Origin of the sequence: Lactobacillus sp. B3795 (assembly GCF_026535805.1) — a bacterium.
Lineage (GTDB): Bacteria > Bacillota > Bacilli > Lactobacillales > Lactobacillaceae > Apilactobacillus > Apilactobacillus kunkeei_C.
In genome coordinates, this window is record NZ_JAFNPE010000006.1 from 57,672 (window position 1) to 115,342 (window position 57,671).

General features: G+C 36.5%; 59 protein-coding genes, 2 tRNA genes and 1 other RNA gene (2 of these 62 cut by a window edge). 20 read left to right on the forward strand and 42 right to left on the reverse strand.

Annotated features, from left to right (window positions below; translation table 11 throughout):
• A protein-coding gene (locus J3U50_RS03570; protein ID WP_054608049.1) for a septation ring formation regulator EzrA crosses the window boundary here: on the reverse strand, positions 1-1,297 show its 5' portion. Its footprint begins 413 nt before the window's first position; the window shows 1,297 of its 1,710 coding nt (coding positions 1-1,297); its start codon is at positions 1,295-1,297; its stop codon lies off the left edge, out of view.
• A gap of 169 nt (positions 1,298-1,466) precedes the next feature.
• On the opposite strand from J3U50_RS03570, the gene J3U50_RS03575 reads away from it, so the two are divergent.
• From J3U50_RS03575 to J3U50_RS03600, 6 genes are all read left to right on the forward strand, one after another.
• Positions 1,467-1,931 carry a GAF domain-containing protein gene (locus J3U50_RS03575; protein ID WP_301945573.1) on the forward strand — a complete coding sequence of 155 codons (465 nt, stop codon included), beginning with the start codon at positions 1,467-1,469 and terminating at the stop codon, positions 1,929-1,931.
• Positions 1,932-2,128: 197 nt separating this feature from the next.
• Positions 2,129-2,737 carry a 30S ribosomal protein S4 gene (gene rpsD, locus J3U50_RS03580; RefSeq protein WP_034534348.1) on the forward strand — a complete coding sequence of 203 codons (609 nt, stop codon included), beginning with the start codon at positions 2,129-2,131 and terminating at the stop codon, positions 2,735-2,737.
• A gap of 119 nt (positions 2,738-2,856) precedes the next feature.
• Positions 2,857-3,336 carry a YueI family protein gene (locus J3U50_RS03585; RefSeq protein ID WP_301945574.1) on the forward strand — a complete coding sequence of 160 codons (480 nt, stop codon included), beginning with the start codon at positions 2,857-2,859 and terminating at the stop codon, positions 3,334-3,336.
• 34 nt (positions 3,337-3,370) lie between these two features.
• Positions 3,371-4,624 carry a replication-associated recombination protein A gene (locus J3U50_RS03590; RefSeq protein ID WP_301945647.1) on the forward strand — a complete coding sequence of 418 codons (1,254 nt, stop codon included), beginning with the start codon at positions 3,371-3,373 and terminating at the stop codon, positions 4,622-4,624.
• Between the two features lie 9 nt (positions 4,625-4,633).
• Positions 4,634-4,918 (forward strand): hypothetical protein, encoded by a 285-nt coding sequence (locus tag J3U50_RS03595; protein WP_054608046.1) that lies wholly within the window; start codon positions 4,634-4,636, stop codon positions 4,916-4,918.
• 20 nt (positions 4,919-4,938) lie between these two features.
• Positions 4,939-5,400 carry a universal stress protein gene (locus tag J3U50_RS03600; protein WP_053791641.1) on the forward strand — a complete coding sequence of 154 codons (462 nt, stop codon included), beginning with the start codon at positions 4,939-4,941 and terminating at the stop codon, positions 5,398-5,400.
• Between the two features lie 36 nt (positions 5,401-5,436).
• Here J3U50_RS03600 and J3U50_RS03605 read toward each other — a convergent pair whose 3' ends face one another.
• The 29 genes from J3U50_RS03605 to J3U50_RS03745 all read right to left on the reverse strand — a co-directional run bounded on the left by J3U50_RS03605 (position 5,437) and on the right by J3U50_RS03745 (position 29,837).
• Complete coding sequence (locus tag J3U50_RS03605; RefSeq protein WP_301945575.1) at positions 5,437-6,255, reverse strand: helix-turn-helix transcriptional regulator; 819 nt, start codon at positions 6,253-6,255, stop codon at positions 5,437-5,439.
• Between the two features lie 23 nt (positions 6,256-6,278).
• On the reverse strand, positions 6,279-6,830 hold the full coding sequence (locus J3U50_RS03610) for a DNA-3-methyladenine glycosylase I (RefSeq protein ID WP_301945576.1): 552 nt from the start codon (positions 6,828-6,830) through the stop codon (positions 6,279-6,281).
• A gap of 138 nt (positions 6,831-6,968) precedes the next feature.
• Complete coding sequence (locus J3U50_RS03615; protein ID WP_053791639.1) at positions 6,969-8,069, reverse strand: D-alanine--D-alanine ligase family protein; 1,101 nt, start codon at positions 8,067-8,069, stop codon at positions 6,969-6,971.
• A 71-nt stretch (positions 8,070-8,140) separates the two neighbouring features.
• Entirely contained in the window at positions 8,141-8,899 is a 759-nt protein-coding gene (locus tag J3U50_RS03620; protein WP_054608042.1) for a hypothetical protein, read from the reverse strand.
• Positions 8,899-9,765, reverse strand: a complete 867-nt coding sequence (locus J3U50_RS03625; RefSeq protein ID WP_301945577.1) for an ABC transporter ATP-binding protein — start codon at positions 9,763-9,765, stop codon at positions 8,899-8,901. Before J3U50_RS03625 ends, J3U50_RS03620 begins: the two co-directional genes overlap by 1 nt.
• Positions 9,746-10,129 (reverse strand): GntR family transcriptional regulator, encoded by a 384-nt coding sequence (locus J3U50_RS03630; protein ID WP_053791636.1) that lies wholly within the window; start codon positions 10,127-10,129, stop codon positions 9,746-9,748. Before J3U50_RS03630 ends, J3U50_RS03625 begins: the two co-directional genes overlap by 20 nt.
• A gap of 99 nt (positions 10,130-10,228) precedes the next feature.
• Positions 10,229-11,053: a MetQ/NlpA family ABC transporter substrate-binding protein gene (locus J3U50_RS03635; protein WP_054608040.1), complete on the reverse strand. Its 825-nt coding sequence runs from the start codon at positions 11,051-11,053 to the stop codon at positions 10,229-10,231.
• A 13-nt stretch (positions 11,054-11,066) separates the two neighbouring features.
• Positions 11,067-11,759: a methionine ABC transporter permease gene (locus J3U50_RS03640; protein WP_041152740.1), complete on the reverse strand. Its 693-nt coding sequence runs from the start codon at positions 11,757-11,759 to the stop codon at positions 11,067-11,069.
• Positions 11,752-12,786, reverse strand: coding sequence for a methionine ABC transporter ATP-binding protein (locus tag J3U50_RS03645; RefSeq protein WP_301945578.1), 1,035 nt, complete (start codon positions 12,784-12,786; stop codon positions 11,752-11,754). The genes J3U50_RS03640 and J3U50_RS03645 overlap by 8 nt, the downstream gene beginning before the upstream one ends.
• Before the next feature lie 335 nt (positions 12,787-13,121).
• Positions 13,122-14,324, reverse strand: a complete 1,203-nt coding sequence (locus J3U50_RS03650) for an FtsW/RodA/SpoVE family cell cycle protein (protein ID WP_053792578.1) — start codon at positions 14,322-14,324, stop codon at positions 13,122-13,124.
• Positions 14,325-14,346: 22 nt separating this feature from the next.
• The gene (locus J3U50_RS03655) at positions 14,347-14,571 is read right to left on the reverse strand and encodes a DUF2969 domain-containing protein (RefSeq protein ID WP_054608037.1); all 225 of its coding nucleotides are present in this window, start codon (positions 14,569-14,571) and stop codon (positions 14,347-14,349) included.
• 46 nt (positions 14,572-14,617) lie between these two features.
• Positions 14,618-14,893: a membrane protein insertion efficiency factor YidD gene (gene yidD / locus J3U50_RS03660; RefSeq protein ID WP_080997686.1), complete on the reverse strand. Its 276-nt coding sequence runs from the start codon at positions 14,891-14,893 to the stop codon at positions 14,618-14,620.
• A gap of 26 nt (positions 14,894-14,919) precedes the next feature.
• Entirely contained in the window at positions 14,920-15,915 is a 996-nt protein-coding gene (locus J3U50_RS03665; RefSeq protein ID WP_301945579.1) for a rod shape-determining protein, read from the reverse strand.
• A 64-nt stretch (positions 15,916-15,979) separates the two neighbouring features.
• Positions 15,980-17,287: a UDP-N-acetylglucosamine 1-carboxyvinyltransferase gene (murA, locus tag J3U50_RS03670; RefSeq protein ID WP_301945580.1), complete on the reverse strand. Its 1,308-nt coding sequence runs from the start codon at positions 17,285-17,287 to the stop codon at positions 15,980-15,982.
• 25 nt (positions 17,288-17,312) lie between these two features.
• Positions 17,313-17,528 (reverse strand): DUF1146 family protein, encoded by a 216-nt coding sequence (locus J3U50_RS03675; protein ID WP_080695557.1) that lies wholly within the window; start codon positions 17,526-17,528, stop codon positions 17,313-17,315.
• Between the two features lie 131 nt (positions 17,529-17,659).
• Positions 17,660-18,082 carry a F0F1 ATP synthase subunit epsilon gene (locus J3U50_RS03680; protein WP_034532079.1) on the reverse strand — a complete coding sequence of 141 codons (423 nt, stop codon included), beginning with the start codon at positions 18,080-18,082 and terminating at the stop codon, positions 17,660-17,662.
• Positions 18,083-18,094: 12 nt separating this feature from the next.
• Positions 18,095-19,501, reverse strand: coding sequence for a F0F1 ATP synthase subunit beta (gene atpD / locus J3U50_RS03685; RefSeq protein WP_034532076.1), 1,407 nt, complete (start codon positions 19,499-19,501; stop codon positions 18,095-18,097).
• A 23-nt stretch (positions 19,502-19,524) separates the two neighbouring features.
• A complete protein-coding gene (locus J3U50_RS03690) occupies positions 19,525-20,427 on the reverse strand; it encodes a F0F1 ATP synthase subunit gamma (protein ID WP_034532074.1) in 903 nt (300 codons plus the stop codon).
• 21 nt (positions 20,428-20,448) lie between these two features.
• On the reverse strand, positions 20,449-21,978 hold the full coding sequence (gene atpA / locus J3U50_RS03695; RefSeq protein ID WP_301945581.1) for a F0F1 ATP synthase subunit alpha: 1,530 nt from the start codon (positions 21,976-21,978) through the stop codon (positions 20,449-20,451).
• A gap of 31 nt (positions 21,979-22,009) precedes the next feature.
• Positions 22,010-22,552, reverse strand: a complete 543-nt coding sequence (gene atpH / locus J3U50_RS03700) for an ATP synthase F1 subunit delta (RefSeq protein WP_054608035.1) — start codon at positions 22,550-22,552, stop codon at positions 22,010-22,012.
• Positions 22,542-23,078: a F0F1 ATP synthase subunit B gene (gene atpF, locus J3U50_RS03705; protein ID WP_041152750.1), complete on the reverse strand. Its 537-nt coding sequence runs from the start codon at positions 23,076-23,078 to the stop codon at positions 22,542-22,544. The genes atpH and atpF overlap by 11 nt, the downstream gene beginning before the upstream one ends.
• Positions 23,079-23,130: 52 nt before the next feature.
• On the reverse strand, positions 23,131-23,343 hold the full coding sequence (gene atpE, locus J3U50_RS03710; RefSeq protein WP_041152751.1) for a F0F1 ATP synthase subunit C: 213 nt from the start codon (positions 23,341-23,343) through the stop codon (positions 23,131-23,133).
• A gap of 27 nt (positions 23,344-23,370) precedes the next feature.
• A complete protein-coding gene (gene atpB / locus J3U50_RS03715; RefSeq protein WP_080997890.1) occupies positions 23,371-24,087 on the reverse strand; it encodes a F0F1 ATP synthase subunit A in 717 nt (238 codons plus the stop codon).
• 283 nt (positions 24,088-24,370) lie between these two features.
• Entirely contained in the window at positions 24,371-25,003 is a 633-nt protein-coding gene (gene upp, locus J3U50_RS03720; RefSeq protein ID WP_034534733.1) for a uracil phosphoribosyltransferase, read from the reverse strand.
• A 12-nt stretch (positions 25,004-25,015) separates the two neighbouring features.
• Entirely contained in the window at positions 25,016-26,257 is a 1,242-nt protein-coding gene (gene glyA, locus J3U50_RS03725; RefSeq protein WP_301945582.1) for a serine hydroxymethyltransferase, read from the reverse strand.
• Between the two features lie 30 nt (positions 26,258-26,287).
• Positions 26,288-27,307: an L-threonylcarbamoyladenylate synthase gene (locus J3U50_RS03730; protein WP_054608033.1), complete on the reverse strand. Its 1,020-nt coding sequence runs from the start codon at positions 27,305-27,307 to the stop codon at positions 26,288-26,290.
• Between the two features lie 17 nt (positions 27,308-27,324).
• On the reverse strand, positions 27,325-28,167 hold the full coding sequence (gene prmC, locus J3U50_RS03735; protein ID WP_301945583.1) for a peptide chain release factor N(5)-glutamine methyltransferase: 843 nt from the start codon (positions 28,165-28,167) through the stop codon (positions 27,325-27,327).
• On the reverse strand, positions 28,160-29,242 hold the full coding sequence (prfA, locus tag J3U50_RS03740; protein WP_034534741.1) for a peptide chain release factor 1: 1,083 nt from the start codon (positions 29,240-29,242) through the stop codon (positions 28,160-28,162). Before prfA ends, prmC begins: the two co-directional genes overlap by 8 nt.
• A gap of 10 nt (positions 29,243-29,252) precedes the next feature.
• On the reverse strand, positions 29,253-29,837 hold the full coding sequence (locus J3U50_RS03745; protein ID WP_301945584.1) for a thymidine kinase: 585 nt from the start codon (positions 29,835-29,837) through the stop codon (positions 29,253-29,255).
• Between the two features lie 170 nt (positions 29,838-30,007).
• Here J3U50_RS03745 and J3U50_RS03750 point away from each other — a divergent pair, with 170 nt between their 5' ends.
• Both J3U50_RS03750 and J3U50_RS03755 read left to right on the forward strand, forming a co-directional pair.
• A complete protein-coding gene (locus J3U50_RS03750) occupies positions 30,008-31,357 on the forward strand; it encodes a Mur ligase family protein (RefSeq protein ID WP_054608031.1) in 1,350 nt (449 codons plus the stop codon).
• The gene (locus tag J3U50_RS03755; protein WP_034532051.1) at positions 31,357-32,067 is read left to right on the forward strand and encodes a type 1 glutamine amidotransferase; all 711 of its coding nucleotides are present in this window, start codon (positions 31,357-31,359) and stop codon (positions 32,065-32,067) included. The genes J3U50_RS03750 and J3U50_RS03755 overlap by 1 nt, the downstream gene beginning before the upstream one ends.
• A 38-nt stretch (positions 32,068-32,105) precedes the next feature.
• Here the strand turns inward: J3U50_RS03755 and J3U50_RS03760 are convergent, their stop codons facing one another.
• The 3 genes from J3U50_RS03760 to J3U50_RS03770 are packed head-to-tail and all read right to left on the reverse strand — an operon-like array spanning position 32,106 to position 36,673.
• A complete protein-coding gene (locus J3U50_RS03760; RefSeq protein WP_301945585.1) occupies positions 32,106-33,104 on the reverse strand; it encodes a serine hydrolase in 999 nt (332 codons plus the stop codon).
• 16 nt (positions 33,105-33,120) lie between these two features.
• Positions 33,121-34,947 carry an ABC transporter ATP-binding protein gene (locus tag J3U50_RS03765; RefSeq protein WP_301945586.1) on the reverse strand — a complete coding sequence of 609 codons (1,827 nt, stop codon included), beginning with the start codon at positions 34,945-34,947 and terminating at the stop codon, positions 33,121-33,123.
• A complete protein-coding gene (locus tag J3U50_RS03770; RefSeq protein ID WP_301945587.1) occupies positions 34,940-36,673 on the reverse strand; it encodes an ABC transporter ATP-binding protein in 1,734 nt (577 codons plus the stop codon). Before J3U50_RS03770 ends, J3U50_RS03765 begins: the two co-directional genes overlap by 8 nt.
• A 133-nt stretch (positions 36,674-36,806) precedes the next feature.
• Between J3U50_RS03770 and J3U50_RS03775 the strand changes: the two genes are divergently transcribed.
• The 3 genes from J3U50_RS03775 to J3U50_RS03785 all read left to right on the forward strand — a co-directional run bounded on the left by J3U50_RS03775 (position 36,807) and on the right by J3U50_RS03785 (position 38,257).
• Positions 36,807-37,136 (forward strand): hypothetical protein, encoded by a 330-nt coding sequence (locus J3U50_RS03775; RefSeq protein WP_041152760.1) that lies wholly within the window; start codon positions 36,807-36,809, stop codon positions 37,134-37,136.
• A 109-nt stretch (positions 37,137-37,245) separates the two neighbouring features.
• Complete coding sequence (locus tag J3U50_RS03780) at positions 37,246-37,599, forward strand: hypothetical protein (protein ID WP_054608027.1); 354 nt, start codon at positions 37,246-37,248, stop codon at positions 37,597-37,599.
• A gap of 103 nt (positions 37,600-37,702) precedes the next feature.
• The gene (locus tag J3U50_RS03785; protein ID WP_301945648.1) at positions 37,703-38,257 is read left to right on the forward strand and encodes a cysteine hydrolase; all 555 of its coding nucleotides are present in this window, start codon (positions 37,703-37,705) and stop codon (positions 38,255-38,257) included.
• Positions 38,258-38,300: 43 nt separating this feature from the next.
• Here J3U50_RS03785 and J3U50_RS03790 read toward each other — a convergent pair whose 3' ends face one another.
• Both J3U50_RS03790 and J3U50_RS03795 read right to left on the reverse strand, forming a co-directional pair.
• A complete protein-coding gene (locus J3U50_RS03790; RefSeq protein WP_301945588.1) occupies positions 38,301-41,486 on the reverse strand; it encodes a glycoside hydrolase family 70 protein in 3,186 nt (1,061 codons plus the stop codon).
• 999 nt (positions 41,487-42,485) lie between these two features.
• Positions 42,486-42,863 carry a DUF1304 domain-containing protein gene (locus J3U50_RS03795; RefSeq protein WP_301945589.1) on the reverse strand — a complete coding sequence of 126 codons (378 nt, stop codon included), beginning with the start codon at positions 42,861-42,863 and terminating at the stop codon, positions 42,486-42,488.
• 922 nt (positions 42,864-43,785) lie between these two features.
• Here J3U50_RS03795 and J3U50_RS03800 point away from each other — a divergent pair.
• Together J3U50_RS03800 and J3U50_RS03805 are read left to right on the forward strand one after the other, a co-directional pair.
• Positions 43,786-44,136, forward strand: a complete 351-nt coding sequence (locus tag J3U50_RS03800) for a transporter (protein ID WP_301945590.1) — start codon at positions 43,786-43,788, stop codon at positions 44,134-44,136.
• A 64-nt stretch (positions 44,137-44,200) separates the two neighbouring features.
• The gene (locus tag J3U50_RS03805) at positions 44,201-44,644 is read left to right on the forward strand and encodes an Ltp family lipoprotein (protein WP_301945591.1); all 444 of its coding nucleotides are present in this window, start codon (positions 44,201-44,203) and stop codon (positions 44,642-44,644) included.
• A gap of 175 nt (positions 44,645-44,819) precedes the next feature.
• On the opposite strand, the gene J3U50_RS03810 is transcribed toward J3U50_RS03805, so the two are convergent.
• Positions 44,820-44,892, reverse strand: a tRNA-Gln gene (locus tag J3U50_RS03810).
• 117 nt (positions 44,893-45,009) lie between these two features.
• Here J3U50_RS03810 and J3U50_RS03815 point away from each other — a divergent pair.
• Positions 45,010-45,083: transfer RNA gene (locus J3U50_RS03815), tRNA-Glu, on the forward strand.
• 42 nt (positions 45,084-45,125) lie between these two features.
• Here J3U50_RS03815 and J3U50_RS03820 read toward each other — a convergent pair.
• On the reverse strand, positions 45,126-45,785 hold the full coding sequence (locus J3U50_RS03820; protein WP_301945592.1) for a hypothetical protein: 660 nt from the start codon (positions 45,783-45,785) through the stop codon (positions 45,126-45,128).
• Positions 45,786-45,921: 136 nt separating this feature from the next.
• Here J3U50_RS03820 and ssrA point away from each other — a divergent pair.
• Together ssrA and J3U50_RS03830 are read left to right on the forward strand one after the other, a co-directional pair.
• Positions 45,922-46,292, forward strand: a transfer-messenger RNA (tmRNA) gene (gene ssrA, locus J3U50_RS03825).
• 92 nt (positions 46,293-46,384) lie between these two features.
• Positions 46,385-47,308 carry a DUF4238 domain-containing protein gene (locus tag J3U50_RS03830; RefSeq protein WP_301945593.1) on the forward strand — a complete coding sequence of 308 codons (924 nt, stop codon included), beginning with the start codon at positions 46,385-46,387 and terminating at the stop codon, positions 47,306-47,308.
• 16 nt (positions 47,309-47,324) lie between these two features.
• Here J3U50_RS03830 and J3U50_RS03835 read toward each other — a convergent pair whose 3' ends face one another.
• From J3U50_RS03835 to J3U50_RS03845, 3 genes are read right to left on the reverse strand one after another with little or no spacing between them, the layout of a single operon-like run.
• Positions 47,325-48,551, reverse strand: coding sequence for a restriction endonuclease subunit S (locus J3U50_RS03835; RefSeq protein ID WP_301945594.1), 1,227 nt, complete (start codon positions 48,549-48,551; stop codon positions 47,325-47,327).
• Positions 48,538-50,148, reverse strand: coding sequence for a type I restriction-modification system subunit M (locus tag J3U50_RS03840; RefSeq protein ID WP_301945595.1), 1,611 nt, complete (start codon positions 50,146-50,148; stop codon positions 48,538-48,540). Before J3U50_RS03840 ends, J3U50_RS03835 begins: the two co-directional genes overlap by 14 nt.
• Before the next feature lie 11 nt (positions 50,149-50,159).
• Complete coding sequence (locus tag J3U50_RS03845) at positions 50,160-53,294, reverse strand: type I restriction endonuclease subunit R (protein ID WP_301945596.1); 3,135 nt, start codon at positions 53,292-53,294, stop codon at positions 50,160-50,162.
• A gap of 189 nt (positions 53,295-53,483) precedes the next feature.
• Here J3U50_RS03845 and J3U50_RS03850 point away from each other — a divergent pair, with 189 nt between their 5' ends.
• Positions 53,484-54,599, forward strand: coding sequence for a family 20 glycosylhydrolase (locus J3U50_RS03850; protein WP_301945597.1), 1,116 nt, complete (start codon positions 53,484-53,486; stop codon positions 54,597-54,599).
• Entirely contained in the window at positions 54,574-54,732 is a 159-nt protein-coding gene (locus tag J3U50_RS03855; RefSeq protein ID WP_301945598.1) for a hypothetical protein, read from the forward strand. The genes J3U50_RS03850 and J3U50_RS03855 overlap by 26 nt, the downstream gene beginning before the upstream one ends.
• A 25-nt stretch (positions 54,733-54,757) precedes the next feature.
• Here the strand turns inward: J3U50_RS03855 and J3U50_RS03860 are convergent, their stop codons facing one another.
• Positions 54,758-55,291, reverse strand: coding sequence for a YiiX/YebB-like N1pC/P60 family cysteine hydrolase (locus J3U50_RS03860; protein ID WP_301945599.1), 534 nt, complete (start codon positions 55,289-55,291; stop codon positions 54,758-54,760).
• 54 nt (positions 55,292-55,345) lie between these two features.
• On the opposite strand from J3U50_RS03860, the gene J3U50_RS03865 reads away from it, so the two are divergent.
• Positions 55,346-55,714 (forward strand): hypothetical protein, encoded by a 369-nt coding sequence (locus J3U50_RS03865; protein WP_054483089.1) that lies wholly within the window; start codon positions 55,346-55,348, stop codon positions 55,712-55,714.
• A gap of 24 nt (positions 55,715-55,738) precedes the next feature.
• Here the strand turns inward: J3U50_RS03865 and J3U50_RS03870 are convergent, their stop codons facing one another.
• A complete protein-coding gene (locus J3U50_RS03870) occupies positions 55,739-56,350 on the reverse strand; it encodes a histidine phosphatase family protein (RefSeq protein ID WP_054608010.1) in 612 nt (203 codons plus the stop codon).
• A 326-nt stretch (positions 56,351-56,676) separates the two neighbouring features.
• On the opposite strand from J3U50_RS03870, the gene serC reads away from it, so the two are divergent.
• Positions 56,677-57,671, forward strand: the 5' portion of a protein-coding gene (serC, locus tag J3U50_RS03875; RefSeq protein ID WP_301945600.1) for a 3-phosphoserine/phosphohydroxythreonine transaminase. It continues 76 nt past the right edge of the window; 995 of the gene's 1,071 nt are visible here — the first part of the coding sequence; it begins with the start codon at positions 56,677-56,679; its stop codon lies off the right edge, out of view.

The following is a 57,671-nucleotide window of genomic DNA, read 5'->3' on the forward strand; positions in this document are numbered from 1 at the left end:
TTCGTCTTCTGATGTTTAATAGTTGTAAATCAAACTTTTGAAGGCTATCTCTGGCAACTCTTTCTTCCTTGCTTAGTTCAGCAACAGAATCATTGATGTCTTTTTGTTGTTTTTCAATTGAGCTTAGTTCTTGTTTTGCATCTTGTTGATGTTTTTGAATGACAGAATATACTGCCTTATTACCGTTGATTGCATCGTAATCATTATTGTAAATTGTTTCAATCTTACTGATTTTATCAGCTAATTCAGCAGTGGTTTCAATTTCATCGTGTTCTAAGTTGTAGTTCTTGCTTAAACCTTCAAGTTCATCACTTAGAATGCGGTTTTGGTTCTTAGCATGGAAGATGAAGTCATATACCAAGCTAATGTTTTTCTTAACCTTACGCTTAGCAACGATTTCTTTTTCCATGATGGCATACATTGAATCAATTGTTTCTTCAATATATGTGCATGTCTTCTTGGTTTCAGGGATATCTAGTTCAGCTAGTGACTTCAATCCTTCTTGGCATGATTCCTTTAGAGCGTTGATAGTGTCATCAATATCATCTTCAACAAAGTTGTAATCAGTTTGAATCATAGTACGATGACCACGTTCAATTTCATCCAATTGTCTTGGGAATTCCTTTGATAATGAAACATATGTATCAGGAATAATCTTCATTAATTCATTCATTTCATTGATCAAGTTGTTAATCTTGCCAAGTAATTCTTCGGCTTTGTTTTGATCACCATTTTCAGTTTCAGCAACGAATTCTTCGTAAACACCCTTAATAGTGCTTAGCTTATCTTCAAGCTTATCGCTGCTTGGACCAAATGAGTAGTTTTGTGATAGCAGTTGTTGGTTAATTTCTCTGATGGTATTATCAACATCTTCGATTGCCTTGCGGTGTAAACTGTCAACTTCTTGAAGTTCACTTAGACCATCATGAATGTCATTTAACTTGCCATCAACAACTTCAATTGCATCCCCCAGGTCACCAATAGTAACGCTGGCTGATAATAGCTTGTAACTATTAAGGAAATCTTCTGCATCACTCATATCACTTCTGATACTTGTTAAGTCTGAATTGGTAATTTTTTCATATTGTTCTTTGTATTCATTAAATTTGTCGAAAGATTCACCATTTAATTTAATTTTACCAGTTGCTTCCAACTCGTCGCCGACCATTACGTCCTTTAGATTAGCCTTTTGCTTTTCCAGACCGTCAAGTCGTTTAAATAGATTCTTTCGATAAAAGAATGTCGCTAATAGTAGTATTACAAGCACTACTATTATGAAAATAACCAAATCAATCATTTTGACATCTGTCCCCTTACAACTTTTTATTTTAATCTAATCTTTTTTAGCATTAAACATTTGTATTTTTAATATTTTAATAATAAACTAATTAACTATATTCAATTATATCATACGAGATAATTATTAAAATACCTAATTATCAATATATACAAGGGAGTTTTCAATTATGAAAATCAATTCAATGTTAGCACAACAGTTAGACGCGTTGTTAACCGATGAACACAACAACGTTGCCAACATGGCAAATGCCTCTGCACTACTAATGCAAGAACTTCCAGATGTTAGCTGGACCGGTTTTTACACCTATGTAGATGATAAAAACAAATTAATCTTAGGTCCCTTCCAAGGTAAAGTGGCTTGTGTCCACATTAAAAACGGTAGCGGTGTTTGTGGTACTGCATTTGATAAGAACGAAACTATCCGCGTAGAAAATGTAAATGATTTCCCTGGTCACATTGCCTGTGATTCAAACAGTAAATCAGAAATTGTCATCCCAATTGCAAAGGATGGAATCAGATTTGGTGTCTTAGATATTGACGCCCCTATCTTTGATCGTTTCTCTAAAGAAGATCAAGAAATGCTAGAAGAATTTGTAAAAGTCTTTGAAAGCCACATAACCATTGACAATTAGTGGTAATAATCATACAATAACTTTTGTGTAAAATAATGCAGCAGTACACGGTAAGCTCGTCAACATATTGATGCCTTAATGGTTCAATTAGTACCCCCACGGCTGCTGGGGTGAACATTGCAGAGCAATATGCACGAATACTAAGTGTACAGTGATTATTTTACTCCAAATAATAATTTTTATTGGAGGATATTTTTATGTCTAGATATACAGGTCCAAGTTGGAGAATTTCTCGTCGTCTTGGTATTTCACTTTCAGGTACTGGTAAAGAATTAGCTCGTCGCCCATACGCACCAGGTGACCACGGTCAAGGTCGTCGCGGTAAGCTATCAGAATACGGTACTCAATTGAAGGAAAAGCAAAAGCTACGTTTCATGTACGGTTTAACTGAACGTCAATTCTCAAAACTATTCGTTCGTGCGGGTAAGATTAGAGAAGGTCGTCACGGTGATAACTTCATGGTATTACTAGAACGTAGACTAGACAACGTTGTTTACCGTTTAGGTTTAGCAACTACTCGTCGTCAAGCTCGTCAATTAGTTAACCACGGTCACATCACTGTTGATGGCAAACGTGTTGACATTCCTTCATACGAAGTAAAAGTTGGTCAAGTTATTTCAGTTCGTGAAAAATCAAAAGACCTACAAATCATCAAGGAAGCCGTTGAAGCTGTTGTTGGTCGTCCACAATACGTTTCATTCGATGCTGACAAACTAGAAGGTTCTCTAACTAGATTACCTCAACGTGACGAAATGAATGCTGATATTGATGCATCACTAATCGTTGAATACTACAACAAGCTATAATTTCTGGTTATACTTGTTGCTCCAAAAAAGCGCTTTGCATTTGCAAAACGCTTTTTTTCTACCCTCTTTTAATTAATGATAAAATAGTACTAAGACATAAATGAAAAGGAGCAATTAATATGAGTGAAGATGATGTAAGCAGTCGTTTAGAACAATCATCCATGGGTGGAACTCCAAAGGTTAACCCGGATGAACAACGTAGATACCTAGGTACTTTTAGAGAACGAGTTTCTTTAGCAATCCAAATCAAGGATCTATCAAATCCAAACGCTGTCAATGCCCTTCAAAAGGAATTTGATAATAATAACAGCTACCAACTAATCATTAATGGTAACTTGGATCATGATGTTGTCTCCCCTTTTATCAGACTAGCATCACAAAATAACATCAAGTTCGTTATTAAAACTGACTCATTCTACCGTACCGCACCCGATAATTACGGTGTAGTCTACGCTAACAGTCAATCAATTAACGTTAACCCTGTTGATTTCGAAGAAAAGTACAATCAACAAGATACAACCACAGATTCATCAAATGATTCTGATGACAATCAAACCAATCAATCATTTTTTGGTAAGTTAAAAAATATATTCAAATAAAGGTGATGATAAATTGCATCCATTAGCATACCGTATGCGTCCAAAGAAAATCGAGGACGTTGTCGGCCAACAAGACTTAGTCGGTCCTGGTAAAATCATCGATCGAATGGTAAAAGCAAAAATTTTATCATCAATGATTCTATATGGACCTCCTGGAACAGGAAAAACCAGTATCGCCAGTGCGATTGCTGGTTCAACTAAGTATGCATTTCGTCAATTAAATGCAGCAACCGATACGAAGAAAGACCTACAGATTGTCGCTGAAGAAGCCAAGATGTCTGGAACGGTAGTCTTATTACTAGATGAAATTCACCGTTTAGATAAGACCAAACAAGACTTCTTATTACCACTACTTGAAAGCGGTAATATTATCCTAATCGGTGCTACTACCGAAAACCCATATATTAATATCAATCCCGCCATTAGAAGTAGAACCCAAATCTTTGAGGTGCACCCTCTTAATGAAGATGATATTAAATCAGCCGTCAAACGTGCTTTAACCGATAAAGACAACGGATTGGGTAATATGAACATCGATTTAGCCGAAAATGCATTACACTTCCTATCAACCAGCACCAATGGTGACCTAAGAAGTGCATTAAATGCACTAGAACTTGCAGCTAAATCCACTTCCCCTGATGACGACGGTATCATTCATATCTCGTTAGAAGACGTGGAATCATGTCTACAAAGAAAAGCTTTAACACAGGATAAAAATGGTGATGCTCACTATGACGTTGTTTCCGCTTTTCAAAAATCAATTCGTGGATCAGATGTTAGTGCCGCCCTTCACTATGCTGGTCGTTTGATTGAATCCGGTGACTTAAATTCAATTAGTCGTCGTTTGATGGTTATCGCGTATGAAGATGTGGGATTAGCTAACCCAGCCGCTTGTGCTAGAACGGTTTCTGCCATCGAAGCTGCCAACAAGGTTGGTTTCCCCGAAGCAAGAATTCCCCTAGCCAACGCCATCATCGAATTATGCCTATCACCAAAATCAAACACCGCAATGCGTGCGATTGATGCAGCGATTGCTAAGATTCGTACTGGTAACTACGGTGACATCCCTGATCACCTAAAGGATAGTCACTACTCAGGTGCTAAGAAATTAGGCCATGGTGTTAATTACAAATATGCCCATGACTATCCAAATGATTGGGTTAAACAACAGTACTTACCTACTAAGATTAAAAACGATACTTACTATGAACCAAAAACAAATGGTAAGATTGAAAGTACGTTTAAACAACAATACGAAAAACTACTTCACGCACAACGTGATAAATAGGAGTCTGCAATGTTAATTAGAATTCTAGTATTATTAGCGACAGTTGTATTATTCACAATTGGTCGTTTCCTTTTAACCCATACAGATAAGCCCTTCATGATGCTACATCCTGAAAACAATCAAGCATTGGGTAAAATCGTTAAGTTCTTTGGGATTGTCTTTTGCGTTTTAGCTGTCTTTTCAGCAATCGCAATTTTTATTCCAAATATCTTTTTCGTTACAACTATCATGGTAATAAGTTGTATAATGTTATTGGTGATGGAGTTAATGTTACTTACCTTCCTTACCAAGTAAATAGTTTGAGGTGAAAGAATATGTTACAAGATTACAGTCAAATTATGATTCCAATCGATGGTTCAAAAAACTCAAAGTTAGCATTCAACAAGTCAATTGAAGTTGCCAAACACAATGATGCTGACCTACACATCGTGCACGTAATCGATACGCGATCATTCACTAACCTAGCTAATTTCGACTCATCAATGTTAGATGACGTTACTAGCCGTGTTAAAAGCTCACTAGAAAAATACTTAAAGAAAGCCCAAGATGCTGGAATTAAGAATGTTGATTACACAATTGAATATGGTGCTCCTAAGTCAATTATCTCAAGAGATTTAGTTGATCGTTTCGATACTGATTTAATCATCATCGGTGCCAACGGACAAAGTGCTGCTGAACGTTTATTAATCGGTTCAGTTGCTTCATATGTAACTCGTGTAGCAGAATGTGATGTCTTAATCGTAAAATCTGACTTAGACAATAAAGTACAAAAATAAACAAAAAAGGCCTGGATTAATATCCAGGTCTTTTTTTTATTCCACCGTCCAATCGTCATTGATCGACAATGGATTATTTTCACTTAAAAACTGTTTCCAGTATTCAAAAACACCGTTGGGTTGTTCTAGCTTATCAAATTTGATATCAATCCCCTTACTTTCAATACCGACAATACTTCGGTAAAAGGCACGGCATGATATCTCCTTTAAATAACTAGAATCACTCTTTAAGTCCAGTGTTGTACAAATTGCATCTAGTTCACGGTATAAAATCAAGAACTGCATATCCTCAATATCTAATCTACTCATTTCTTTGGTTAATTCAATTGTCTCGACCACATATTGATAAGCAATGGAGAATTTATTCATCGCAAAGTAGTCAATCGCAAGCATCCCCATAATCACCATCTTTTGCATGCTAATCTCATTTTTGTCGTAGAAGTCGTAGTTCAGCCTTTGGAGCTCATCAACCGACGCACTGTAATCTTGCTTACTAAGCTGAACTGCTGCATGTATGATTTGGAAGTACTTGATGTCTTCTTTATCTTCTAAGTCATCTTCATACTTATCTAGCTTTTCCTGTATCTCTTCTGGAATACATAGTGCTGCACAAAATGGAATGCTATTAATTTCGTAACTGGCTACTTTCTTCTCGTTTTCAATCACCTTATCAATATCTAGCAACAATATCTTACAAATGTTTTTGATTACATATAAACTAATTTGGTGATCATAGCTACCGTTTTCAATCTGACAAATCACAGGTTGCGTACAAGCAACTTGCTTCGCTAATTGACATTGAGTTATGTTTAAACTTTTACGTCGCTTCTTGATCAAAGTGCCGTTAATATTCATTATAAAATCCTTTCTTTGAATCATTATTTAAAATTATCATTTATTTCCTTATGTCTGAAACAATCTATTTCATGATCATTAATCACCCCTACTGATTGGAAATATGAATATAGTGTTGTTGGTCCGACACGTTTAAATCCGTCATCTTTAAATCGTTTAACGTATGGTTTGATGAACTCTTTAATGTCATCCTTATTGTTGTCATTTAGTCCATCCATTTGTGTAAAATCAAATGGTTTCCATGTTAATTGAACTAAATCATTATTCATACAAGCTTTGGCATTTTGAATTGTGGCAATTATCTTGGCACGATTTCGAATAATCGCCTCATCGTTCATCAATCTTTCAATGTCTTCATCTTTAAACTGGCTAATTTTTTCAACGTCAAAATCAGAGAAATCATTTCTAAACGCATCCCTCTTACGCAAGACAGTCGACCATGATAAACCAGCTTGAAAAATTTCTAGTGTTAAACATTCAAATAATTCAGATACTTTTTTCTTTGGAACTCCCCATTCCTTATCGTGATAAACTAACATTTCTGCGCTATCGCTAGCCCATACACATCTTTTCATATTTCATAATTCCTTTCGGTGATTTTTACTCTATTACATACGTATAAAAACACAAATTTTTTCGGTCAATTTAATACTTTCTTAAACAATTTTCTAACAAAAAAAGAGATAATCCAAATGATTACCTCTTTTTTATTATTATGATAATGGTTTGAAATCGTGAATGATGTTGTTTCGACGATCAAATTCTTTGTAAGCTAGGTCGATTAATCTATCGATTAGTTCAGTGTAACTGATACCTGAAGCTTCCCATAGTTGTGGGTATAGACTAATGTTTGTGAAACCAGGTAATGTGTTAACTTCTCCTAGGTAAGGAACACCTTCCTTAGATACTAAGAAGTCAATACGAGCTAGTCCCTTTAGACCTAATGCTTTGTATCCGCGTAATGCTAAGTCAGTGATTTCGTCTGATAGTGATTCTGGAATATCAACTGGAATATCAAACTTAACTTGGCTAGCATCAACGAACTTGTTGTCGTAAGTGTAGAACTTGTCTTCCTTAGGAACACGAATTGCACCAACTTGAGAAGCAATTGGTTTTTCGTTACCTAAGATTGAGATTTCTAGTTCTTCTGGACCGTTGATTGCTTGTTCAGCTAAGATCTTGTAGTCATATCTGAATGCATCCTTTAGGCCGTCTTCAAATTCTTGTTCGTTTGTTACCTTGTGAATACCAACTGATGAACCTTGGTTAGCTGGCTTCAAGAAGATTACGTCACCGAATTCAGCTTGTAGTTTAGCGTAAGTGAATTGGTCTTTGTTGTCAGGAGTAATCAAGTGGTAGTTAGTGTTTCTAACTCCTGCTAAGTTTAACATCTTCTTAGTAATGTCTTTATCAAAGCCCATTGCTGATTCCAAAATACCACTACCAACGTATGGCTTATGTAGTAATCTTAGAAGACCTTGGATAGTACCATCTTCACCCAAGTTACCGTGAACGATTGGGAAGAATACGTCAATATCCTTAGTCTTTGATAAGTTTTTAATTGGGGCCAATGGATCTGAGAAGTCTAAGTTCTTAACAGCTTCTTCAACCACAGCATCTTCAGGTTCACCATCAAACACACGGTGTGATGATTCATTATCTAAGATAATTCCTGTCTTAGTAATTAAGAATAAGCTAATATCGTACTTATCTTTATCCATCGCATCATAAATGTTATGAGCTGAACGTTTTGAAACATCATGTTCTGATGAATCTCCACCGAAAAGTAATGCTAAATGAGTCTTTTTCATCATTTTATACCGTCCTATCAATAATTCTTTGAAACTACATTATAACATGGTTTTATAGATTAAAGAATTCTTTTTTATCTTTTTACCTGTTCTAATTTGGTGAATAACAAATTAAATAATGCTGCAATAATAGCTAGAATGATCATGAATCCAATCAATGGATATGGTCTAGGAACTTTAGCATCAATAGAAAAAATAAAGTTAAAAATTGCATCCCCATTGATGTGAGCATAAAATCTGCTGATTAATCTTTGTGAGCTATATTGAGTTAATAAGTTAGTAAAGAACATGTAGCAAACAACCCCAATGGAGTAGAAGATTGATTTACCAATCTTGTTCATTAAAGATGTCATCGTTCCAAAAGTGTTCATAGCAACGAATATGAATAGCAATACCACATAGTCTGTAATAAACATTGAAATTGATTGCGCAAATACATTACTAAAAGCTTTACCATAGGCCTGGTAATACAAGTAAGTTTCACTAGGTCCCAGCTTCATGTTTATGAAGCTAATAATCACGTTAATTACATTTACGATTAATGCTGCCTTAGCGATAAAAAGCATCTTAGCTTTCCAAAATGTCTTGCGTGAAACTCCACTTTGCATTGCCAATTTGAAGCGTCTGTAGTTGAAACTAATGCCAATCATTGTGACAACCGTAATAATATAAGGAGCCATGAAAAAACTGGCTTTTAATTGATATCCAACGGATGGTGCACCATCTACTGATAAAAGACCGAATAGGATATAAACAACAGAAACGACTAATCCATACCAAATGTATGGAATAAAATCATGACAGTATTGCTTTGCAAGTGCCTTTGTCTTCACTATAGTTCCCCCCTATCCATAATGTATACTAGTAGTTTTTGTAGTTTCATTTTTTCAATATCAACGGATGCTGGAACTTCTCTATCAGGAAGTTGATCCATAAAGTGAACTGTCTTGTAACGACCCAGTTGTTCTTCATCCAAGACCTTAACGCCATCAATATAACTGTTAACATCTTCAGCTGGTCCAGAGACACTGTATGATCTAGATGATACTTCATCGATGCTTCCGTTCATCTTAATTACTCCGTCTTGAAGTAATAGCACTTGACTGATGATACGATCAATTTCATCGATAATGTGAGTGGAAATCACAAATGTTCTTGGATTTTCACTGTATGTTTCAATCAAGTTACTTTGGAATATTTCGCGGTTTCTGGCATCTAAACCTAGTGTGGGTTCATCCAACATAATAAACTTACAAGGCACACATAGTGAGATGATAATTTTAACGATTGATTGGTAACCGGTAGATAACTTGTTAAGCTTTTGGTTAACATCTAACTTAAATTCCTTAACTAGCTTTTCTTGTAGTTCCACGTCATAATCTTGATACATTGATTCTACAAAAGAAAAGATTTGAGCAACCTTATCCTTTCTAGTGTACATATCATCCTGGTTCATGAAGTAAATTTCACTTAGTGCTTCGTCATTTTCATGAACTTCTTGTCCATCAAAAAGGATTTGTCCTGCTGATGGACGATTGTAATCAGCAATCATACTCATTAGTGTTGATTTCCCTGCTCCGTTTTCACCGAACAATCCATAAATTTCGTTTTCTTCTAAATTGAAATTAACTTCATTTAATAGAGGTTGCTTTGCAAACTTGAAACGTTTAGCTAAATGTTTAACTTCGATCTTGCTCATTGTCGTACCCTCTCTTCACTAGTGTCAAAATATCGTCTTCAGATAGATGCAATTTCTTTGATTCATTGATTAAATTCAAAATGTAATCATTGTAGAAATGTTCCTGTCTTCGTTTAATAATTATCTCTTGAGCCCCTTGCTTCACAAAAGTACCACGGCCTCGACGTTTTTCTAACAAATCATTATTAACCAACATGTTCATCCCCTTAAGAACTGTTGCTGGATTAATCTTAAATTGCTTTGAAATTTCTGTCGTAGATGGTACTTGCGCACCTTCTTGGAAAGCGCCGGTAAAGATCGCATCCTCTAATTGAGTGGCAACCTGAATAAAAATTGGCTCTGGACTATTAAAGTCAAATTGCATCTTTTTCACCGCCTATCTTTGGTTAATTACTTATGTAACTAACTATAAAGTCTAACATAAAAAAAGTCAATAAAAAAAAGCGTCTTAGACGCTTTTTTATTAGTAGTTCTTAGCTGGTAGCACAGAACCTTTGTAATGTTTTTTAATCCATTCTTGAGTTGATTTAGATTGTAAAACCTTAACCAATTCCTTGATGTCTTTTCTGTTTTGATCACCATTTCTAACAGCAACAATGTTGAAGTATGGTGAGTTCTTTTCAGGTTTTTGCAAGGCAATTGCTTGCTTATCTGGTTGTAAACCACCTTGAACTGCGTAATTAGAGTTAATTGCCACAGCATCACCTTCACCATTGTTGTAAATCAATGGCATAATCTTTGGTTCGTATCCAGTTTGGAATACCAAGTGTTTTGGATTATAAGCAATATCACTGAAGTTAGCTTGAGTAATATTGACACCCTTCTTAATCTTAATTAAACCGTTTTGTTGGAATAATTGAAGAATACGACCGTAATCAGGTGCATTACTACTTACTAAGATGTGAGCACCATTTTTAAGGTCTGAGAGCTTTTTGTACTTCTTGGAGTAAATACCAATTGGTTCCAAGTGAACGGCCCCTACGTTTACCAAATGGCCATCATATTCCTTATTCCATTGATCTAAGAACGCTGGAGTTTGGAAATAGTTAGCATCTAGTTGCTTTCCTGCTAGTGCACGGTTAGGTAGCACGTAGTCTTGGAAAGTAACGATATCTAACTTAATGCCCTTTTTCTTAAGTTCTGGTTCGATATGACGAAGAATTTGTGCATGAGGAATGTTAGATGCCCCAATACGAATTGTGTTCTTTGCCTTGTAGTTACCAGGACCTAGTAATAGTAAAACGATGAATAAAACAACGATTCCACCAAAGGATAAAAGCTTTTTCATTTTAATATCCCCCTTATAGTGTACGTTTGTCGATTTTCTTAACTAGTAAGTCTCCAACTGTTTGAACGATTAGAACAATAATTAAAATAATAACGGTTGCCACTAAAGTAACAGTGTTGTTATTTGATTGGAAACCATCCAAGTATGCTAGGTAACCTAGACCACCAGAACCAATAGCACCGGCCATTGCAGTGTATGAAATCAATGAAATGGCAGTAACAGTTGCACCGGCAATCAATGCTGGTGTACTTTCTGGAAGTAATACTTTAAAGATAACGTCCCAGTTAGTACCACCCATTGATTTAACGGCTTCAATTACACCATCATCAACTTCTCTAAAGTTAGCTTCAACCATTCTTGCGTAGAATGGAGCAGCTGAAATAACTAGTGATGGAATAGCGGCCTTAGGTCCAATAATGGTACCTACAAGGTCCTTTGTGAATGGTAATAGTAATACGATTAAGATAATAAAAGGAATTGATCTAAATACGTTAACTAAGAATGATACTACCCAGTTAATAATCTTCCAACCAAAACCAGACTTGTTACGACTTTCGAATAATAATAGTCCTAAAATAATTCCTAATACAGCAACAATAATCATTGATAAAGCAGTCATCCAAACTGTTTCCCATGTTGCTTGTCTCATTGCACTCCAATTAACGTTATTGAATTGGAAGTATGATTGAATTCCTTGATTAGCCACGGTTAATCACCTCTGCTTCCACGTTTACTGATTTCAAGTATTCAACAGCCTTATTTTGGTCTTCAGGAGTTCCTAGTAGTTGTAGAACTAATGAACCGATTGAACCACCTTGTGTTTGATGAATACTTCCTTCAACGATGTTTAATTCTAATGAATCAAATTCGCGAATCATTTGGGATACAACTGGTTGTTGTGATTGAGTACCCTTGAAGGTTAACTTAATCACCATACCATTTGGATAGTTCTTAATGATTTCGTCTACGGTCATGCTCAAGTCCTTAGCATTTGGATTGTCATCTTCGTTAACGAAACGTTTAGTGATGTCTTGTTGAGGGTTTTGGAAAATGTCGTAAACATTACCAGTTTCAACAACTTGACCATCTTGCATAACAGCAACTTTTGAAGCTGTCTTTCTAATAGCATGCATTTCGTGAGTAATCAAAAGAATAGTTAGGTTTAACTTCTTGTTGATTTCTAGTAATAGGTCCAAAATTTCATCGGTTGTTTGTGGATCTAGCGCACTAGTTGCTTCATCAGAAATAAGAATTTCTGGGTCATTAGCCAATGCTCTGGCAATTCCAACACGTTGTTTTTGTCCACCAGATAGTTCTGAAGGATAGTCATTTTCACGACCCTTTAAACCAACTAATTCGATAAGCTTTTCAGCCTTTTGATGACGTTGTTCTTTATCAACACCAGCAATTTCTAGTGGTAATTCAATGTTTTGTTGGATAGTTCTAGACCATAGTAAGTTAAAGTGTTGGAAAATCATACCAACCTTCTTACGTTGTGATCTTAATTCCTTGTTACTTAATTTCGCAATATCCTTACCATTAATTTCGATAGAACCAGAAGTTGGGGCTTCTAGGCCATCTAACATTCTAACAAGTGTTGATTTACCGGCACCAGAGTAACCGATAATACCAAAGATTTCACCGTCGTTAATTTCTAGGTTAACGTCTTTAACAGCTGTTAGGATGCTTTTATCAAGTTTGTATTTCTTGTTAACATTCTTAAATCTAATCAAACTGTTTCTCCTCACTTTCAAATAAAAAAGCCTTTCGCACCTACTGATTTAACAGTAAAGGACGAAAAGCTCGTGTTACCACCTTTTATTCACCATTGCCTCACGACAATAGCCTCATAAGTATCTTTAATACTTCAGCAATATAACGTTTGCCAGACGATGTTAGTTTATCCCAAATTTCGCTAACTGATTATTTACTAAGACCATATTCGGTAACTACAAATAACTCTTTTTCACCAACCGAGTTCTCTGTGATATTCATTAATTACTTACTCATCTTATAATCAAATTTTAATAAAGTATACAATTATTTAATGTACTTGTCAATTCATTAGCTATGAGAAGTCACGGCTAGCACTGAACATGTACCCATAATTATGATACTGCATTGACATGACTAATCCAATCCCTATCATGTTACCAATCAAGGCAGAACCACCCTGACTTACGAATGGCAATGGAATACCAGTCAATGGTAATAGTCCAATACTCATACCAATATTTTCAAATACGTGGAATAAAATCATCATGATAATTCCAGTTGAAATGTATGCGTAGTAAACGTTCTTAGTTTCAAAAGTAACCTTAATCATTCGATAAATCAAAACGAAGTAGATTCCAATTAAAACTAAACCACCGATGAAACCAAAGTTTTCACCGATAACTGAGAAAATCATATCGGATTCTCGAACCGGCACGTAAACGTGTGATACGTTAAAGCCAGTTCCACTGAATCCTCCGGAACCAACGGCCTTAATACTTTGCCATAATTGGTAACCGGAACCAGCTAGGTTTTCAGGATTTGATGGGTCCAACCAATCGTTAACACGATCAAATTGGTAAGATTGGAACCCTAATGCTTCCAAAATCTTTCTACCACCGCTAGTGATAACTAAAATTAAAGCAGTCCCACCAATTGTTGCGAATGCAGCAACTCCAGGAACAATGATTCTCCAAGTAATTCCGGATACAATCACTAATCCACCAAGCATAGCGAAGAAAACAAGCATTGTACCGAAATCATTTTCAATTTTTAATAACACACAGATTGGTAATGTCCATAGGATCATCTTACCCAATAACAGTGCATCTGTTTTTAATGTGTGAACAGCGTAGTTTCTGTTATGTTCAACAATCACTCTTGCCAACATAACCACAAACGCTGGTTTCATAATTTCAGCCGGTTGGAAGGTCAACGGACCTAATTGGAACCAACTCTTGGCCCCTGTTTGAACAAAGTAGTATCTACTGTACAAAACAAGTAACGATGCCAGTAACGTTAATGCTCCCCAGTAAATAATTGGTGCCACTTTCCATAATTGTTCAGAATCAAATTGCATGATGATTATGATTATTACAGTTCCAATTGTATACCAAACCAGCTGCGTAATCATTTGCTTCACGATTGTTCCGGAATATGAATCATGATTTACGGCAACGTATATTGCACCAACACCAATCAATGCTAAAAGGGCCACACAAATTATGATTGTCCAATCTAATCGAGAAGAATTGCTATCATTGTCACTATTAAACACTGCAAATCACCTCTAAATCATTTTAGCCCTTGTGTAAGTTGTATTGGCTAATTAATAATTCAATTCCTTCGTCTAAGGATTTGGCTTTAAATACATTGTCTTCATCAAAGACAGCTTCGAATTTTTCTTCATCCACTTGACGGATAAAGCCAACTTCTTGCTTACCAACGAAAAGAACTTCGCGTTCTTCACCGTTTACGTTTTGTGTATCTAAAGTAACTTCAATATTTTTCTTTCCCTTTGACATTTTGTCCTCCTAAAAATAAAAGTAGTCGATTCAAATATTTGATCGACTACTTTAAATTCATAGAACGTCGATAATCTTTCGACGCCCTCTTATTTCTAAAAATAGTAAAATGATCAGAAACCGGATCATAACCACCTTTGACAAAAGGATGACAACGTAAAATCCGTGCACACCCCATTACAAAACCTAATAATGCTCCGTGCTTTCTGACAGCATCGATCATATAAGTAGAACATGTCGGATAATAACGACAAGAGGCCGGTAATAGTGGTGAAATAAATCGTTTGTATCCCATCACCATCTTTATCAGTAACTTTCTCATCAGTTATCACTTTCTTATATTAATCTTTATTTTTTGCTTTCTTGTTTGTTGATATGTTCAAGTAATGCACCGGCACCCTTAGCAACATTATCTAGAGGACTTTCAGAAATTAACACTGGCACAGTTAATTCTTTTGAAATTGCGTGGTCGATACCTCTTAATAAGGCACCCCCACCAGTTAGCATGATTCCTCTGTCAACAATATCAGAAGCTAATTCAGGAGGAACTACTTCTAAGACATCCTTAGCAGCATCAATAATTTGGTTAACAGTATCTTCAACAGCCTTTTGTACTTCTAAACTGTTTAGAGTAATAGATCTTGGCATACCACCTAATACATCTCTACCACGAACTTCCATTTCTTTTACGTCAGTTTCGTTTGGATCTGCAGTACCAATGGTAATCTTAATCTTTTCGGCAGTGTGTTCACCGATAACCAATCCATGTTTATCCTTTATGTAAGAAACGATATCACTATTCATTACATCACCGGCTACACGAATGGACTTACTTGCAACAATATCACCTAATGATAACACGGCGATGTCAGATGTTCCACCACCCATGTCAATTACCATGTTTCCTTTTGGTTGGAAAATGTTCATTCCGGCACCAATTGCAGCAACTTTAGGTTCTTCTTCGATGTAAACTTTACCACCACCGGATTTTTCAGCAGCTTGAATAATTGCTTTTCTTTCGATGTTAGTAATGTTTGTTGGGGCACAAATCATAGTCTTTGGTTTTGACATGAAACCTTTAACGCTCAATTTGTTGATAAAGTATGTAAGCATCTTTTCGGTTACATCAAAATCAGAGATAACCCCTTCTTTAAGCGGTCTAATTGCACGAATGTTACTTGGTGTTCTACCAACCATTCTGTATGCTTCAGAACCAACTGCTAATAATTTGTTTGTCTTAATATCTACCGCAACAACTGATGGTTCGTTTAACACGATTCCCTTTCCTGTTACGTAAATTAAAACATTGGCAGTACCTAAGTCAATGCCGATATCTTTTACCATTTCTCTCTTCCTCCTGAGTTAACTCATATGTTAAATATTATATCATATCGCTCTATAATTGATTTTACTTTTGTGAAGTTTTACTAAATGAGATTTCCTCATTATCTTTCATGTCCACTCTCTTGATGTCAGCACCTAATTTGGCTAACTTAACATGAAAATCGTAATATCCACGATCTAAGTATTTTAGGTTTCTAACGATAGTAATACCGTCAGCAACTAAACCTGCTAAAACAAGTGCTGCAGCAGCTCTCAAATCAGTTGCAGCAACTTCCGCGCCACTAAATTTAGTTGGTCCGTTTAAGACCACACTCTTCCCGTTGATTCTAAATTTAGCGTTCATTCTAGCTAGTTCATCCAAGTGCATGAAACGATTTTCAAACACTGTTTCAGTCAATAAACTACTACCTTGAGCAGCTAATTGTAAAACAGTCATTTGAGGTTGCATGTCTGTTGGGAAACCTGGATATGGAAGTGTCTTTACGTCAACAGGCTTTAATTCGTCTGGACCAATGACACGAATACCATTTGATTCTTCCTTAACAGTTACACCCATTTCTTGCATCTTAGCGATTAATGGTTGATTGTATGATGCTTCAGCATCTTCAATTAAGATGTTACCACGTGTTAATGCAGCAGCTACCATGAAAGTACCTGCTTCAATACGGTCTTGTAGGACACTGTGGTCAACACCGTGTAGCTTACTTACACCCTTAATCTTAATCTTGCTAGTACCTGCACCCATAACACTAGCACCCATCGCATTTAAGATGTTGGCTAAGTCAACAATTTCTGGTTCTTGAGCCACATTTTCGATGATGGTTTGACCTTCTGCTAATGTGGCAGCCATCATAATGTTTTGAGTAGCACCAACACTTGGGAAATCCATGTAGATTTCGGCACCCTTTAGCCCGTCTTCAGCAAAAGCTTCAACGTATCCATCGTGTTGTTCGATTTTGGCACCTAGTGCTTCAAAACCTTTCAAATGAATATCAATTGGACGAGAACCAATTGCACATCCACCAGGTAATGCAACCTTAGCATGACCTAATCTGGCCAATAGTGGTCCCATTACTACGATTGATGCTCTCATCTTTGAAACATATTCTAATGGAGCTTCGTATGAGATTTGGTTAGTAGCATCAAAACACATTTGATTCTCATTAGTGTTAAAGTCAACTTTTAAGTTCAAGAAGCGTAAAACTTCTTCCATTGTATATACGTCTGATAATAGTGGTACGTTATTTAAAACTGTTTTTCCTTCACTGGCTAAAATGGTAGCAGCCATTATTGGTAGGACAGCATTTTTTGCACCTTCAATGTGGACGTTACCGGTAAGGCGTTGGCCTCCCTTAATCACGATTTTATCCACTGGTAACCCTCCAGTAATTTCAATTTTAATGATTTATTGTCATGTTTATTACCCATATAAAGAAAGATCCTGACACATATCCAATACAGATAGATAATAGAATTATTAAAATTCGGTACTGATTAATGTGCATTTTGACATATCTCTCTAGATGAATATCATTTAAACTCCAAAAAGCTAATCCAATAAAGAATAATTGAATAGCTAAATCTAAGAAAGAATTAATATTTGATGATTCCATAATATCTCCATTCTTTATAGCAACTATAACATAAAATTTTGATTTTGTCTTTCTAATCTTCACTAACTATATATTAATTTGTTTTTTATTTATGTATCAAAAAAGGTCTGCATTTAATGCAGACCTCTTTCTTAATGTTTAGCAACATGAATTCGGTTAATAGCTCTTCTCAAAGCAACTTGGTTTCTTAAGATTTCTTGGTTATCATGCTTTTGTCTAGCGATTTCCAATGCCTTTTGAGCACGGTCTCTCGCAGCAGCGGCACGATCAACATCGATATCCCCTTGCTTTTCGGCACTATCTGCAATAACAGTTAAGTTATTGTTTGAGAATTCAACGAAACCACCGTTAACGGCAATTTCATCTACATCTGAACCGGATTTTACTTTTACTTCGTCAACTTCCAATGAAGCTATTACGGGAACATGATTAGGCATAATTCCTAATTGACCACTCTTGGTTCTAACAATAACCAAGCGAGCATCTTCACGTTCATATACCTTACCATCAGGAGTAACGATACTAACGGTTAATACTGAGTTGTTATCAGCCAATTAGAACCCTCCTTAGTTGTTTTGCTTCATTTTTTTAGCATTTTCAACTACGTCTTCAATAGGTCCACAGTTTCTAAATGCATCTTCAGGAAGATCATCATACTTACCATCTAGGATAGCTTTGAAACTTTCAACAGTCTTGGCAACTGGAACATATCTACCTGGTAAACCAGTAAATGTTTCAGCAACACTAAAGCTTTGTGATAGGAAGAATTGAATACGACGTGCACGACCAACAATGGTCTTTTCTTCGTCAGATAATTCATCCATACCTAAGATAGAAATGATATCTTGAAGTTCATGGTATCTTTGCAATACTTGTTGTACTTCAGTTGCAACCTTGTAGTGTTCTTCACCAACAATTGATGGATCTAGAGCAGCTGATGTTGATGCTAATGGATCAACGGCTGGGTAGATACCTTGTTGAGTTAATGAACGTTCCAAGTTGGTTGTTGCATCCAAGTGAGCGAAAGTAGTTGCAGGAGCAGGGTCGGTGTAATCATCGGCAGGAACGTAAACGGCTTGAATTGAAGTAATCGCACCATTCTTAGTTGAAGTGATACGTTCTTGCAATTGACCCATTTCAGTAGCCAATGTAGGTTGGTAACCTACGGCTGATGGAATACGACCTAACAATGCGGAAACTTCAGTACCGGCTTGAGTAAATCTAAAGATGTTATCAATGAACAATAGAACATCGGTACCAACTTCGTCACGGAAGTATTCCGCGATAGTCAAACCAGTTAAAGCAACACGCATACGTGCTCCAGGTGGCTCGTTCATTTGACCATATACCATGGCTGTCTTGTCCAAGACACCTGAACCTTTCATTTCAAAGTACATATCGTTACCTTCACGAGTACGTTCACCAACACCGGTGAATACTGAGATACCGTTATGTCCTTGAGCAATATTATGAATTAATTCTTGAATTAAAACAGTTTTACCAACTCCGGCACCACCGAACAATCCAACTTTACCACCACGAATGTATGGTGCTAGTAAATCGATAACTTTAATACCGGTTTCTAGAATTTCTGCAGATGGATTTAATTGATCGTAACTTGGAGCTTGTCTGTGAATTGGCCAACGTTCTGTATCGTCGCCAAATTCAGGACCACCATCAATTGGTTCACCAAGAACGTTAAATACACGACCTAGAGTGTTTTCACCAACAGGAACTGAAATAGGAGCTTTAGTATTTTCAACTTCCATTCCACGGCGTAAACCGTCAGTTCCGTCCATGGCGATAGTTCTAACAACACCGTCACCTAATTCAAGGGTAACTTCTGTAACTAAAGTTTCGTTATCGTCTTTGTGTACACGAAGAGCGGTGTTGATGTCAGGTAATTCAACGTCCGTTGGGAATTCAACGTCAACGACTGGTCCAATAACTTGAATAATCTTACCAGTACTCATTTTCGTTAATTCCTCCCGTCATATTAGTGCTTCAAAGCTTCTTGACCACCGACAATTTCAGTAATTTCGGTAGTAATAGCAGCTTGTCTTGCACGGTTATATTGTAGTTCTAATCTAGAAATAAGATCTGATGCATTGTCTGAAGCAGATTGCATAGCAGTTGAACTTGATGAATGTTCTGAAGTCTTAGCATCAAGGATTGCTCCGAATACTAAACTTTGTGCGTATTGAGGTAATACAACCTTCAATACAGCTGATTCGTCAGGTTCAATTTCATATTCAGCACTAAAGTCATGTGCCTTAATGTCTTTGCTTGATTCTTCTTCAAATGCTTCGCTATCCATAGGTAGCATTTTTTCAGCTCTAAAAGTTGAAGAAATACGGTTAACAAAGTGTGTGTAGCAAACGTATAACTTGTCAAACACACCATCTTCAAACATTGAGTTTGCAGTCTTAACGATTTCTCTAACTTCAGCGAAAGTAGGAATATCAGAAACGCCACGGTATTCATAAGCCACGTTTACATTACGGTTCTTATAAAAGTCAGCACCATTTCCACCTACAGCTAAAATCATGTAATCATCAGGATTTGGAGTGTGTTCTTCAATAAAGTTATTAGTTTCTCTAATCACATTACTGTTGTAACTTCCTACCATTCCACGATCAGATGTAATAACTAGGTATGCTGTCTTACCAGACTTGTGGTCAGACGCATTACTTGAGGAATTAATTTTGTCTAACAAATGAGACTGAGCTAAATGCATTACAACAGCCTTAACACGAGAAACATATTCCTCATAATTACTGGTATGCTTTTGAATACGGTTTAACTTTGCAGTAGAAACCATTTGCATCGCAGTAGTAATTTGACGTGTATTTCTGGTTGATGCAATACGATGTTTAACATCATTAATAGATTCAGCCATTAGTTCTCACCATCCTTCAAGCTAGTTATTTTGTGTTTCTTCTTGCTTACTTGGAGTGAATGATTTAGTAAATTCATCAACTGCATTTGCTAAATCATCACCTTCTGGTAACTTACCAGTGTTTACAATTGTATCTAGTAAATCACGGTGTGAAGCGTCGAAGAAGTTGAATAATTCAGTTTGGTAACGTTGGATATCGTCAACGGCAATGTTGTCTAGGTATCCGTGAGTCAAACTAAATAGAATAAGTACTTGTTTTTCGACAGGTAGTGGAGCGTGAAGAGGTTGTTTTAGAACTTCTTCAGTACGAGCACCACGGTTCAACTTAGCTTGAGTTGCATCATCCAAGTCTGAACCGAATTGAGCAAAGGCTTGTAGTTCATGATATGAAGCTAGGTCAAGTCTCAAAGTACCTGCTACTTGTTTCATCGCTTTAATTTGAGCGTCCCCACCAACACGAGAAACTGATGTACCAGCATCAATGGCTGGACGAGTTCCTGAATAGAACATGTCTGAGTTCAAGAAGATTTGACCATCAGTAATTGAAATAACGTTGGTTGGAATGTAAGCTGAAACGTCCCCTGCTTGAGTTTCAACAATTGGTAGAGCAGTCATTGAACCGCCACCTAACTTGTCTGATAACTTAGCAGCACGTTCTAGTAAACGTGAGTGGGTATAGAAGATATCACCTGGATATGCTTCACGACCAGGAGGTCTACGAAGAATAAGTGATAGTTCACGGTAAGCGTTGGCTTGTTTTGTTAAATCATCGTAGACAATCAAAACATGCTTACCTTGGTTCATAAAGTATTCACCAATAGCTGCACCAGCGTAAGGAGCAATGTATAGTAATGGAGCTGGTTCAGAAGGACCGGCTGACAATACGATTGTGTAATCCATTGCGCCAAACTTTTCTAGAGTAGCAACTTGTGAACGGACAGTTGAGTCCTTTTGTCCAATCGCAACGTAGATACAAATCATATCTTGATCCTTTTGGTTCAAGATAGTATCAACAGCGATTGAAGTCTTACCTGTTTTTCTATCACCGATGATTAATTCACGTTGACCACGGCCAATTGGAACTAACGCATCGATTGATTTAATACCAGTTTGTAATGGTTCAGAAACACTTTGTCTGTCCATGATACCTGGAGCTTTCTTTTCAATAGGACGAGATGATTCAGTCTTGATATCACCCTTACCATCAATTGGTTGACCTAATGAGTTGATGGTTCTACCCACCATTTCTTCTCCAACAGGAACTTCCATGATTTTACCGGTACGTTTAATAGTTGCACCTTCACGAATATGTGTACAGTCACCTAAAACAACAATACCTACATCGTTACTTTCAAGGTTTTGAGCCATACCATAGATTCCGTTTTCGAATTCAAGTAACTCACCAGACAACGCATTATCTAAACCATGAGCACGAGCAACACCGTCACCAACGTAGGTAACAACCCCTGTTTCTTCAACAGCTAGGTCATCCTTGTAACCGGATAATTGTTGCTTGATTAGAGCACTGATTTCTTCAGCATTAATGCTCATAAAAGTTTCACCTCTTTGATAGATATTGTTATTAACTCAATAGAAGTTTTTTAATGTTGTTAATTTTTGTCTTAACACTTCCATCAAAAATAACGTTCGATGATTTTAGAATTACACCACCGATTAGACTTTGATCAACTTTGTTATCTAGGATAACTTCGTTGGCACCTACACGCGCCTTAAAGACGTCTGCAAGTTTTTGCTTTTGTTCGTCGGATAGAGGAACTACAGATAGTGCATCAGCATGAACAATCTTATTCTTTTCATTGTAAGAACGTTCAAATTCTTCCACAATCAAAGTAAATTCATCCATTTTGTTAGCACCTAATAAAACTTTTAAAAGGTTCTTAACAAATTCGACGTCAGAATTGTCAATCAAAGGTTTGATTAAACTTTCTTTTTTGTCTTCTGGAAAGCTTACATCAGTTAAAACTCGACTTAGTGATGAATTATCATCAAAAACTTGTTTGATAGATAATAATTCACTCAAACCGGCTTCAACTTGATTTTGTTCTTCAAGCACTTCATAAAGTGCTTTTGAATAGCGTTTTGCGAATGTGATTTTATCTAGCATCTTGCTTCCCCAACCCTTCAATATAAGAATCAATCAATGCCTTTTGATCGTCAGCTTTTAATTCTTTTTGAATGATCTTAGAAGCAATTTCAATAGATAAATTGGCCACATCATTTTTGGTGTTTGCTAAAGCATCTTTACGTTCTTGTTCAATATCTTTTTGAGCAGAAGTCTTGATACTTTGAGCATCGTTTCTAGCAGTTGTGATAATTTGGTCACTTTGTACTTGAGCAGATTGCTTGGCGTTGTTAATAATGCCAGTTGCATCTTCTCTAGATTTTGCTAAGGCGTCTTCACGTTGCTTTGCTAAATCTTCAGCGTCCTTACGTGACTTTTCTGCAGAATTGATGTCATCGGCAATCTTGTTAGCACGTTTTTCCATCATTTCTGATAATGGCTTCCATGCAAATTTCATGATAAGAATCATCAAGATGATGAAAACAAGAGCTGTAAAAATCATGTTACCGTAGTACAATCCACCACCATCAGTCACAGCGACAGTTGGCAATAATGAATGTGAAAGCATCTATTGACACCTCCTTAATTGAGAATAGAAGAATTACTTTACCTTTATATTATTATTTAGCCATGTATACGAATGATAGAACTAAAGAAATAATAGGTAGAGCTTCGACCAAACCAACACCGATAAACATGTTAGTTCTTAATTGACCAGTCATTTCTGGTTGTCTAGCCATTCCTTCAATAAATTTAGAAATAACGATACCATCACCGATACCCGCACCAATAGCGGCACCAGCCATAGCAATACCAGCAGCTAATACACCCATGGTAAATCCTCCTTATAATAAATAAAATTATTCCTCAGGTTGAATCTTTTGAGAAATGTATACGAATGTTAAGGTTACAAATACGAATGCTTGAACACTTCCGATAAAGATTGAGAATGCTTCCCAAATCATTGCAACAAGTACGGATGGGATGTATCCCAATACACCGTAACCTAGTGCTAATTTAGATAGCAATCCTAGAAGTAGTTCACCTGCGAAAATATTACCATATAGACGCAAACCAAGAGTTAGGAAGTTAGCTAACTCTTCGAAGACATTCAATGGCAACCATAACTTAAATGGCTTCAAGTATGTACTTGAGAAGTAACCCTTGAATCCAAGCTTTGAAACTCCTGCGAAATGAGCCCATGCCAACGTGATAGCGGCCAATGTCAAAGTGACAATTGGATCTGACGTTGGACTTTTAACATAGGCAACCCCATTGTAATCAATTTGGAAAAGTAGTCCCATTTGGTTAGAAATGAAGATGAATACGAATAGTACAAAAGCAAATAGACCGTAAGCCTTGGCTTTAGCACCTTCAACAGAAGTGTTAACAATTCCGTTGGTGAAATCAACAATCATTTCAAGCAAGTTTTGTTTTCCTGATGGAATCACTTGTAGCTTTCTAGAACAAATGAATACAAATAAGAATACGAAAACTGCGGCAACCGTAACGGAAACCATGTTTCCAATATTGAATGTAAGCCCAAATAGCTTAAATGTGGATATTGGATCATTCACAGATTATCACCCCTTTTCGCAACCTAAGCATACTAAACATTAATGTTACATTAATTCACATTAACGATAGTTTTAACTCTTAAGATGATGTATTTCTCTTTCAAAATACAATAAGATAGTACCACCATTCAGGCTTCATTTCAAAATAAAATAACTATTTAACAGTTTTTTTACAAAAATTACAATTTGTGCTTTACAAATTGTAAAAAATGTATCTTAGACTTTTAGTATAAAGTTATACATAAATAAAAAATCCATCGCAAAAAAACGACGGATTTTTATTTTATTTAGTTCCGAATAGACGATCTCCGGCATCACCTAGTCCAGGTACAATGTAACCGTTTTCTAGATGATCATCTAACGCAGCAGTGTAAATATCTACGTCACCATGGGCTTTTTGAAGCGCTTCCACACCTTCGGGAGCAGCTACCAAGCACACAAATTTAATATTACTTTCGTCGACACCACGCTTAATTAAAGCATCGATTGCCATGATGGCAGAACCACCAGTAGCAAGCATTGGATCAACAACAAAAATTTGACGTTTGTCAATATCACTTGGCAATTTCACAAAGTATTCGTGTGGTTCTAGGGTTTCTTCATCACGATACATACCGATGTGTCCAACCTTAGCGGCTGGGATTAGGTCTAAAATACCGTCTACCATCCCGATACCAGCACGAAGAATTGGCACAACAGCCACCTTCTTACCTGATAGTTGCTTTGCATGTGCGATACCTTGTGGAGTTTTTACATCAACGTCTTCTAGTGGCATATCTCTAGAAACTTCGAAAGCTAACAATGAAGCAATTTCATTTACAACTTCACGAAATTCTCTAGTTCCACAATTTTCATTTCTAATAATAGTTAACTTGTGTTGAATCAATGGATGATTCATTACTTGAAATTTTCCCATGATTAATCTCCTTTAATCAAAAATTGGATGTGATTGGGTTAATTGGGATACTTCTTCTCTTACTTCGTTTAGAACATTTTCATCGTCATGATTTTCAATTGCACGTGTTATCATTTTTGCAACTTTACGTGAATCTTTTTCATCGAACCCTCTAGAAGTAATCGCAGGAGTTCCTAATCTTAATCCACTTGTAACAAATGGACTTAGTTTCTCATCAGGAATTGCTTCCTTATTAGTTGTAATCTTAAGTGAATCTAATAGGATTTGTGCTTCTTTCCCATTTAATTCAGTGTTGGTTAAGTCTAAGACCATCAAGTGGTTATCTGTACCATCAGATACCACCTTGATAGTATCACTGTTGTTAAATTCATCAGCCATAGCAGCTGCATTTTTAATAACTTGTTTTGAGTATTCTGTAAATGCTGGTTGCAAGTCTTCAAAGAAACAAGCAGCCTTACCAGCAATCACGTGTTCCAATGGTCCACCTTGTGATCCTGGGAACATTGCAGAATTGATCTTCTTAGCATATTTTTCGTTAGACAAAATCATTCCACCACGAGGTCCTCTTAGAGTCTTGTGAGTGGTAGTAGTTACGACATCGGCAATTCCGATGGGACTTGGATGTAATCCGGTAGCAACTAGTCCAGCAATGTGGGCCATATCTACCATTAAGTATGCGCCAACTTCGTCGGCAATTTCTCTGAACTTATTCCAGTCGATGATACGGCTGTATGCAGAAGCCCCAGCAACAATAATTTGTGGTTGAACTTCTTTAGCAATTGCTAAGATATCATCGTAATTTAAACGTTCAGTCTTTGGATCTAAACCATATGAGAATGATTGGTAAATCTTACCTGAGAAGTTTACCTTAGCACCGTGGGTTAAGTGACCACCGGCGTTTAGGTCCATCCCTAAAATCTTATCTCCAGGCTTCAAAAATGCTGAGTACACAGCTTGGTTAGCTTGTGAACCTGAGTGTGGTTGAACATTAACATATTCAGCCCCAAATAACTTCTTAGCACGTTCAATCGCTAATGTTTCTGATTTATCTACAAATTCACAACCACCGTAGTATCTCTTACCAGGATAACCTTCGGCGTATTTGTTAGTTAAAACAGAACCTTGCGCAGCCATTACAGCGTTTGATGCAATGTTTTCTGACGCAATTAGTTCAATTGTGTTTTCTTGACGAGTTTGTTCATTCTTAATTACATCCCATAATTCTTTGTCTTCATTTTGGTAATCGTATTTCATGATAGAAGTGCCCCCTCAAAATTTACGTAACTATTTATTAAAATGTTTTTGTCCAGCAGATTTGTTCAATCTGTTCATGTATGCTTCACCAATGCCTTGATTTGCAAAACCTTGGGTCAAGATTGATTTTACTTCTTCTTCATTGTCAAAATGTCTTAGTCCTGCAAATAAAGCATGACTTGCTGATAAGACGGTATCTCCTAATGAAAATGTTTCGACATTATCAGGCCAATCAATATCGTTTAAAACAGTATCAGTTGCCATGACTCCGACAGTATGATCTTGTTGTGATGCCCACTTAGCTGCTTTCTTGAAGTCGCTTGTGGAATCAACAATATAGACTTGAGCTGATGGTGCATAGTGCTTGTACTTCATTCCTGGAGCCTTTGGAATTTGGCTAGCGGATAGATGTACTCGTTCATCTAGCACGGGTTTATTGATAATTTCTTCGATTTGTTCGGCTGAAATAGCACCTGGTCTTAAAATTGCAGGTTGGTCAGTCGACATATCTAAGACAGTGGATTCAACACCATATTGGCATTCACCGTCATCTAGAATTCCAGCAATCTTACCTTTTAAATCATGGTAAACATGCTTTGCCAAGGTAGGACTGGGTTTCCCAGATGTGTTAGCAGATGGTCCAACAATTGGCACCCCTGCTTTCCTAATCAATGATAACGTCACATCATTGTTAGGATTTCTAAATGCTGCAGTATCTAATCCACCGGTTACGGTTTTAGATAATACATTGTCTTTCAAATTAAAAATGATGGTTAATGGTCCAGGCCAAAATGTATTAATTAGCTTCTTTGCCTCATCAGACAATGGTTGTGCGTATCTTTCAACCATTTCTGGGCCGTCAACATGGACGATTAAAGGATTGTCACTTGGACGTCCTTTAGCCGCGTAAACTTGCTTAACTGCATCTTCATTAGTTGCATCTGCCCCTAAACCGTATACCGTTTCAGTTGGGAAAGAAACTAACTTTCCATCGACGATATCTTTAGCGGCTGCAGCTAAATCATCTGCAGTGTATATCTTTGTGTCCATATATAAATACATCCCCCCTAATACTTAACTCGAATCATTCTCGGATTACCAAAGAAGTCTTTACGACTAGTGACTTCGCATCCAGGAATTAACTCGGTAAAAATCTCGGTTACTGCATCCGTTTGTTTAAACCCAATTTCTAGATATAAACTGCCGTGAACAGTGTCCTTCTTTATTTTAATATATTCTGCGATTTTTTGATACATAAATAAGCCATTATTTTTTGCAAATAATGCTTCTTTTGGTTCGTGTTCTATGACACTTTCATCCATATACTCAATTTCATCTTCGGAAATATAAGGAGGATTACTAATAATTACGTCATAATCTTCGGTTATTGCGTCAAACAGGTCACTCTCGATGAACCTAACGTTCGTTTCGTTCATTTCATTGTTCAAACCCGCTACCTGTAAGGCTTTTGCGGAGATGTCAGCAGCATCTACCCGCCAGTCTGGATGTTCCTTACTAATTGAAATGGCAATTGCACCACTTCCGGTTCCCATGTCAAGCACTTTAAGGTCTTTTTGATCGGCAAAATCAGTTAATAACCACTCTACTAATTCCTCTGTTTCGGGGCGTGGAATTAGGACTCTATCATCGACTTTAAAACGATTACCATAAAACTCAGTCTCACCGATGATGTATTGAGCCGGTTGGCCATTAAGATATTGATCAACCCAATCAAAGTATCTTTTAACGTCTTCTTGTTTCATTTCATCTCGATAATGCAACAGTAAGTGGGTATTATCGAAACCAAACATTTCCATTAAGAATAGTTTGGCGGTCGCCTCATCTAGATTTTTTTCGGAGATAAGAAAAGAAGCCCTCTTCTGGGCTTCAAAATAAGTCATATTATTCATTCTTTAGTTGCTCCAACTTTTCGGTTTGGTCAGATAGAATCAATGCATCAATTATATCTTCTAAGTCACCATTCATAACCTTATCCAACTTGTTAACTGTCAAACCAATACGGTGGTCAGTAACACGGTTTTGAGGATAGTTGTAAGTTCTAATTCTTTCTGAACGATCACCAGTACCCACGGCTGATTTTCTTTCAGCGTCATACTTATCTTCTTCTTGTTGTTGGTAATAATCGTATACACGTGACTTCAACACTTGCATAGCCTTAGCACGGTTTTGTTGTTGTGAACGTTCATCTTGCATAGCAACAACGATACCTGTAGGCAAGTGGGTCATTCTAACCGCTGAAGAAGTCTTGTTAACGTGTTGTCCACCGGCACCAGATGCACGGTAAACATCAGTCTTGATGTCTTTTGGATCGATTTCTAAGTCAACGTCTTCTGCTTCTGGCATAACACCAACAGTAGCAGTTGAAGTGTGAATACGACCAGCTGATTCAGTTGAAGGAACACGTTGAACACGGTGAGCACCGTTTTCAAACTTCAACTTAGAATATACGTTATCACCTTGAATCATGATGGCGATTTCCTTAAATCCACCAACTTCAGTGTCACTTTCATCAATGATTGATGTCTTCCAGCCTTGGCTTTCAGCGTAACGGATGTACATGTTGTATAGGTCAGCAGCAAATAGACTACCTTCATCCCCACCAGCAGCACCGTGGATTTCCATGATGATGTTCTTGTCATCATTAGGGTCCTTAGGTAATAGCATAATCTTGATTTGTTCTTCAAGTTCAGCCTTTTGTGGTTCTAGTTCACTAATTTCACTCTTAACCATTTCATTCATGTCATCGTCTAGCTTTTCAGCAAGCATAGCCTTGTCGTCTTCTAGTTGTGAGACAACGTCCTTGTACTTGTTGTAAGCAGCAACAACTTCTCTTAGACTACCTTCTTCTTTAGATAGTTCCATGAAACGTTTTGTATCTGCGATAACTTCTGGGTCACTGATCAATTCGTTTAGTTCATCGTACCGATCAACTACTGATTGCAGCTTTTCAAATATTTCATCCATTAATTATTCCTCACTTTCCCATTTCGTCCAAAGGTGGGTTGAAATAATGCTTACGACATACTGGGTAGTATGATTCGTTTCCACCTACTTGAATTTGTTCACCTTCATATACTGGTTGATTGTCATGGAAACGAAGGTTCATTGTAGCCTTGCGACCACAGAACCAACAAATTGTCTTCATTTCTTCAATCTTGTCAGCATATAACAATAACGCTTCAGATCCTTCAAATAACTTGTTTTGGAAGTCATTTTTCAAACCAAATGCGATTACTGGAATCGATAGTTCATCGACAATTTTTGCTAATTGTAAGACGTGAGCCTTAGTCAAAAATTGGGCTTCGTCAATTAAGATACAACTAGCATCTGGGTCAATTTCTTTGACCATTTCAAAGCAATCAGAATCCGTTTCAATCACATGTGCACCTCTGCTTAATCCTACTCGGGATGCAACAGTACCTCTTTCTTCCCTTGTGTCCAATGCACTTGTCATGATTACGACTGATTTACCTTGTTCTTCATAATTATGAGCAACTTTGATGATTTCAATGGACTTTCCACTGTTCATTGCCCCGTAGCGATAATATAGTTGTGCCATGATTAAACTCGCTTTCTGTATTTTTTCATTTATTATTATAGCTGATTTACGAATTAATTTCGACAGTTCCAAAGAATTTACATCATTTTACTGAAATAATGCAATTATTCGGTCTATAATAGTAAAGTATGATAAAATTTTGTGTATTAATTAATTAAGGAGTACAAGCAATGTCTATAAGAAGCGAATTTGCGACTTTTGCTGGTAAGTCTTCATACTGGTTTTTACATACCTTTATGAACGGAGGAAGTTCTCTTCCTGGAAAGATTACCACCGCAATTGATCCAGCGATTTTAAAACATCTAGGTCAAAACTATGACATTATTGTGGTTACTGGTACTAACGGAAAAACCCTAACCACTGCACTTACTGTTCAAGTGCTAAAACAAAAATACCAAAACGTTGTTACTAACCCATCTGGTTCAAACATGGAACAAGGTCTAGTAACTACATTCCTAAAAGCTAAAAATCCTAAGACCAACCGTCCACTTGCTGTCTTGGAAGTCGATGAAGCAAACGTTATTAAACTAACTAAGTATGTTAAACCAATCGCCTTTGTCTTCACTAACATCTTCCGTGATCAAATGGATAGATATGGTGAAATCTACACTACCTACAAGAAGATTATTGATGGTGTCAAACTAGCTCCAGAAGCTACTATCATCGCTAACGGTGATGCACCAATCTTTAACTCCGTTGATTTACCAAATCCAAAGATTTACTACGGATTCAAAAATCACGATGATGAAGATAACTTCAAGGCTGAACCAAATACTGATGGCGTCTTATGTCCAGTATGTCAAAACATCTTGCACTACCACTACATCAGTTACGCCAATCTAGGTAACTACTTCTGTGAACACTGTGGTTTCAAACGTCCAGAACTAACTCATGAATTAACTAAACTAGGTGCACTAACTCCTAACTCATCTGACTTCACTGTCGATGGCCAAGACCTATCAATTGGTATTGGTGGAGTATACAACATATACAACGCCCTAGCTGCTTATTCAGTTGGTCGTTTCTTAGATGTTGATTCAAAGGATATCGCTCAAGCATTCACTGCCAACGAACGTGTCTTTGGTCGCCAAGAATTAATCGACATTGATGGTAAGGAAACTACATTAGTATTGGTTAAGAACCCTGTTGGTCTAAACCAAGTTATCGATACCATTTCAAAGGAAAAAGATGACTTCTCACTAATCTGCCTACTAAACGCCAACTACGCTGACGGAATTGACACTAGTTGGATTTGGGATGGTGAATTCGAACGTTTCACTAAGATGCCAATCAAGAAGTTCATCACCGGTGGTGAAAGATACAAGGACATTACCTTTAGATTTAAGGTTGCTGGTGTGGATGAAAACATCCATGAAGTGCAACCTAACCTAGAAAAGGTTGTTGAAGAAATCCCTACTCTACCAACTAAGAAGGTTTACATCCTAGCTACCTACACTGCAATGCTTCAATTAAGAAAAGACTTTGCAGAAAAAGGTTACATTAAGGGAGGTATGGAATAATGACCAAAGAATATACATTACACATTGCCCATCTATACGGTGATTTGATGAATACCTACGGTGATTTAGGAAATATCTTAGTTCTTAAATACTACGGAAAGAAAATGGGCATCAACGTTGAATCACAAGTCGTTAGTTTAGACGAAGACTTCAAGTCTGATGACTATGACATCGCCGTATTCGGTGGTGGCCAAGATTTTGAACAAAGCATTGTTTCAAAAGACTTCCAAACAAAAAAAGACGAAATCAAAAAGTTCATCGATTCAGATGGTTGCTTGTTAGCTATCTGTGGTGGTTACCAACTTCTAGGTAAGTACTACATCGATGCTGAAGGAAACAAGATTCCTGGTATCGGCGTATTAGATCACTACACCGAACAACAACATGACAACCGTTTCATCGGTGATATCAAGATTAAGAACAAGGAAACCGGTGAAGTTTACCACGGTTTCGAAAACCATCAAGGTGTTACTTACACTGGAAATGGCGAACGTCCATTGGGTGACGTTGAACAAGGTTACGGTAATAACGGTACCGATCAAGCTGAAGGTGCAATCTTCAAAAACGTATACTGCACTTACTTCCACGGGCCTATCCTAGCTAGAAACAACATCATCGCAAAACACATCTTAATCAAGGCGTTGAAACGTCGTTACCCTAACGATGACTTCTCTGCTCAAGAAAAGATTGACGTTTCAGAATCATATTAATAAACAAAAAGACGGATACATTAAGTATCCGTCTTTTTTTATTTGTTTTCGTTTAAATAGGTTTCAATCAAAGGTTTACGACGTTCAATATAATATTCGTTTGGTGATACCGGATGAATGCGGTTGGATAGAAATACCATAGCGTGTTTCTTTTCAGGAATGATGACGATAAAGGTTCCGGTAAAACCAGATTGCCAGATAAATGGCATCCCCTCGTAATCAATCCTTTCAAAACCATAGCTTCTTCCTAAATCATGCTTAGTCTGGTCGGTGTAAAAACCACGGACTGTGTCAGAACTTAGTACCGGATTGTCGTCTGGATTCAAAACTGATTCCACAAACAGCAATAAGTCATCCATATTACTGAATAGTCCGGCTGAACCACAGTCCTCACCTAGCACTTGTGCTTTTGGATCATGAACATGGCCTTGTAACAAACCGTGTTCTTCATCGTATGTGGTTGGCACACACTTCTTCGCATCAGGATGAAATGAACTGTTAACCATGTGTAATGGTTTTAAGACCAATTCCTCAATTAAAGGTTGAATGGTCTTACCGGTTACCTTCTTAGCAATTAATCCTAAGAAGATAAAGTTCACGTCAGCGTAGTGCATTTCGTGATTTAAACCAGCACCCGCTTTCAATCCCAACAACGCTTTAATTAGCTCATCATGGTCTAGTTGATCACGATGTGGAATGTAGCCCTCAATTCCTGAAGTGTGGGTAATTAGATTACGCACGGTCACTTCTGGATATTGCCATTCTGGTAAGTAATCACTGATTGAATCTTCTAGTGATAGTTTACCGTCTTCGACTAGTTTTAAAATCACCATTGTGGTTCCGACGACCTTAGTCAAAGAAGCCATGTCATAAATCAAATGACCATCGGTTAAGGGCACCTCTTTAGGCACTAATTGCTTGTTTCCAATCAGATGGCGTTGAGTGCCATCTTCATCAATAAATGCGTAGTTAACGCCGGGAACAACACCATCGTCAACTAACTTTTGAATCGCCAATTCCGTCTTATTATATTTCATCGTCTTCATCACCTAATTATAGATTGTTACCAATAAATTGTGAGTTGTATAAGTCAGCATAGAAACCGTTTTGTTCCATTAATGACTTGTGGTTACCTGTTTCTCTAATTTGTCCATGGTTCATCACAATAATCTTTTCTGCGTTTTGCACAGTTGATAATCTGTGGGCAACAACGAAACTGGTACGACCTTGAATCAAACGGTCCATTGCGTCTTGGATTAGTGATTCAGTTCTAGTATCAACTGAACTGGTTGCTTCATCCAAGATTAGGATTTCTGGGTTAGCTAGGAATGCACGGGCAATTGTAATCAATTGACGTTGACCTTGAGAAACGTTTGATGCTGCTTCATTTAATACAGTATCGTATCCGTCAGGCAACTTTTCAATGAATTCGTCTGCTTGAGCTTCCTTAGCTGCTTGATATACTTCTTCATCGGTTGCGTTAGCATTACCGTATTTAATGTTATCAAAGATGGTACCAGTGAATAACCAGCTATCTTGTAGCACCATTGAGATGTGTGATCTAAGTTCACTACGTGAGTATTCACGAGTATCGATACCATCTAACTTGATTGATCCAGAATCAATATCGTAGAAACGTTCTAGCAAGTTAATGATGGTAGTCTTACCAGCACCAGTTGGTCCAACGATGGCGACAGTGGTTCCCTTTGGAACATCTAGGTTGAAGTCCTTAATTAAAGGAGTGTCTTCAACATATCTGAAGTTAACGTCTTCGAACTTAATCTTGTCGTTAGTTTCTTCATGAGCCAACTTCACATCTGAATCTTGCATTTCAGGTTCGTCTAGGACCTTAAATATACGTTCAGCAGATGCGATAGTTGATTGAATGGTATTAGTTAAGTTAGCTAGGTTAGTGATTGGTTGGTTAAACATGTTGACGTATTGTAGGAATGCTTGAACATTACCTAAAGTAACGGCACCTGCGGCAACCTTAATTCCACCAAAGATGGCTACGAAAACGTAGTTTAAGTTCTTAACGAAGTTCATTAATGGGAACATAAAACTAGATACGAATTGAGCCTTCCATGCGTAGCTATAGTACTTGTCGTTTTGTTCTTCGAATTGCTTGATAGCTTCTTCTTCACGGTTAAAAGTCTTGATGATGGTGTGACCAGCAAAGTTTTCTTCAACTTGACTGTTAACATCACCCAAGTGACTTTGTTGCTTACTGAAGAAACGTTGTGACTTAGGAGCAACTACCCCCACGATGATTCCAATCAATGGAAGTGTACAGATGGCAACCAATGTTAGTGAGAAACTAATGGTTAACATCATGTATAGCACACCAAAGAATAGAAGCACACTGGTGATGAATTGTGTTAAGTTGGTTTGAAGCATTGTAGAAATGTTATCCATATCGTTGATCATTCTAGACATGATATCCCCATTGGAATGAGTGTCATAGTATGAGATTGGTAAACGTTCTAGTTTAGCTTTCAGGTCCTTTCTCAATTGGTAAACAACCTTTTGAGAAATGTAAGTCATAATGAATTGTTGACCGACGTTGAATAACGCAGCCAAGATATATAATGAAGCAACTGTAATTAGGATATGACCAACCGCTGTAAAATCGATTGGAATTGAAGAAACATGTAAACCTTGTTTCTTCATTACAAAGGCCTTCATAACACCCTTGTAAATTTCAGTAGTGGCTTCCCCTAAAATTTTAGGAGTCACAATTTGTAGTACTACGGCAGCGATTGCCATGATTAATGTGAAGATGATTCCTAGCATCCATGGTTTAACATACTTCACTAAGCGCCATGTTGCTGACCAGAAGTTTTCTGCTTTTGCGCCTTTTCCTTTTCCATGATTATGCACGGTCGTCATCTCCCTTCTTAATTTGTGAGTCTAAGATAGCACGGTAATATGGGTTATCCTTGGATAGTTCTGCATGAGTACCTGATCCAACAACCTTACCATTGTTCAATACCAAGATGACGTCTGCATCAGCAACTGTTGAGATTCTTTGGGCAACAATCACTGTTACAGCGCTTTGAATCTTTTCATCCTTGTTCAATGCTTGTCTTAACTCGGCATCTGTCTTGAAGTCCAATGCTGAGAATGAGTCATCGAATACATAAACGTCAGCGTCCTTTAGAATTGTTCTAGCGATTGCTAAACGTTGTTTTTGTCCACCAGAGAAGTTGTCCCCGTTTTGTTCAACACGGGTGTCTAATCCGCCTTCTTCTTTAACGAAGTCGGCTGCCTTAGCAACTTCTAGCGCATGCCAGATTTCATCATCTGTAGCATCTTCATTACCGTACATCATGTTTTCTTTAACAGTACCTGTGAATAGAACTGCTTTTTGTTGAGTAATTGAGATTAACTTGTGAAGTTCTTTTTGTGACATGTCCTTGATTGGAGTGTCATCAATCTTGATTTCACCGCTTGAAACGTCGTATAGACGCGGAATCAAGTTAACCAAACTAGACTTACCAGAACCAGTTTCACCAATAATGGCAACGGTTTGGCCAGCCTTAGCTGAGAAGTTAATATCTTGAAGCGCTAACTTCTTGCTGTCACCGTATTTGAAATCAACGTGGTCAAATGAAAGACTAGCTGAATCAGATTTTGGTGCAACAGTTTCATCAGCGTCGACGATTGAATCGTTAACGTCTAATACTTCATTGATACGACTTGCCGATGCTTGAGCTCTAGGAATAAATACGAAAAGCATTGAAAGCATCATGAAACTAATCAAGATTTGAGTAGCATAAGTCATAAATGATACCAAGTTACCAACTGCAAGTGAGTTAGTAGAAATCATCTTGGCACCAAACCATACGATTCCAACGTTGGTTCCACTTAGGATGAAAGTCATAAGTGGGAACATTAATGAGGTAAGCATGAAGACTCTGATTCCTGTCTTAGCGTACTTGTTGTTGTACTTGTCAAAACGGTCTTGTTCATATTGATCACGGTTAAATGCACGGATAACACGAACACCGGTTAGACCTTCTCTAAAGACTAGGTTCAATCTATCAGTTTGGCCTTGTAACTTCTTAAATAGAGGTCCGGCAAATGACATGATGACAAATACAGAGACTAATAAGACACCTAAGGCGCATAGGAAGACAACGGTAAGATGTGGACTCTTAACAAAGGCCAATACCATTGCACCTACTAGCATAATTGGTGCCATTACCATCATTCTTAATACTTGAATCATTACGTTTTGGATTTGCACAACATCATTAGTATTTCTAGTAATCAATGATGCATCCCCAAACTTATCCAAGTCTTGGTCAGCTAAATAAATAATCTTACGGTATAAAGCTGATCTAATTTTCTTACCCATCTTTTGGGATTGGGTAGCAGCAAAGAAGATGTTCCCTCCGGCTGCTAGGACCCCGATAAACGCAACTCCTAACATCTTAAGACCTTGTGTCCAGATATAGTTAATATCATTTTGGGCGACCCCTTTGTCGATTAAGTTAGAAGTAACGGTTGGTAAATACAAGTCACATGAGACTTGCACAACCATAAATAGGACAGCTGCAACAACTGCCCACCATACTAAATACTTCTTAGCAAGTTTTATCATATTTACATTCACTCCGAACGATTTTTTTAGTATTTGCCGTTTTAAAATTCAAAAGATTATTATATACTCTACTCGTTGATTTTAAAAGGGATTGCATTACCCTTTTATTAAATACACACAAAGGAGTAATACTATGGGAAGTAATTCTGATGCATTAAGAAACGTTTTGACGTTTGTTAAGAACAATCCTGACAAGGTCATCATTAATAATAATAAGTACAACAACGCCATCCAAATGCTAATTCAAGACGACGTTGCTGTCGGTAATCCTGACCTCTTCTTCCCGAAAAATCGCATTCGTGCCAACCGCATGAATCGATCATTTTTAGAAGAAAACAGTCACCTTTTGGATTACTTCAGTGAAATGACTGATACAAGCTCGATGGCGTTTAACGACGTTTGGATTTCTACCAGTCATATCTTAGACCTCGGTAAATATTTCCTCGATTTATCTTTTGAATAATCACATTATACTATAACAAAATTTTTATACTATAAAAAGCAACAACTTGACGTATTTTATTGCAAATAGTATTATTTTATACTGTTAGTTTAAAAAATGGAGTTATGAAATGAACAGTAAGATTGCCGCGATTATCATCTCAATTTGTGAATTCTTCCTAGTGGCCCTATATACGGCGACCGGAATGGTATACGCATTTTCGGATGGTATCGACATTGAAAATGCCGTTATGATCGGCTCACTATTCTTTGTCCTCGCTCTATGCTATTTAATTCAAATCATCTTTAATTTCTTTTTGAGAAGCATCTTCGCAAAGGAAGTCTTTTTAGGCATTTTAGTCCTAGTCTTTTTTGCTGCATGCATGCTTACTCCTGATATTAATCTTGAATTAGTAGTCATTAATTGGATTGTGATTATCGCAAACATTTTAAACGTGATGGATTTAGACTTATTAAAATTTTAAGTAGGACATTTTGTCCTACTTTTTTCTTATGTTTTCGATAAATAAAACTGGTTATTTTTTTATACTCATATATAATAGTAGTAATTTAATTAAGGAGTTATCCATTATGAGTAATGAAGCCCTACTGATTATTGATTACACAAACGATTTCGTTGATGAAAAAGGAAAGCTAACCGTTGGAAAACCTGGCCAAGTGCTAGTTGATTACATCGTTGATTTAGCCGAAGAATTTCGTCAAGCTGGCAAGTGGGTTATCCTACCAACCGACTTGCATCAAGAAAATAACCCCTACCACCCAGAAACTAAGTTATTCCCACCACATAACTTAAAGGATACCTGGGGTCGTGATTTCTACGGAAAACTAAACGACTGGTACAACGAACACAAGGATGAAGAAAAGGTCTACATGTACGACAAGACTAGATACAGTGCCTTTGCCGGAACTGATTTAGATCTTCGTCTCCGTGAAAGAAAAGTAGATACATTACACCTAGTGGGTGTCTGCACAGATATCTGTGTATTACACACTGCTATTTCCGCATACAACTTAAATTACGACGTTGTCGTTCATGAAAAAGGTGTTGCTGGATTAACCCAAGCTGGTCATGACTTTGCTCTAAGTCACTTCAAGGGCAGCCTTGGTGCTACAGTTAAGTAAACAAAAAGAAGCTATCAAACGATAGCTTCTTTTTTATTGGCTTTTACTTGTGTAGCTTGAAGTATTGGCCGTTCTTCTTTAGAAGGTAACCCATACCCTTACCTTGGATACTAGTACCATTCATGTACTTAGCGCTCCAAATCTTGATATGTGTCTTTGAATCAATTGGTTCGTTGGTTGATTTTTGCTTTTGTTTGAATAATGAAGGATACTTCTTCTTCAACATTGACAAGAACTTGCCACCAAACTTGTATTGGTAATCCTTCTTGCTGCTCTTAGTACTTGCAACGTATAATGCGTTGTTGATTTGATTCTTCTTGTTCTTAGGTTTCTTACCAAAACCATCGATACGAGTAACAGTAGTTAATTCTTGACCGTTTAAGTCATATAGTTGGTTCATAACATAGTCGGTTAATGTGTGAACACCTTGAGCATGTAATGCCTTGTTGGCGTCGATTAATTGATCCACAGTACCGTACTTAGTTGACTTACCATCCATACCTAAGTTGTAACGATCAGAGAATGCATAACCATTTTCTTCAGTGGTATCAACGAATGATGAATCGTTGTGAACTGGCATGTAGTGACCTGGGAATTCAAAGTCAGTGATTCCTAATTCCTTGAATAGGCTTGCGTTTTTCGCAATCACAACATCGGTCTTCTTGCTGTTATTCTTAGTAATTGGTTGTAATGATGAGAATCCTTCGTAAGCAACGTGTGAATCTAGAGCTGCGTTTGAATGGAATGTCTTACCATCTTTACTCTTCTTAGTTGAAGCTTGAGTTCTAACGTCTTGGTTATCACTTGCTCCTACTGGTACCCAAGTTGATAGGTAACCTGAAACCATTGGGTTGCTTGCACCAAATACTTGAGTGTTGTCTAGGTGTAGGTAACCTTCAGCATCTGTCTTAACAACGTACTTGCTTGCTTCTTGATCATTGTGGAATACAGTCAAACCATCCTTGGTAGTCATTAATTCTGGACGGTATTCTTGGTTCTTGTGGTCTGCACCCATGTAAATCTTGATTGGGCTAGTGATGGATACATCTGGATTGTTTGAAGTTACTGATAAGTAACCTGATTGACGACCAGTTGCACTAGTGCTGGTTGGTGTTAAGTCACCTTGACCGAAACGAACTGAAGTCAAAATGTCGTTTCCTTGCATTCTCATTTGTTGTCCACCAGAAACGTATTTAACACGGTCTTTTAGCATGGTGGTGATTGAGTCGAAGTATGGTGACTTGGTAGCCATGTATTGGTCACCTTCTAGGTATAGATCACCATAGTAGACACGAGGAACTACATCCTTGTTTGAAAGTAGTAATGAGTAAGCTGCTGGAATGTTGTATTCTGCATACTTCTTGTTAGTTGCAAATTGATCTTGATCGTAAATCTTGATAGCCTTGTTCAATACTGCCTTAGTAGGAGCATTTGGGTTATCCTTTGAAATATCAGAAATGATGTTAGCGATAAATGTTTGCACACCATCATGAACGTTTAGGAATGAGTAGTTTGGAGTAACTTTGTTTTCAGTATAGTCATCTCCACGGTTTACCCAGTCATTAGTGATAACTTGGCTAAGTTGACTACGCTTACCTGGAGCTAATGTAAATGGATATACTAATGTGTTAGTGTTATCCATATCATGAGTTAATCCCTTGTTACCGTCTTGAGCAACTGATACACGTGATTCTGGTGCACCATCTTCAAGTAGGTTCAAGTGAGCATTAGCTTTAGCGTCTGATGTCATGTTGAAACGCTTAACTTGGAAGTTTTCGATTAACTGAGTAATGTCGTAATCCATACTTCCAGTAGCATCTTCTCTACCACCATCGAAGTTACCATTTGCACCCTTGCCTAAGATTGAACTGATATTCATTAGGTAGTAGAAGTTGTTTAAATCTTCTGCTTGAACAGTTGGGTTTGAGTTATCAACATCATTAGCTAATAACAATTCATAGTTCTTGTAGTTGTTCTTCTTTTGCATGGTGTAAGCACGACCTAGCAATCTGTATCTAGAATTGGCATTCTTGGTAGTCTTGCTGTTAACGTACTTAAAGCTTCCACCTTGTAGGTTACCCCATCCATATACCGGCTTTTCACTCTTAACATTCCAGATGCTTTGAGTCTTGATGAAACCAGTCATGGCAGTGTGTAGCCAATTAACATGCTTAGTCTTAGTAATGGTCTTTTCAATGTTAGTTTGGATGTTTAAGACAGCTTTATGAAGCTTCTTAGCATCACTCTTAACATTGTATTTCTTCTTGTCATTAATGTTTAGTGACTTATTAAAGTAGTTAGCATAGTTAGCCTTAACAGTCTTACTTGGCCACCAGTACATTAGAATTGGTCTGTAATCTTTTTTAGTTGATTTTGACCACTTCTTACCATTACGGTAAATCTTCTTTGGTTGGTACCAAGTATCAGCAGTTAAATAACCATCAATGTTAGTTACGTATTTTTTAGTAAACTTAACCGGTGCATTGAATTGGTTAAATTGCTTAATTTGACTATCACTAAATGATCTAGGCTTGATTAATGTGACTTTCTTGTATGTAGTAGTCTTAGTTGCACTAGCATTTTTATCAGTGGTTGTTGTTTGGTTGTTAGTAGTATTGTTAGTACCATTATCCTTGCTGGCATCACCAGTAGCTACTGTAACATTGTTGTTATTAGTAGCTTGGTTAGCGTTAGCAGTGTTATTGGTAGTTGCAACTGTTGTGGTTGCTGGTGTTGTAGTTGCAGTTGTTGTGGTGTTGTTACTGTCATTACCAGTCACAGGTGCTGGAATTGGAGTAGCGTTTGATGCGTTAACTACTTGGTTGTTAGTGTTGGCATCTGTACCGTTTGAGTTCGCAGCATTGGTACCAGCTGGGTTATTGTATTCCTTATCATTCTTACCATCTGAACTATCACTATGAGCACTTGCTTCACCAGTTGTAACTGTTGAAGTTGCAGTGCCACCCTTATCAGTATCACTCTTGGTAGTAGTAGTGTCTGTGGTAGTTGTAGTGCTTGCGCCTTGTTGGGCAGCTGTGGTAGTTGCTGTGGGTTGGACAGTAGCTTTTACAGTCGTCTTATCAGCCGCAGGAGTTGCATCAGCATGAGCTGTTGCTTGGGTCATGTAGAAACCAGTTCCCATGGTAACGGCTACAACGGCAGCGATTACCCATGATTTACCAGATTTGTACATTCTATAATGTAACTTTGAATCTTGGTTATAATTCATAACTTAAAAACCCCTAACTAAAAATTTATAATTGAAACAAAAGGAATTATATACTTTATATAATCATTTTTAAAGAAAGTTTTAAGTTTATTTTAAGTTTCAGATGATTTTTAAAGTTATTGTAATATAAGAATGCCTATAAATAAGGTCTATAATTCATTTTGCTTCAAATATTACATGTTTGTTACTTTTAAGAAATCTAGGCTTTTAAGCTTATTATTTTTTAATTTTCGCCCCTATTAGTGATCGATTTAAATAATCTGATTTAAGACACTTCAAATAAGAATACAATAAAATATAAATGCCACTTTTAGACACTGTGTATAATTTTCTATCATAATGGTTAAATCTTTCTAAAGGCACCAATCCACCACCGCAAAGCCATTTAGCCAATAAATTGATGCTTTTACTTTATAAATTTGCCATATACGATGAAGGATTTTTTATTTTCATCTTTCATTCTAAAAACCGGATTTACTTTTCTCTCATATTAAAGTTGTAAAATACGAATATTCCTTTTCAATATAGCTGATAACTACTAAGGGGGAGAAAAATTGAAAAAGAATAACAATAAGACTGTACGATTACTATGTATATTCGCAAATTTATACCTATTAATCTCTAGTCTGGTATTTGGCCTAATCCTTTTGAAGACCTCCAATCGGATGGAAACTGAGGGATTTTCCCAAATATATAGCTGGTTTTACGTCCTCTCGCTAATTACCCTAGTAATTTGTTTGATTGCACAACTACTAATTATGTTCATTGGAAAAGTGCAATTAAAAAAGCTAGCCATTTTTGAGATTGCCTTCGTAATTTTTGAAGTCATTCTCTTCACGTTAGACGTAATTGACTGGCCACTTATGATTAAGACGATCTTAACTGCCTTAATCGTGTTGGTTTTACATATACTATAATCTTCTCTAAGAATCCTTATCTGCCATATGATAAGGATTTTTTAGTAAATAAAAAACGCCACTATCAAGTGACGTCGGTGTATTAAATGTTATTTGTAATGAATATTGAGATCAATGCCAATGCTGCTGGCAAACCTTGTGTGATGATAATCTTCTTGTTAACGGTAAAGCCACCAAAGATAGCGGCAACGACCACAAATCCTATAAATAGATATAGGTTAAAAGTTGCAATTGATTGTGGTAGAACAAACATCGTCAATAGAATGCCGACACCAATAAAACCATTGTATAGTCCTTGGTTAGCCATACTAATCTTAGTCTCAGGTGTAAATAGGTATTCCATCGATAAATCAAATGCCTTTTGAGCTATCTTGGTACGACTAAAGAACATTTCTAAGATCATGATGAACAATGCTTCAATCGCGACAATTAACGCTAATACATCACTGATAATTTGCAAACTAATCACCCCTTACCATTCGTTTAACTCGATTCTAACATATTAAAAAAATAATATTTATTGGCCTAGTGTTATTTATGATTTATTTAAACAAGTGATGCTACCTTAATAAACATCTAGGTGTCTATTATCTTGTGATTAAAATCATTTGTAGGCGATTATTTTAATTTTTTTATAAAACATTTTGTATAAATAAAAAATGTTAATAACTATCCTAAAAACGATGAATATTAATGAATTTAATTTTCGTATAAAATGCACTAATTGTGACATTTTCACTATATTTTAAGGTGATTATTGATATGTTAATCTATAAAAAAATATAGGAGAACGTATTATCAAATTTATACATGAAATTTATAACAACAAATCAAACAAAGCATCAAAAACTCGAAAGGAATCTTTAAAAACATCCTATCAAAAGGTTGCTAACATATTTGATCGTAATATTAAACGAATGAACATATTCGGCGACGAAAAAAGATTCACCTTATATGCCTTATTATCTGCAATTCTGATGGCCATAATTATTGACCTCTTGGTTGTCGCAATTAGTTATCTATGAAATTTTTTTAGATTGTGTCTCATAGTCCAATAAATGTTTTATATGAATGAAAAAATAAATTAATTATCAGGAAATGATATAAATATAATGAAATCAAAATATTTTTCTGTTATTTATAAGGTAGTTAAACATTAAATCAATATTGTTATATTAATAATAATTGATATTATTGAAAGATCAATTTGACAAGATGTACGAATTATAAATTGTTTTTAATATAAATAAGTACAACTTTAATATTCTGTGTTATTCTTCCTTATTCCACAAATCTTAAAATAACCTTAAAAATTAATGAGTGTATATGTTATAATCAACACGTGTTCTAATATACATAATACTTTTTGAGGTGATATATTTATGAAGTCTAAAATGAATACTTGGACCGCAATTTTTAACATTTTCAACTGTGTAATGTTATTTATTTCTTGGTTCGTTGTAATCGCACAAGCAATTAATGAAAATGGAAATGCAAGCAGCGGTAATTTCTTCTATGCAGTTACATGGATTGGTGTTATTTTAAATGTTATTGCTTTTTACTATGCTAAAAAATTAAGCATTTCTGTTGTTGGTCCTGTTCTTGGAATCATTGGTAGTGTTCTATCCGGTCTATCAATGATTTTTGCTTTTCCATCAATCGTTCTACTAATCATCGCTGTAGTTTTTGAGTTCTTACAAAAACCAGCAAAAGGAGCTACCGATGCAAAATAATCAAATTAAGCCTTGGTACAAAGTATGGTGGATCTGGGTTGTAATTGTAGTTTCATTTTTAATAATGAGTGCTGTAATTAGCTCAGGAAACTCAGAATCATCTAATGAAACTCAAAGCTCTTCTAGCAAAGTTTCTAAATCTTCTAAAGAAAACTCATCTTCTTCATCAGAAAGTAACTCAGATAACAAAGATGATAGTGCTACATCTGAACAGAAAAACGCTTTAGCATCAGCTGAAACATATGCTAGAGATATGCATATGTCAAAACAAGCTATATATGAGCAATTAACTTCTAGTTACGGTGGTAAATTCAAATCTAACGATGCAAAGTATGCTATCGATAATTTAAAAGATGTTAACTGGAAGGAAAACGCTTTAAAATCTGCTGAAACATATTACAAAGATATGCACATGTCAAAAGATGCTGTTAAAGAACAATTATCTTCTAGTAATGGTGATAAGTTTACGAATGATGAAGCAACATACGCTGTTAATCATTTAAAGTAATAAGCTTAGAAGGAAACAATAATAAAAAATTTATTACATTGATTTCTACACCATAAGTTATATTATCATTCTTCATACTTAGTTAATGTGTTAAATTCAATGCATCAGCTTATTGAGTTACAAAAAAAGCACCCTCACTTAATTGTGACGGTGCTTTTTTATGTACGCTTAGAAACTGAGTATACTGGATTCGAACCAGTAAATTAAGGATTCAGAGTCCTCTGCCTTACCAATTTGGCGAATACTCAATAACTGATTACATAATTAATATTAATACTCAAAACACTCTTATGTCAACGGTTATCAGCATTGACAGTGCTAAAAATGAATAGTAGTATAAATATATAGTGATTGATTAGTGATATTGCCCGCTGGTCAAACTGGTTTAAGACGTCGCCCTCTCAAGGCGGAGTTACGGGTTCGATCCCCGTGCGGGTGATAATAAAGAAAAAGACAGCCATTTGGCTGTCTTTTTTGTTTGCTAGTAACTAATGGCCTTATAGCCACTTCTCTTCCATAGCTTAGTTAATTCCTTAACTGTAATCGTCTTGTTCAACCCATCTTCAGGATCAAAGTAGAAAAATACTCGGTGGTTAAAACCAAATAGGATAATACATTGATTATCTCGTCTGCCCCATAACATCACCGGACGGTTACGATTAATCTGGCTTCTCACACGACGGTATGACTTCTTAGTCAAATCCTTGTATGATCCAACACTTTTAACCAGAATGCTCTTAAAGGTTACATCGGATAAATTATCAGTAATCTTGCCTAACTTTTCGTACACGTCAAAATCTGGTCTAGAGAAATGAACCAATACTGATAACGCCTTTTCTTCGTTAGAAGCCTCGGTATTATCCTTACTAGCCTGTAGATTTAAGATTCTGTAATTTTTACGAATGAATTTGTTAGGAATCCATCCGGCATCACTTTCGTTTTCAAAGTGAAACCATAAATGTTTTTGATAGAAGCCGATTTGATCAATTTCAAATTTTGCCTTTTCGTCTGAATGATTGAATGCTTTGCGTTGATGCTTTCCCGCTTGCATTTCATTGACGTACCACTTTTCTATCTTACGGTGTTTTAAACGCACGTAAAAGTGTGGCACATTTTCGTTTGCAATTGAATTGCTTTTCATTAATTCACCCTCATTTATTTAGGTATAGACTCCATTATAACAATAAAATGGTGTAAAACGCACCCTAAATGGTGTTTTATATGAGAATATCGTTTCACTGTCCTTATAAATATGGTAACATTGATATGTACCTTTTGGGGGCGTTATGGATTCGACGGGTATAGTTCGAATTCGGATTGCGTTCGCAGCGGCGTCTGCTCAACCGTCCAGTTTTTAAATTATAACTGCAAACAATAATTCAAACAACGTCGCTTTAGCTGCCTAATAAGCAGTCTACGACAATCCAACTAGCTTTGCCTAGGGGCTAACTTGGGTTTTATAATTGATAGGCTTACGTTACTTGCTCACACCTGAAGTTAAGTAAAAGAGATTAATCAGGTTAGCTGATCATGTTAACCCCGGAATACGGTGCTTTGGTCAGTGAAACTTCAAATAGTATCCCTATGAGCGTAGATATTCGAATGGCGATATGCTCGGACGCGGGTTCGACTCCCGCCGCCTCCATAACTTAAGAAGCTGCTGTAATCATGATATAAAATCATTGTTTCAGCAGCTTTTATTTTTTAAACATCCAATCAGAATGGAGTGATTTTAGAATTATGTCAAAAACCAAAAAAGAACACTATATTCCGCAATCTTATATTAAGCAATTTTCAAAAAACGGAAAAATAGTTTGCTGCTACTACAATGGAGATATAAAAGAACTACCTATAAAATCGATTTTGCAAGCAAAAACAATTTATGATTCTATCAATGCAGAATCATCAAAAAAAACATTATTTGATATTTATATTTGTAATCCAAATTTGTTTAATAAAGAAAAGCTAAAAATTGAATTCACTAAAATTAATAACAATGAACAATATGTAGAGCAACGATTATCTAAGATAGAAAATAATTTCATACAGATAATAAGAGGAGTACAATCATCACATTCGAAAGGAAAATTCTCACTAAAAAATCATCACAATAGGTTAGTTATTATTTCCTTTTTTTTCTTACTTAACCATAGAAGTCCTGACCACTTATCATACATTGATAATTTATCCAGTGATGATTTTAAAGATATATATGCACCTTTTTCACTTCAGAATGACTGTGAACAAATGAAAAGTGATATTAAATCTTATTCACTTTTTTCATTAACCGATTTTGAAAGAAGACTAATACACAGCATTTCTGATAATTGGAATTTTGTTCTATGTAAAAAAATGTCATCTAGTGGTTTTATTTTCGGTGAACATTCAATACATATGATGAGCAAAAACGAACTGCTTTTCCCAATATCTACAAATTACGCTATACTGATCCAAAAAAATATAAATTCTGTAGAAAACATCTATCACCCAGTTTATTTAACAGATAGTTACGCATATCTTAGCGAAAATGAAGTAAAAAAATCAAATTTTAACCAAGCTTGCCAAAATAAAGGTGGTATTCTTGTTGGAAATAAGCAAGACTTAAAAGAAGCTATACTAATAGGTGATTTAATTAATAAGTATGTAAAAAAGCGTCCACTATAATATGCGGACGCTTTTTTTAAATAAACATATTTTGTAAATATGCTTTCTTCATTTTTTTAATATTATCTAATTTCTTTTCATGTAATTCAATTAGACTATCAAATGTATTAAGTAAGGCACCTATCTTTTTTTGTTCTTCTAAATTATCGGTATAAACTAAAGGCAATGTTGAAAAGTCATTGTAACTTATACTTCTACCATTAACTCTTATTCCATAGGTTATCTTCTTTAAACTCTGAATAAATACATAACTAGTAAATAAATTTCTTGTGAAATAAAAGTCCCATGGAGTATTTCTAAACTTTAATATTGTGTATGCCGGACTAACTATTCCTCTCTTATCGGAAATAGCAAATCCACCAACAAACGATCTTAGACCTATCACTACATAGTTCTTATCAATAAGTTTATAAGTTGAAAGTTTTTGCTTATCATAAGAGAGAGCTGGATCTAATTCATCCCTGTACCAAATCTTTTGATCCTGAGTAACTGAAAGTGGTGGCAAGCCTTCATGATTCTTATCAGAAAAGTTATAGAAAATTGCTTTTCCTTTACTTACTTTCCATTCATCACTAAATCCACTAAATCTCAATCTAGGTACCGATTCTCCATATTGTGGGAATATCTTTTGTAGATATCCTTGTTTTATTTTCTTTAGTTGTTCTAACTTTTTAGTTTGAAGTTCAATAATCTTATCTATCTTTTCAAAAAATGAACCAATTTTTTGTTGTTCAGTATACGATGATAAATTTATTCTTATTTTCCCTAAATTGTCATAATTAATTCCATATACTTTCATACCATTAGCTAGTCTATAACAGTTCTTTTTATAAATATCTGTTTGCATAAAATAATATAAGTATAGAGAATCCACTTCATCCAATCTTAAGGCTATCGTATGAAGTCCGGATACTACGTTTCTATTATTTATATTTTCTAAAAGCATTGGTTTAGCAACTTCGTTATAATCTTCAGAAGCATCCGCAACGACTATATCTCCACTTTTTAATAGTGTATACTTCCCATCTTTTATATTAGGAAGTTTATCACCGTCATTAATTATATTGTTTAACCTGGTATGAATATCTCCATAATGTACATATTCAGTCCTACTATCATTAACCTCATAATCTCTTGATAAAGAATATGATTTTACCTTATTAGTAATGTCTTTAATAGAACTTAAAACATATTCACCATCAAATTCTCTAAATCTTAATCTAGGTACATTAGTCTTTGTCATTCTTATCCACATCCGTTTCAACTAAATCGGCTGCCATTTCATCGAATTCTTTTTGAACCTTTGCGATTTCTGCATCAAGATCTGCGATGTTTTGTTTTACTTCATTAATATCGATATCTGGTTCTGGTTCGAAAGTATCAACATAACGAGGAATGTTTAGGTTGAAATCATTTTCCTTAATTTCATCGTAACTTGCGACGTGGGCATACTTGTCGACGTCTTTTCTGTTCTTGTAAGTATCGATGATTTTTTCGATATTTTCTTCGGTGATATTGTTTTGGTTCTTACCCTTTTCGAACTCTCTAGAAGCATCGATGAATAAGACATCTGAGTTATCCTTATTCTTCTTCAATACCAATACAAGAGTTGGAATACTTGTTGAATGGAAGATGTTGGCTGGTAGACCGATTACTGCATCGATTCTGTTATCTTCAATGAGCTTTTCACGAATCTTACCTTCCTTAGCACCTCTAAATAGGACACCGTGAGGAAGCACAATTCCCATCGTACCGTTTTCCTTCAAGTGGTATAAACCGTGTAATAGGAATGCAAAGTCAGCCTTAGACTTTGGAGGAAGTGCTCCGTAATCTCTAAATCTTGGATCAGCTAGACGTGAATCATCATTATCCCACTTTGCAGAGTATGGTGGATTCATTACAACGGCGTCGAATTGGTATGGTTCTTCAACAGGCCAATCCTTGTCCAAGGTATCACCATTACGTAGTTCCATGTCTTCGTATGAGACACCGTGAAGCATTAAGTTCATACGAGCCAAGTTGTAAGTAGTGGTGTTTAGTTCTTGACCGTGGTACTTGATTAGTTCTGGTCTATCAACGTGTTGGGCTACATTCAATAGTAATGAACCTGAACCAACGGCTGGATCATAAATGGTTCTGATTTGGTAATCACCATCATTACGTTTGTAAGTCACAATTTGTGAGATGATGTCAGATACTTGGCGTGGAGTATAGAATTCTCCGGCCTTCTTACCAGCATCACTGGCGAATTGGGCGATTAGGTATTCGTATGCATCCCCCAATACATCCCCATTGTGGCCGAATAAATCAATGCTGTTTAATGCCAACATGGTTTCACTAATGGCGTGGTTTCTTTGACGAATGGTTCCACCAAGCTTGTTACTGTGTAAATCAACGTCTTGGAATAGACCGTCGAAATCACTGTGTGAACTTTGGTTATTGGTTGATAATTCTAGTTCATGCAAAGCGGTTTCTAATTGTTCAATTTCAAAGCTACCATCATTAATGTTATCGATTAGTGAACTGTATAGGTTTTCTGGTTCAATGTGGTATCCATTCTTGTTCAATAGTGATGACATAGTGGCTTCTCTAGTCTTGATGTCACCAATCATGTTATTTGGATCCAAGAATTGTGTGTATTGTTTCTTTAATTCTTCATGGTTATTTTCATCCATACGGTTGCTTTCAGCAAATGCCTTTAGTGCTTTTACTGATAGGAAACGATAGAAAATCAATCCTAATAAATAGTTCTTGTAGTCAGAGGCATCCATGTTACCTCGTAGTGCATCAGCGGCACTCCAAAGTGCACTTTCTAGGCTTTGTGTTTTTTCTTCAGGCATGTTTATTCTCCTTATAGGTATGCATCAATATCTTTATCAATAAATGAATTGATACTTTGATTTGCTTTAGCGTTATAGATAATTGGTATCTTTAGATTATCATCGCCTTGTTGCTCAGCGGCGTGGTCTAAGTCACCATGGTCGATTAGATTTTGTAGGTGAGAACCTTCTTCAATGTTTCGATGGCGTTCTGTTGCGACCCGTTTTAGTTCTTCTGGGTCTAATCCCCACTTATCAGCGAAATCATTTACCAAACTATTTAACTTGTTGCTCTTGTATTGTTGAACAAAGTCATCAAACTTATCTGGTTCAACCACGTGTTCATCTAAGTAAGACAAGATTTCACGTAATAATGCAGCTTGCTTTTCGTGACCAGACTTTTCGTACTTATTAATCTGTTCTTGAATTTCAGCTTCCTTTTGTAAGTAATCAGTCATGTTTTCTTGATATTCTTTATCAGTATCATAACTGTTACGCATATCGACTAATTCTTTTAGTAGACCGGTGATGTAGTCATAATCTACTAAAACGGTTGATCCAATTGATAGTGAAAAGTCCAAATTACTTAGTTCGTCGTCTTCATCATCGTCTTGATTTTCTTGGATTTCAGATTTAATACGTTGGAACTTTCCAATGTAGTGTTGGACTTCATCTTCACTAATCCCGAATTCTTCTTCGGCATTATCCCAAGTAAAGTCGTTATACATAGTTAATGAGTTCAATTGTGTATTAACACGTCTAAATGTCTTTACAAAATCAACCTTTGCTTCCTTACCCTTTAAATCATCGGCGGCATCAGCATTTGGTGCGATGCGTTTCAAATGAGCAACTTCACTCTTGAACTTAGCAACCGCATCCATGTACTTAGGACGCATTAGTTCTTCGTATGAACCTTCACCACCGTATAAGCGGTAAGCATCTTCTTCATTTTGTTGAGAGATAGCTGGCTTTCTAAATGTGACGATTTGACCTTCACGTTTTAAATCATTATTTTCCAAACGGTTGGTTCTTGAATATGCTTGAATCAAGTTCGCGTATTCGAACATCTTATCGACAAATAAAGTATTCAAACGTGGTGCATCAAAACCAGTCAATAATCTGTTCACAACAATTACTAGGTTGATTTCTTGATCACGTTTTAAATGGGCATAATAAGATTCACGACGAGCAGTTCTCTTCGCAACATCTTCGTTATAAAGATTAATTTCTTCATTGTTGTTATGGAAGTTGGTATCAAACATGGCGTTGTAGTCGGCTATTGCTTCATCCATTCCATCCATATTTTCCTTGTGCGCATCATCGTTTTCAGCTAGTGAGTATGTAATTGCAACACGAGGCCAATCTTTATCGACATCATTTGGATGTAATTTCTTACGTTCCTTGAATTTTTGGTAATAACGAATGGCCATTGGAATTGAACTAGTGGCCAAAATTCCGTTGTAATTCCCCTTACCTAGACTCATCTTCTTAGGACCTGTGGTTAAGATATAATCAACAACTTGATCCAAATGTTCATCTTTTTCGTATATATCATTTGGAAGGTATGATTCCTTTTCCACATCAGACATTTCGCTTAATTCATTTTTGATGTCATTTTCTTCTGAGATGGTTATTTCTTGACCCTTTTTCTTTAGTTCCTTAGCGGTCTCTTTTTGCATGATTTCTTCAACGATTTCATTAACGTTGGCAATGGTGTTCACATGTTCAACGTTAAAAGGAAGAACTGCATGATCTTCTAGAGCATTAACTAAGGTATAACGGTGACATTCTTTACCAAATAGTTCTTGGGTGGTAACTCCGCGGTCTCCTTGGAACTTCTTTCTATTTTCATGGAAGATTGGAGTACCGGTATATCCGTACCAATTGGCATTCTTGAATGCATTACTGATGTCTTGACGCATCTTTCCGAATTGAGAACGGTGTGCTTCATCAACGAAGAAACAAATTCGTTTATCTAATAACTTAGATTGAGATACTCTGGTATTTCTTCCTTCATCTTGAGCTTGTTCTTCCGCATTAACTAAATTAGCCATCTTTTGAATCGATGAGATGATGATGTTATTGCCACCCTTTAATAAGGCCTGACGTAACTTCGAAGTATTGTCGGTCTTATTGATGGTCATATCATCGTTTGATGCGTAAGCTCTAAAGTTACCAACCGTTTGATCATCTAGTGCTTTACGGTCAACTAAGAAGACAACCCTATCGACTGAAGGCATTTGAGCAGCCAATTTAGCGGTCTTGTATGATGTTAATGTCTTACCAGAACCGGTGGTGTGCCAAACGTATCCATTCTCGTGTTCTTTAATACGTTTTAGCACCGCTTCAATCGCGTAGATTTGGTATGGACGAAGTAATAATAACTTCTTACGTTCTTCATCAATGGCTTTGTATTCACTGACTAATTTATGAGCCATTGGAATATTCAATGCTGACTTAGCAAAGTCCATCCCATTTTCGACAGGATTGTTATCCTCGTCACGCCACTTGAAGACAAATGACTTGTTGAATTCATCAGGACGAGCATTAGCAAAGTAAGCTGAGCTGTCAGGACTCATGATGACAAACATTTGTAGTAATGAGTAAATGTCAGTGTATTTATTTTCACCGGCGTACTTTTTGATTTGGTTAAATGCTTGGTTAATTTCAACCGTTGATTTCTTTAATTCGATTTGAATTAATGGAAGACCATTGATTAATAAAGTCACATCAAAACGACGATCTGAATCATCGTCATTTGAACGTGGTCTGATGGCTTGGCGAACGATTTCATAACTTGAATGTCCTCCGCCAACATCTGCCTTCCAGAATATGTTTAATGTAACAGTCCCTAGTGATGCGTCGTCTCTTGGAATCTCAATCTTACCAATTCCATTTTCGGCATCTAGGATTTTAGCAGCATCGTATGGACTCTTTACATTACTGATGCGAGCTTTAACACGGTTAAACTCCTCATCAGTTAGTTCCTTATGTTTTAACACTGCAATATTGTTTCTATTAAGTTTTTCTCTGAAGTTTTCCCATAATTTATCGGGTGTAGCTTCGTATAAATCTTTTCGTTCTGTCCACTGATTACTTCCAATCGTTAATTGGTGGACAATTTCTTTTTCGAAATCTAATTCGCTTTGCGTTCTATAATTGGCCATATTAATTCACCTTAATATATTGTGTGTATAGATTTATTGTATCATAGGAAGATTGTAATTAAAGCGGCAATTATAGACGTTTATAGAACGTTATAAAATTTAAAGACAATGTGTTTAATTTTGTATAAATCTCCATTTCAATTTCATTATGATATACTTATTTTCATATAAGTATAAGGAAGCGATAATGTGAAGAAAATCATCAGTGCTTGTTTAACCGCCGTTGTTGTACTATCAACCGCTTTCTCGTTTGGGATTACATCATCGGCCAATAGCATTCAGGGTAACAAAGGTATGACATTGGATTGTGCGCGATCGTTTTACTCACCTAGATTAATCCGTAAATACATTGATACTCTGTCCAAAAATCATGCCGAATTCATGCTACTACATTTGACCGACAACGAACGATTTGGTGTCGAAAACAGCTATCTGGGTCAAACTACGAAAAAGGCCAAGGTCAAAAATGGTATATATTTCAATCGTAAGACTCACAAGGCATTTCTAAGTAAAGCTCAACTAAAGAGTCTGATTAAATATGCCCAAAAAAGACACATCGAGTTAATTCCAGAAGTCGATCTCCCTGGACACGACAAAGGAATTCTAAAACTACTTAGTTATACCAAATCCGGTCGTCGTTTGAAGAAACAACTGGTATATCGAGACGGCTATAATGAATTCAAACTTTCCAAGAAAGGCACCCTAACGCTTTCTAAGAGAATCTTATCCGAATACCTGCCACTATTACCTAAGGGCAATCATATTGGCATGGGCACTGATGAAATCTCATTGGATAACAAGACTGAGGAAAATAACTTCGTTAAATACATCAATTCGATTGATTCATTTGTAAATAGAAAGGGTTATAAACTAACCGCTTGGAATGATAGTTTTCATAAACGAACCATCAATAGGTATCATAAAAACATTACCGTCTTCTACTGGAGTCAAAATGGCCAACAAAGTGATCCTGATGACAGAAAAGAACTAATCAGATTAAGAGCCACCCTTCCTCAATTGGTCCATCACGGTTTTAAGGTAATTAACTGTAACTTCTACTATCTATATGTAATTAACTTTCCTAAGATGTACACGTCACCATCTCGTTTTCATTGGAAGGAACTTCTAGACAAATGGAACGAACGCGTCTGGGACGACAACAACACATCCGATATTTATAAGGGAAATCAAAAGATTGACTCCGCCCTATGTATCTGGAGTGAACCACATGAAAAATACAGTTCAGCTAAGATATACCAACTATCACAAGAATATCTAAATGATTTCTTGCAACATCAAGACTAATCTAAACGAAGAGTTATTAAGAGACTTTCCCGCAATCAAAGCTGCTCATATGGAACGAGCAAGGATAAACGAAGATTACACCACTATTCGTGAACGCCACCTCTTTGATATGCAAGAATTTCCACAACTATAAAAAAGAAGCCAGGATGGCTTCTTTTTTATTGGACATGTTCAATTAACTTAATCATCTTAGACTCTACCAATGAGTTCGGACTACTGCCCATTTCATCAGTTGGTACCGTCATTTCGTATTCCTGATAGTACTTAACCCACTCTTCATCAATCTGCTTGCCTTGTCCAAATCGTAATGGTGTTAGTTCAAACAATCCTTCTTTTTCATAGGCATGAGTCACCAATTGTGAGCAGTAAAAACTAGCATGTTGATTCAAAAAGAGATTGTTATAAGGTTTGCCAAGCATTGCTTTCGCACGACTAATCACTTCGTCTCTATCAATATCCTTAGTCACTCGATACAAGTCGATGCTTTGATCGTTTCTGTCAGCTAAGAACTGACTCATTCTTTGTTTAACGACTCCTCGATTAGGAATCGCATGAATCACAAACTCTTCTCCATCATTAATGTAAACTAGCGCAACATGGGAATAGTTATGTTTAATAGATGTTGAATTAGCAATTAAGTTAGAAAATTCGTCTTTCTTTGGTTCGATTAGTAATAAATCCGCATTTTTCATAGTTAAATTCTTTCTTATTTTTAATATTTAAATGATAACATTATCGAGAATTTTATGATAACTGATATTGATAGAAGGAAGGGAAAAACGATTCGTAGAGACGTTGTTACAGGTGGGTTTCAACTCATCGGATCATTTATCAACCTATTCATATTTACATACATAGCATTACCACTAATTATTGGTGACAATACTAACCAACAGACTATTCTGTTGGGTGTATTAATCATCTTTATTAACCTATTCCAGGTTATCTTTACCTTCATTTCTGCCAGTAAGAAGAAACTGCTATCAGCATCGTTTATCATCTTATTGATTGAAATCTTTATAATCGGTCTAGGTAGTCACTTTCCGTTTAAAGAAACACTTATAATATCACTATCAACAATTGTGCTAGCAATTCAGATAATGATGTTCGACTAAAAAAGAGCCAGTATGGCTCTTTTTTTAATACATGCGGTTAAAGTAATCCACGTAGTATTGATGATTCTTCAATCTAATCTTTGTAACGGAAGTGTTATCCGGTTCAATCACAGACATTGGATCATCTTGTTGTCTTAATGCCACCAACATGGCTGACTTCACAGTAAAACCATGTGATACCAAGATGAACTTGCCATCTGGATACTTCGCAGCGACTTCTTCCATGAACTCACTGACGCGTTGTTCGACGTGTTCAAAGGTTTCCCCATCGGCTAGCGGTGCATAACTAGGTAGTACATCCTCTAGTTCTTCATCGAAGACTTCTGGATAGGTCTTCATCAATTCGGCATTGGATTGACCATCCCACTTACCATATGAAATTTCCAACAATCGTTCGTCTTTTTCGATCGGTAGACCGACTCCAGCATTTAAATAATTAGCAGTATCTTGAGTTCTTTGAAGTGGACTTACATAGATTTTATCGGCAAAACTAATGTCAAAATGATCATGTAAATGCTGTGCTTGTTGCTTCCCTAAATCGGATAAGTAGGTGATTTCAGAGTTAATCGTCCCCTGCTTTAACCCCTGTTGATTGGCGAATGTTTTACCATGGCGAACAAAATAAAACTCAGTCAAAATAAAACTCTCCTTTCAATGAAACACGTATATTTTGATTTATTATAACATTTTTGTTTGCAAATTATTATATGTGTGTTAGAATTTGGTTAAATTAAAGGAGGAGGTAATTAAAATGTTAAGAAATACAAATATTAATAATTTAATTGTCTCTTCCTGGTCTACACATCCATTTATGTAGGCCTATTTATACGAAACTTGTGCCCTGCATAGATGGTTAACATTTTGTGGGGTCTAAAAGACAATACACTTGAACTAGTGGCCCCACAGAACTGTCTCTGTGGGGCTTTTTTATTTCGTTTAATCTATTTTTGGGAGTGAGAATTGTGACTGTATATAATTTTTCAGCTGGTCCAGCAGTAATGCCGAAACCAGTTATTGATCAGATTCAACGTGAGATGCCATCGTTTAACGATAGTGGCATGAGTATTTTGGAGATTTCACACCGCAGCACCCTGTTTGAAAATGTATTAAATGACGCTAAGCAAAACATCAAGGACCTAATGCATGTTCCTGATAACTACCATATTCTATTCTGCCAAGGTGGTGGGACTGGTCAGTTTGCTGCTGTTCCGTTGAACTTAGCTAACCACAGAGAAAAGATTGCCTTTCTAGATAGTGGTCATTGGAATAAGAAGGCCTATCAAGAAGCAGAACAACTGGGATACGGAATCGATGTCATCAAAGACGATGGACAACTTCCATATCAAAGCGATAACTTTGACGAGAATCTTTATGATTACTTGCATGTAACCATCAACAACACGATTGAAGGCTCTACATACCATCCCAATCATTTACCAAATGTCAAAGACATCCCATTAGTTGGTGATATGTCTTCCAACTTCATGGCTGAATCATATGATGTAAACGACTTTGGCCTTATCTTTGCGGGTGCGCAAAAGAACTTGGCTCCAGCTGGTCTAACAATCGTTATCGTAAGAGATGACCTAATTGATCCAGCCAAACATATCCCCACCATTCTTAACTACGAAGCCTATGCCAAGAAGAACTCAATGTTTAACACTCCACCGGTCTTCCCTATTTACGCTGCCAAACTAACCACTCAATGGTTATTAGACAACGGCGGAATTGCCGAAATGGAAAAACGCGATATTCAAAAGAGCAGCATGCTATATGACTATCTTGATCAATCAAGCCTATTCCATAACAACGTCAAAAAAGATGAACGCTCATACACCAACATCGTCTTCACTACCAATGACGATGACCTAGATGCACAATTCGTCGACTTCGCAGCCGAACACGACCTAATTAGTCTAAAGGGTCACAGAAGCATCGGTGGACTTCGTGCCAGTCT

Excerpts from the sequence above, each read along its gene's own strand:
- J3U50_RS03770 (WP_301945587.1), bottom strand. The coding sequence starts at position 36,673 with ATGATAAAACTTGCTAAGAAGTATTTAGTATGGTGGGCAGTTGTTGCA.
- prmC (WP_301945583.1), bottom strand. The coding sequence starts at position 28,167 with ATGAATAATATGACTTATTTTGAAGCCCAGAAGAGGGCTTCTTTTCTT.
- J3U50_RS03605 (WP_301945575.1), bottom strand. The coding sequence starts at position 6,255 with ATGAATATTAACGGCACTTTGATCAAGAAGCGACGTAAAAGTTTAAAC.
- atpA (WP_301945581.1), bottom strand. The coding sequence starts at position 21,978 with ATGAGCATTAATGCTGAAGAAATCAGTGCTCTAATCAAGCAACAATTA.
- J3U50_RS03780 (WP_054608027.1), top strand. The coding sequence starts at position 37,246 with ATGAACAGTAAGATTGCCGCGATTATCATCTCAATTTGTGAATTCTTC.
- J3U50_RS03760 (WP_301945585.1), bottom strand. The coding sequence starts at position 33,104 with ATGAAATATAATAAGACGGAATTGGCGATTCAAAAGTTAGTTGACGAT.
- J3U50_RS03840 (WP_301945595.1), bottom strand. The coding sequence starts at position 50,148 with ATGCCTGAAGAAAAAACACAAAGCCTAGAAAGTGCACTTTGGAGTGCC.
- glyA (WP_301945582.1), bottom strand. The coding sequence starts at position 26,257 with ATGAAATACGATTACCAAAATGAAGACAAAGAATTATGGGATGTAATT.
- J3U50_RS03575 (WP_301945573.1), top strand. The coding sequence starts at position 1,467 with ATGAAAATCAATTCAATGTTAGCACAACAGTTAGACGCGTTGTTAACC.
- J3U50_RS03865 (WP_054483089.1), top strand. The coding sequence starts at position 55,346 with ATGATAACTGATATTGATAGAAGGAAGGGAAAAACGATTCGTAGAGAC.
- atpF (WP_041152750.1), bottom strand. The coding sequence starts at position 23,078 with ATGCTTTCACATTCATTATTGCCAACTGTCGCTGTGACTGATGGTGGT.
- J3U50_RS03790 (WP_301945588.1), bottom strand. The coding sequence starts at position 41,486 with ATGAATTATAACCAAGATTCAAAGTTACATTATAGAATGTACAAATCT.
- prfA (WP_034534741.1), bottom strand. The coding sequence starts at position 29,242 with ATGGATGAAATATTTGAAAAGCTGCAATCAGTAGTTGATCGGTACGAT.
- J3U50_RS03615 (WP_053791639.1), bottom strand. The coding sequence starts at position 8,069 with ATGATGAAAAAGACTCATTTAGCATTACTTTTCGGTGGAGATTCATCA.
- J3U50_RS03830 (WP_301945593.1), top strand. The coding sequence starts at position 46,385 with ATGTCAAAAACCAAAAAAGAACACTATATTCCGCAATCTTATATTAAG.
- J3U50_RS03690 (WP_034532074.1), bottom strand. The coding sequence starts at position 20,427 with ATGGCTGAATCTATTAATGATGTTAAACATCGTATTGCATCAACCAGA.
- J3U50_RS03730 (WP_054608033.1), bottom strand. The coding sequence starts at position 27,307 with ATGGACACAAAGATATACACTGCAGATGATTTAGCTGCAGCCGCTAAA.
- J3U50_RS03820 (WP_301945592.1), bottom strand. The coding sequence starts at position 45,785 with ATGAAAAGCAATTCAATTGCAAACGAAAATGTGCCACACTTTTACGTG.
- atpH (WP_054608035.1), bottom strand. The coding sequence starts at position 22,552 with ATGCTAGATAAAATCACATTCGCAAAACGCTATTCAAAAGCACTTTAT.
- J3U50_RS03750 (WP_054608031.1), top strand. The coding sequence starts at position 30,008 with ATGTCTATAAGAAGCGAATTTGCGACTTTTGCTGGTAAGTCTTCATAC.
- J3U50_RS03845 (WP_301945596.1), bottom strand. The coding sequence starts at position 53,294 with ATGGCCAATTATAGAACGCAAAGCGAATTAGATTTCGAAAAAGAAATT.
- J3U50_RS03860 (WP_301945599.1), bottom strand. The coding sequence starts at position 55,291 with ATGAAAAATGCGGATTTATTACTAATCGAACCAAAGAAAGACGAATTT.
- upp (WP_034534733.1), bottom strand. The coding sequence starts at position 25,003 with ATGGGAAAATTTCAAGTAATGAATCATCCATTGATTCAACACAAGTTA.
- J3U50_RS03590 (WP_301945647.1), top strand. The coding sequence starts at position 3,371 with ATGCGTCCAAAGAAAATCGAGGACGTTGTCGGCCAACAAGACTTAGTC.
- yidD (WP_080997686.1), bottom strand. The coding sequence starts at position 14,893 with ATGAGAAAGTTACTGATAAAGATGGTGATGGGATACAAACGATTTATT.
- J3U50_RS03665 (WP_301945579.1), bottom strand. The coding sequence starts at position 15,915 with ATGGTAAAAGATATCGGCATTGACTTAGGTACTGCCAATGTTTTAATT.
- J3U50_RS03610 (WP_301945576.1), bottom strand. The coding sequence starts at position 6,830 with ATGAAAAGATGTGTATGGGCTAGCGATAGCGCAGAAATGTTAGTTTAT.
- J3U50_RS03855 (WP_301945598.1), top strand. The coding sequence starts at position 54,574 with ATGATTTCTTGCAACATCAAGACTAATCTAAACGAAGAGTTATTAAGA.
- J3U50_RS03635 (WP_054608040.1), bottom strand. The coding sequence starts at position 11,053 with ATGAAAAAGCTTTTATCCTTTGGTGGAATCGTTGTTTTATTCATCGTT.
- J3U50_RS03745 (WP_301945584.1), bottom strand. The coding sequence starts at position 29,837 with ATGGCACAACTATATTATCGCTACGGGGCAATGAACAGTGGAAAGTCC.
- rpsD (WP_034534348.1), top strand. The coding sequence starts at position 2,129 with ATGTCTAGATATACAGGTCCAAGTTGGAGAATTTCTCGTCGTCTTGGT.
- J3U50_RS03600 (WP_053791641.1), top strand. The coding sequence starts at position 4,939 with ATGTTACAAGATTACAGTCAAATTATGATTCCAATCGATGGTTCAAAA.
- atpE (WP_041152751.1), bottom strand. The coding sequence starts at position 23,343 with ATGGGTGTATTAGCTGCTGGTATTGCTATGGCTGGTGCCGCTATTGGT.
- J3U50_RS03585 (WP_301945574.1), top strand. The coding sequence starts at position 2,857 with ATGAGTGAAGATGATGTAAGCAGTCGTTTAGAACAATCATCCATGGGT.
- J3U50_RS03655 (WP_054608037.1), bottom strand. The coding sequence starts at position 14,571 with ATGTCAAAGGGAAAGAAAAATATTGAAGTTACTTTAGATACACAAAAC.
- J3U50_RS03625 (WP_301945577.1), bottom strand. The coding sequence starts at position 9,765 with ATGAGCAAGATCGAAGTTAAACATTTAGCTAAACGTTTCAAGTTTGCA.
- J3U50_RS03805 (WP_301945591.1), top strand. The coding sequence starts at position 44,201 with ATGAGTGCTGTAATTAGCTCAGGAAACTCAGAATCATCTAATGAAACT.
- atpD (WP_034532076.1), bottom strand. The coding sequence starts at position 19,501 with ATGAGTACTGGTAAGATTATTCAAGTTATTGGACCAGTCGTTGACGTT.
- J3U50_RS03800 (WP_301945590.1), top strand. The coding sequence starts at position 43,786 with ATGAAGTCTAAAATGAATACTTGGACCGCAATTTTTAACATTTTCAAC.
- J3U50_RS03835 (WP_301945594.1), bottom strand. The coding sequence starts at position 48,551 with ATGACAAAGACTAATGTACCTAGATTAAGATTTAGAGAATTTGATGGT.
- J3U50_RS03675 (WP_080695557.1), bottom strand. The coding sequence starts at position 17,528 with ATGGAATCATCAAATATTAATTCTTTCTTAGATTTAGCTATTCAATTA.
- J3U50_RS03755 (WP_034532051.1), top strand. The coding sequence starts at position 31,357 with ATGACCAAAGAATATACATTACACATTGCCCATCTATACGGTGATTTG.
- J3U50_RS03595 (WP_054608046.1), top strand. The coding sequence starts at position 4,634 with ATGTTAATTAGAATTCTAGTATTATTAGCGACAGTTGTATTATTCACA.
- J3U50_RS03775 (WP_041152760.1), top strand. The coding sequence starts at position 36,807 with ATGGGAAGTAATTCTGATGCATTAAGAAACGTTTTGACGTTTGTTAAG.
- J3U50_RS03630 (WP_053791636.1), bottom strand. The coding sequence starts at position 10,129 with ATGCAATTTGACTTTAATAGTCCAGAGCCAATTTTTATTCAGGTTGCC.